Here is a 42,829-nt window from a genome sequence, read left to right as displayed (position 1 = left end):
AGTACCTGCTGTGTTAGTATCTACTACATCGCCACCAATTACAATTGCTGCGGTTATATCGCCATCTAAATCGTCTGTAGCTGTTGCGCCTGCTTCTGTGTAAACATCACCGAGACTTAAATCTATGATTACTGCACCGTTTATTGTGATGACTGGTGCTGTGGTGTCTGGTATTATATTTATTGTTCTTACTTCTTGCGTTGCAGGGTTTCCTGCGGCATCAGTTACATCATAAGTTACTAAATAAGTACCTGCTGTGTTAGTATCTACTACATCGCCACCAATTACAATTGCTGCGGTTATATCGCCATCTAAATCGTCTGTAGCTGTTGCGCCTGCTTCTGTGTAAACATCACCGAGACTTAAATCAATAGTTGCTGCACCGTTTAATGTGATGACTGGTGCTGTGGTGTCTGTTTCAATTGTAGACAAATTAATATCATCTATTGCAATATCAGCTTGCCATGTACTACCTACAAATCTGTTAAGCCTCAATTGAACACTGTTACCTGCGTAAGAGGTTAAATCCAGATTAACTGGCAACCATGTATTTCCTTGATTTCCTGACTGGCTCCATAAACTCGTCCAAGTAGCACCATCATCGTTGCTAATCTCCACATCAATTGTACCCACATCAGATGCTCCAAACATGTGGTATTGAAAACTAAAACTTGCCTGAGACGCATTTGACAAATCAAAACAAGGCGATACTAAGAGAGCTCTTTTGTTGGGGTAACCAGTACCATTAACAGAAGCTTCTACATAAATATAGCTTGAGCCTTGTATTGCAGATGAAGGACCTGTATTATTCGAAGGTGTCCCTCCTGAATCTACCAACCAATTTAAATCGTCTCCTGATACTTGAGACCATGCTCCAATAGAGCCTTCGAATCCTTCGGTATAAGGAAATGTTGTTATTCCTGAAGAACAACCTACTACAGTAACCGTTGAAAAATTAATAAGTGCTGTATAATTGGAATTAGTAGTTGCGCACTTAGCTCTTACTTGAGCTTCATAAGCAACAGGATTTGTTAAACCCGTTATAGTTGTGGTAGCAGTAGTTAAATTATTAATATCTATCCAATTTTGAGTTCCTACTTCTCTATATCTTAAATCGTAAGATGCAGATGAGATATTATCCCAACTTAAAGTAGCGGCAGTAGAGGTTATGTTGCTACTTGCTAAACCTGTAGGCACTGATAAAACGCAGGGTGTTTCAATACTTATTACCCTAAAATCATCAAAAGTAAATCCATCAAAGGTTGTTGTTAAATCGTCTTCTCTATTTACGCTATCACTTTTTAACCTAAAACGAACCTGGACATTGTTTGCACCGAGCAAAAAACTATTTTCGGTGGCATTAATATAAATTTCTTCCATAACCCACTTATCCATCGTATCACCATCGTAAACTATATCTCCGTTGTTAGATTGGTGGTTTCTAAAAGCATTGGTATTTTTATTCAAATGAAAATTAGTATTAAAAGCTGCTGCAGGTTTATTGTAGTTTCCGCATAGTGCATTCCAACTATTTCCACCATTGGTACTTGCCTCTATTTGAACCAAATCGTAATTTCTTTCTAAATCCCATTTGGCATAAAATTGAATTAGAGATTGAGACGTTCCTGATAAATCTATTACAGAATTTAAAGTAATGGCCTTATTGGTATTATTACTGTAAGACCCAGAAGGAGAATCTGTTATAGCAGCAGATCCAGAATAAGCGTCTGTAGTTGTACCCCAACTACCGCCTGTGGTTGTCCAATTACCTATTCCTGTTACATCTGGATCATCTTGAAAAATCACGTTAGATTGATAATACTTTACATAATTGGCTTGATAGAGTACAAAATCATCATTACTTAGTGTAACTTGAAATTCAATTTCGTCATTAGGTTGAATTCCAGCATCAAGTGCATAAGGCACTACTAAATTTCTTTGTTCTAACTTAGTCCAACCTGTTTGAACAGAAGGTGATGTTATAGATGTGATGTTTGACGACACTGGCGTTACCGTTAGCGTTATATCATCGTATGTTTTGCCAAGGTATTCTATTCCAAAAGTTAAGTCGCCAGCGGTTGAGTTAATATCACTAGTATTCAAATCATGTAGTTTAGCAAACTTTCCAGAATACAATACTGAAAGAAAATTGATACGCATTGCCCTTTGTGCAATAGGTGTAATCTCTGATGGGGCAGGCCAAAAATCATCACCATTTTCTGGAGCAAAAGCCAAAACATCTTTACCAGAACCAGAGCTAGTTTGTCCGCCAGATGTAACAGATACTCCTCCAAGCATCCAATCGTTTACATCGCCATTTGCAGAAGTTAAGGTATTAGGAGCAGAACCATAAATATAACGGTTGTAGTGCGTTAAATCGTGACATATTTTTGCATACTCATCTTCTCTTCCAGAATCTGCAGCATTTAAATTACCATTGTATGATGAGGTAACTATAGAGTTTAATCCCGAATGGTGATTTACACCAACCTTAACATCATGATTTAAAACAAAATCTTGTACAATTTGTGTTTCTGGCTCAGAACCTGCCGAGGCACCCCTGTAAACATTACTCGAAGCAGTAGGTGAAGATCCAGTATTATCAAAACCCCAGTAATAATTAAAATTTCTATTTAAATCTATACCTCTTACATTGTTTGAAGTGTTAGTCGTTCCATTATCGGCAATTCCAGGTCTTAAATTTTTACGCTGTAAACCACCACCATTTGGCGCAATTACCTCATTCCATCTTAAACCATCTGGATTCATAATTGGTATAAAGTATAACTCTTGATTATCTATTACATTTTTTACAAACGGGTCGCTATCATAATTTTCTAACATGTACCACATAAAGTACATTATATTCATTAAACTATTTACCTCTCTAGCGTGAGTCATTCCTGTAATTAGAGTTTCTGGCTCAGAAGCTTCATCTATATCTGGATTATCAGATATTCTCACATAATAAATAGTTTGTCCTGGCCATGTAGTGCCGCCTGTAGAATTACCATGTGTAGTTTGCCCTGTTGAAGATGCATCTGTTTTAACCGAAATTAGATTTGGGTACAAACTGCGCATTAAATCTAACTGCGCTAATGTTTCACTAACCGTTAAACAACCGCCCATACTTCCTAGTTGATAATTTGTAGGTACTGGCCAATTTATTTCCTCACACTCATCATGTTGGGTAGGATTACCTACTAGAATATTTTGTAAACTCAAACTTTTTTGAGTAGAAGAACTGTTTATTTGTTGCTTCGGTTTCTTTTTTAAAGTCCTAAGTTTATTCTTAGCTATTGGTAATTCAAAAGCATTTCTTTGACTGTAATAGCTAGTTAAATCATCAATTAATATATTATAACTAATACCGCTTTTTTGTAGCACTAATATTTCATTATAACTCAACTCTAATTCTAAGTTGTTATTAATAAATCGCGGCCCGCAAGATAAATCTATACCTGCTTTTTGAATTTTGTGAATTGTATTGTGAGAGGGATTTACAATTGAAATACGTTTTGGACTATTGTTTTCTTGAGAAAAAACAAATAAAACACTTAATAATAGCACAAAGGTTATTGTATACTTTTTCATATTGGTTGGTTAATTAATTTTTAAATTGCATTTAAAGTAATATATAATTTTAAGAAAATACTGACTATAAATGTTAATTTTTTAGTCAAAAACTAAATTTATGGGTTATCCTTATTATTTTTGAAGTAAAAGCCTACATTTTTATTATAGTTAACAATTGTATTTTAATGTTTCTATTTAAGTATATTTGAAAGAACCAGTTTATTTTATTTTCTAAATGTCTTCTATTTTATCTATTTCTAATTTATCAATCGCATTTAACAAGAATGAAGTTATACACAACATTTCATACCATCTAGATGAAAACGAAATCTTAGGTATTGTTGGAGAATCTGGTTCAGGAAAATCGGTATCATCATTAGCAATACTAGGGCTATTGCCAAAACGAATTTCTAGAATTACATCAGGAACAATATTATATAATGACATTGACTTAACACAAACCTCAAGTAGAGCTTTTCAAAATATAAGAGGTAAAAAAATAGCTATGATTTTTCAAGAACCTATGAGTTCTTTAAATCCATCAATGACTTGTGGTAAACAAGTGCAAGAAATACTTTTACAACACACCGATTTATCAAAAACAGATGCAAAAACAGAAACACTTTCTTTATTTGATAAAGTAAAACTTCCTAATATTAAACGTGTTTTTAAATCGTATCCCCATGAAATTTCTGGAGGGCAAAAACAACGCGTAATGATAGCTATGGCTATTGCTTGTAAACCTGATATTTTAATTGCAGATGAACCTACAACCGCTTTAGATGTTACTGTTCAAAAAGAAATAATACACCTGCTAAAAGAGCTTCAAGCAGACACTAAAATGAGTATCATTTTTATTACTCACGATTTGGCACTTATTTCGGAAATAGCAGATAGAGTTTTAGTAATGTATAAGGGTGAAATTGTTGAACAAGGCGCTATTTCAACCATTTTTAAAACCCCAAAAAACAATTATACAAAAGCATTAATTAATTCTCGTCCTTCTCTAGATAAACGTTTAAAAGTATTACCAACCATTAAAGATTTTTTAGAAAATACACCTAAATCTGAAATAATTACACCAGAACAAAGACAACAATCTCATAAATTACTCTATAACAAAACACCTTTACTAGAGGTAATAAATATCGAAAAAACATATATTTCTAAATCTGGATGGTTTTCTAAACCACAACTATTTAAGGCTGTTAACGGTGTAAGTTTTAAACTGTATGAAGGCGAAACTTTAGGTTTAGTTGGTGAGTCTGGTTGTGGAAAATCTACTTTAGGTAATGCTATTCTGCAATTAGATAAAGCAACAGCTGGATCTATCTTATATGATGGAAGAGATATTACAAGGTTATCAAAATTGGAAATTAGAAAACTAAGAAAAGACATTCAAATAATTTTTCAAGACCCTTTTGCATCTTTAAATCCTAGAATTCCAGTTGGAAAAGCAATACTAGAACCCATGAAAGTGCATCGTCTTTTTAATTCAGACGAAGCACGTAAAACTAAAGTGTTAGAGATTTTAAAACGTGTAGGCTTATCTGAAGATTATTTTAATAGATACCCTCATGAATTCTCTGGTGGACAACGCCAGCGTATTGGTATTGCAAGAACCATAGCGTTGCAACCTAAACTTATTGTTTGTGATGAGTCTGTTTCTGCATTAGATATTTCGGTACAAGCACAAGTGCTTAATCTGCTAAACGAATTAAAAGAAGATTTTGGATTTACATATATTTTTATCTCTCACGATTTGGCTGTTGTAAAATATATGGCGGACCAGTTGCTGGTTATGAATAAGGGTAAAATTGAAGAACTAGGTGATGCCGATGTTATTTATGCAACACCTAAAAAAGCGTATACTAAAAAGCTTATTAATGCAATTCCAAAAGGGATTTAAAACAAAAACCTTGCTTAAAATCTGAATTATCAGACTTAAAGCAAAGTTTTAAACATTTAGCTTATCTTCTAGAGATTAAAACATAAATATTTTTTTTGTAAGATAGAGAAAACTCTTTACAAAACGCATTTGTTCATGAAGCGTTTCCTTAAATTTACTATCTCTTTTAGTAGGTTGTTCAGGTAGATTTATTGCCATATCTGTTAGGTTTTAAGTTCATGGTAGATTTGGGGAAATCTATATTAATTTGGTTTCTTTGGGGACTGCTAATATCTACTTTTATTTCAATTTAAACGATTAAAAACATATAAAATCGATGAAATGCATTTTATTTTAACATTATTGAACTTTATTCTAAACTTTGCCTTTCTAAAAAATTAAAAAGTTTTGTTTTATAGCTTTTTCCTCCAGATCCGAATAAATCAAAATGCCCACCACCCTCTACAATTACTAATTCTTTATCTTTTGATTTTAGATTCTCAAAAATAGCTTTACCATAAGAAACGTTTATATTTTTATCTACATCGCCATGACAGATCATTACAGGTTGATTAATATTACTAGCAGACTCCACTGGAGACACATTATCTGGATTAAATTTAGCTATAATACCAGCTTCTTTTAATGAAATATTGCACGCAAATTTTAAGGAAACGCCATAGCAAATTCGTTGTTGATAATCATATACTATTTGTCTTAAATTTGCAAACGAACTTTCTATGATTCCAAAACTTAACCTAGAATCATATTCAAGAGCTTGAAGCGCTATTGCAGCACCTAAGGAGTTACCCCAAATTCCTACTTCAGTATCTGGCGTGTTTTTCTTAATTGTAGTCACAATAGCTTTTATGTCTCTTCTTTCAAAAGCACCATAAGTTGTGTATAATCCTTCACTCTCACCATGTGCTCTGTTATCAAATAACCAACAATCGTAACCCGCTTTTGATAAACTTATAGCTAGTTTAGAGAAATGTTCTTTGCACCCTCCTATACCATGAACCAAAATTAGTGAAGCTTTTGTTGTAGGTAATTTAGATTTTACATAATAGCCTTTGAGTATAATAGAGTCAAAAGAAACAACATCTATCTTTTCATATTCAAATTGTTGTGTTTCTAAGTAGTTAATACCATTTATTCTAGGTGGTTGAATTATAGCATAAGGCAATACATGAATTGGTACTAGATAACAACTAAGAGGTAAAATAATAGTTAAAGCAATTAAAAGCTTGTACCTTTTTTTCAAAACAAAATAATTAAGAGTTTCAGATGAATATACATTCTATTTACGAATTAGAATTTAAAAATATATAAATACGGTTTTGAATATCTTGTTAAGTTAATAAGTATTTTAGTGTTCACTTAATTATACTTTTCTAAATATTTATATTTGATAAAAGTATTTAATTTATGAAAAAACTTTGGGAAGGTTCTGATGTATTTAAATCAAAAAGTAATTTACAAGCTTATTCTATTTGGCTTGAGAAACATTACAACCTAAAGTTTAATACTTACGAGGATTTGTGGCAATGGTCTACAAACCATATTGAGGATTTTTGGGAAAGTATTTGGCATTATTTTAAAATAACATCCTACGCACCATACTCTAAAGTAGTATCGTCTCATAATATGCCAAATTGCAGATGGTTTGAAGGCGCTACTTTAAACTATGCAGAACATATTTTTAAAGCATCTAAACCTAAAGAAACAGCTATTTATTTTAGTAATGAGCGTGGGTTAAAGCAAAACATCTCATGGCAAGAATTGGAAGATAAAGTTGCAGCAATGGCCACCTATTTAAAATCTCTTGGAGTTATAAAAGGAGATAGGGTAGTTGCATGTCTTCCTAATGTTCCAGAAGCTACCGTTGGGTTTCTTGCTGTAAATGCTTTAGGTGCTATATGGTCTAGTACTTCTCCAGATTTTGGAACTGAAAGTATAGTAAACCGTTTTGCACAAATAAAACCCAAGGTGCTTATTACTGTAGATGGTTACAGTTATAATGGTAAACCTTATGATAAAACTGATGTTGTTAAAGCAGTCGTTGCAAAACTTCCAACCTTAAAAAAGATCATCCTTTTACCGTATCTTAATAAAGACGCCTCAAGTAATTTTTCAGATGAATACGTCAATATACATTCAATATTCAAAAAGGATACTGCTGTATTAAAATTTGAACCTGTAGATTTTAATCATCCTATGTGGGTATTATATTCTTCTGGCACAACAGGATTACCTAAAGCCATTGTACATTCTCATGGTGGTATTTTATTAGAACATTATAAATACATGGCATTTCATAATGATGTTCATGACGGCGAACGTTACTTTTGGTTTACTACGACAGGTTGGATGATGTGGAACTTTCTACAATCTGCGCTCCTTATGGGTGCTTCTATACTATTATATGACGGCTCGCCAACATATCCGAAATTTGATACACTTTGGAAATATTCGAGTGATTTAAAAGTAAATCACTTTGGTACTAGCGCTCCTTATCTAGTAGCTAATATGAAAAAACAAACCCATCCAAAATCTAAATATGATTTATCATCGATACGTTCTATAAGTTCTACCGGAGCACCTTTACCTTCTGAAGCGTTTGATTATGTATATGAATCTGTAAAAACTAATGTTTGGTTAGCCTCTATGGCGGGAGGTACGGATGTTTGTACTGCTTTTGTTGGCGGCTCTCCTTTACATGCTGTACATTCTGGTGAAATTCAATGTAGAGCTTTGGGTGTTTCGTTATTTGCTTTAGATAGCAAAGGTTTACCTGTAGAAAATGAACTTGGTGAAATGGTAATTGATAAACCCATGCCCTCAATGCCTATTTACTTTTGGAATGATGAAAACAACGCGAAATACAAAGCATCTTATTTTGAGGATTATCCTGGAAAATGGCGTCATGGTGATTTTATAAAAATAAACTCTAAAACTAAAGGGTTAGTAATTTATGGTCGCTCTGATGCTACTTTAAATCGGCATGGTATTAGAATTGGCACCAGTGAAATTTACAGCGCAGTACATAAAGTTGAAGGTATTGAAGATGCCCTAATTATTAATTTAGAATTGGATGAAGGCAAACACTATATGCCTTTATTTGTAAAGCTTAAACCTAATTTTAAACTGACTGAAGATTTAAAATTAAATATTAACCAACAACTAAAATCGGATTATTCGCCGCGACACGTCCCTGATGAAATTATAGAAGTTGCTGATATTCCATACACCATTAGCGGTAAAAAAATGGAAGCACCAATTAAAAAAATAATGTTAAAAATGCCTATTGAAACTTCTATAAATATGGATGCGATGCGTAATCCTGAGTCCGTTCAATTTTTCATTGAGTTTGCAAAACGAATTTGATTAAAACTCTAAATCTTCTGGAATTTCATCGTCTTTTAAGTCATCCGCATCAATAACTGTTTTACCAGTAGCTTCGGAACAGTCTACAGTTATTGAAAGGTTTTTAGGCGCTTCAAAATCTTCTTTAGAAATTTTTAAAGTTTCGTCAGCATAACAACTCTTCATATATAAAGCCCAGATAGGTAGTGCCATTACCGCTCCTTGTCCGTAAGTAATTGTTTTAAAATGAACCGATCGCTCTTCACCACCAACCCAAACACCCGTAACTAAATTAGGTACCATGCCCATAAACCAACCATCACTTTGATTTTGAGTAGTTCCTGTTTTTCCAGCTATAGGATTCATTAATTCATAAGGATATCCTGTAACAACTTCTTTATATTCTGCTCTATTTCTTTTATAAGTATGACGTAAGCTAGCACCAGAACCAGATTGTGTAACGCCTTCCATAAGTTTTGTAGCTACATACGCAGTTTCTTCACTTAAAATATCTCGAGTTTCTGGTGTAAATTGATATAAAATTGTACCATTTTTATCTTCTATACTTGTTACCATTACAGGTTTTGTATAAACGCCTTTATTGGCAAATGTAGAATAAGCGCCAACCATTTCGTAAACACTAATATCTGGCGTTCCTAAAGCAATTGAAGGTACTGGAGGCACATCAGATTCTATACCTAGTTTTACTGCTAAATCTGCAACTGTTTGCGGCCCTACCTTATCAATTAATCTTGCAGTAATGGTATTCACAGAATTTGCAAGTGCATTTTTTAAAGTTCGGTTTCCACCATAATCGTTATTAGAATTTTTGGGACACCATTCTTCAGGATTACCAAACTTATTCGCTTCTATACAAAAAGGCGTATCTGGAAATTCATCACATGGCGAAAAATGCAATTGATCTATAGCAGCAGTATACACAAATGGTTTAAATGTAGACCCTATTTGTCGCTTCCCTTGCTTCACCATATCATATTGAAAATGCTTGTAATCCATACCTCCAACCCAAGCTTTTACATGGCCTGTACGCGGGTCCATAGACATCATTCCCGTTCTTAAAAAAGATTTGTAATAACGCATAGAATCCACAGGTTTCATAATGGTATCTATTTCGCTTGGTTGTCCTTCTTTCCATGCAAAAACCGACATTGAAACTGGTTTATAAAATGATGCAACAATCTCTTTATCCGATTTTTTTAAATCGTATTTCATATGTCTCCAACGTTCAGATTGTTTCATAGAACGATTCAACAAGCTTTTTATCTCGTCATTATCTAATTCCAAAAACGGTGTTGTTGGATTTCGCTTTGGCGTATTTTGTACAAAAAACTCAGCTTGTAACCTTGGCATGTGCTGTTGTACAGCATCTTCGGCATACTTTTGCATGCGAGAATCTATAGTGGTGTAAATAGTTAACCCATCATTGTATAAACTCCATTTTGTACCATCTGGTTTTGGGTTTTTCTTTATCCAATCCTTCATAAAAGTGGCCAAATAGCCTCTAAAATAAGTAGCCATCCCATCACGATGTGATTGTGGTGTATATTTTAAATCAAGTTCAGTGTTTTGTAAAGAATCTTTAACTGCTTCATCTATATAATCATACTTATGCATTTGTGCTAAAACCACATCGCGCCTATTTTTAACGCCAACAGGGTTTCTTCGAGGATTATAAAGTGATGAATTTTTAAACATCCCCACTAACATTGCAGACTCTTTTAAGGTTAACTCTTTAGGTTCTTTATCAAAATAAATACTTGCAGCACTTCTAATACCATCGGCATTATTACCAAAATCATAAATATTAAAATACTGCGCAATAATTTCTTCTTTAGTATATTGCGTTTCTAAGCGAGTAGCAATAACCCATTCTTTAACCTTTTGTGTTATAGCTTCAAATTTATTTCGAGACCTTACTCCAACAAATAGTTGTCTTGATAGTTGTTGAGAAATTGTACTCGCTCCACCTCTTCCTCCAAGAAAAAAAAGTGCTCTTAACGTTCCACGTGCATCAATACCAGCATGATCTCGAAATCTCGCGTCTTCTGTAGCGACTAATGCATCTACTAAATTTTTTGGTAATTCTTCAAAACCAACAGGCGTTCTATTATCATTAAAGTAAAACTTACCTATAGTTTTTCCATCAGATGAAATAATTTCAGTAGCTAAATTTGTTTTAGGGTTTTCTAACTGGGTGTGATCTGGCATTTCGCCTAATGCACCCCAAGACGCTAATAAAAACACTAAAACTATTGCTAAAATGCCACCTAAAAACACCATCCAAAACCATCTGATGTATTTTGAAAAGCTTGTAACTGGAGCTGGAGTTTTTTTTGCTTTTGCCATGTACTATTCTATTTTAATCATCTAAATACTATTTCGTTTAAGCGAAATCACTCGATGTAACTATTTAATTGTTATTTGGTTTTTCTATTCTAAAACCTACATCTGTAATACCCTCTAAATTTTCAACGCCATTTACTTTTCCGCTTTCGCGCATAGCGTGCTGAATACTAACTTGGTACTCACCATATTCATTAAATACTACACGGTCTTTATACCACAATTTATTTTCTTTAATATCAGTAATACCAGTACCTAAAAGTTTCCCCGAGGCTTCTGCCATACGATATTCTAACGTGTCTTTGATAATTTTCCCATTAGGAAAATTCATCTCTATAATTAAAAATAAATTGTTGTATTTATAAGCGTTGGTATTTCTTAGGTTTACAAATAGGTTATAAGGGTTAACGGTATCTGGTGGGTTTATTTTAAAACGTACTATTGAGTCTTTATGCCATGTATTTGGCACAGCTTTATATTTATCAAACATATGCTGCTCATCACAGGACAAAACACAAAAAACCAATGCTACTATTAAAGCACTATTTTTGATTATTCTTAGCATTTTGTGGTTTCCTTTTGGTGTTGCGCCTTCTTTTATTCTGACCAGAATTTTTGGTATTAGCTGTTTGTTTTCTATCGCCTTGATTGTTTGTATTCCCTTTTGTACTATTTTGGCTCTTGTTATTATTCCTTTGGTTACCCTTATTATTTGCTTGGTTACCCTTGCGTCTATTATTTCTACGTTTTTTATTACGTTTTGGACTATCAAAACGTGTTAAACTATCTTGCCCTACAACGTTTTCAAAAACTGCTTTAGTATCTTCTACAAGGTCTAAGGCGTATTCTTCAAGGCTAGTAACTGTTTTATTTTGTTTGTTTAATACTATGATTTCATTAGCTTGCTCTGTGGTTATTTTATGCCAGTTCATCCACTCGCCTTCATAAGCATACCACATATGGCCTTTAAAAATATCCGTTTTTTGGCAAACTGCGATACCTTTATCCGTTTTAAGTTTTATATCAGTTTTTGGGAATGCTTTAAGTGCATCCAAATAGGTGTCTAATTCATAATTTAAACAGCATTTTAGCTTACCGCATTGTCCTGCTAATTTTTGAGGATTTAAAGACAATTGCTGATAACGCGCCGCAGAAGTACTTACGGACCTAAAATCTGTTAACCATGTAGAACAACACAATTCGCGACCACAACTACCAATACCACCTAATCTTGCCGCTTCTTGACGAAAACCTACTTGACGCATTTCTATACGCGTTCTAAACTCTCTGGCAAATAATTTAATTAGTTCTCTAAAATCTACACGCTCTTCAGCAGTGTAATAAAATGTAGCCTTACTAGCATCGCCTTGAAACTCAATATCAGAGATTTTCATTTGCAACTTTAAGTCTATTGCAAATTGGCGTGCTTTAACCTTCATGGCTTCTTCTCTATCTCTGGCTTTATGCCAGATATCAATATCTTTTTGTGATGCCTTGCGGTATATTTTTAAAATATCTTCACCTTCTGGCGCAGTATTTTTACGTTTCATTTGTACACGCACCAATTCTCCAGTAAGCGTAACCATACCAATATCATGACCCGCCTGAGCTTGTGTAGCCACAATATCTCCAATACTTAATGTTAAATTTTCTGTGTTTTTGTAGTAGTGTTTTCTACCATTTTTATAACGTACCTCAACCCAATTAAAAGGGGTTTCTCCGTTTGGAAGAGACATGTTTGCTAACCAATCAAAAACGGTTAGTTTATTACAACTGTCTGTTCCACAAGTACCATTATTTTTACAACCCTTAGGAGAGCCGTCTTTAGTTGAGCAACTTGCGCATGCCATATGTTATATATTGAATTCGCTAATAATTAAGTTATTACGAATGAAGATTTATATCAAATTCTAAAATAAAGCCAAAAATGCTTTAAGTTGTAAATATATGATTATCTCAGTAGTTATAAAAGAGGATTAACACTATAGCGCCTTCTTTTGATAAAATCTTATCCATAAGGGCTCAACCAAAGTGAGTATATTCTTATTTTTAACTACTTAAGAATTTGGTTTATCTGTCTTTAGCGTTTCAAAAATATTTCTTAAATCCTTTTTGTAGGGTAAATGATCTGCACGCCCTTTTTTAAATATATCGTTGCTATTACCTTGGCCTTTTCTAAGTGCTTTTTGTGCTTCAAATGGTAATGCGTGTATCTCTTTACATGCTGTAGAACAGCAATTATCCATTTCTTCCTTACAAGCATCACATTGTATAAATAACAAATGGCAGGCATCATTAGCACAATTGGTATGAACATCAAAAGGAGAACCACATTGGTGGCATTGCGCTATTACATCATCACTAATTTTTTCGGCACGACGCTCATCAAACACAAAATTTTTACCAATAAATTTATTTTCAAGATTTTTTTCATTTACCTGTCGGGTATACTCAATAATCCCACCTTCTAACTGAAACACATTTTTAAAACCCTTATGTTTAAAATAAGCACTCGCTTTTTCGCAACGTATACCACCAGTGCAGTACATTACAAGGTTTTTATCAGTTTTATGGTCTTTTAAATCATCCTCAATAATATCTAAAGATTCTCTAAACGTATCCACATCGGGTGTTACAGCATTTTTAAAATGCCCAATTTCGCTTTCGTAATGGTTTCGCATATCCACCAAAACTGTATTTTCATCTTCAATAAGCGTATTAAAAGCATCTGCATCAACATGTATGCCTTTATTGGTCACATCAAACGTAGTATCGTTTAAACCATCGGCTACAATTTTATGGCGCACTTTTACTTTTAATTTTAAAAAAGACATGTTGTCTTGCTCCACAGCAACATTCAACCTAATATTTTTTAAAAAAGCAATGGTATCTAAATGCGTTTTAAATTCTTTAAAACGATCTGCGGGAAGTGATAATTGTCCGTTTATCCCCTCTGTAGCCACATAAATTCTACCCAAAACATCAAGAGCATTCCAAGCTATAAAAAGCTGATCTCTTAATTCTTGAGGATTCTCAATGTTGGCATATTGGTAAAAAGAAAGTGTTAATCGGTCTTTGCCAGCTGCCTCAATTAACGCAGCTCTTTCTTTTGCGCTTAAGGTATTGTACAGTTGCATGCTATACTAATTTTTTAAGTTTAAACCACAAAATTACAATTTATTAGCAATTACGCTAATTTAATACCACAATTTGGGGCGCTTCCTGCCTAAGGTCAGGTCGGGCTTTACTCGTTGATTTTTATTTCAGATTAATGTATTCGTGAATATAAATATCTCACTACTCAATCCCTCCTGCGTTGGAAATTTCAAATATGGAGCCAGTACTGAGTATGGTCGAAGCATTCAATCCCTAGAGCACCTATTCGATTGAGTCATTTTTATAACATTAACTGCTTACATACTTGGAAATTCAATTCAAAAAAAAAAGCACTTCTATTAGTAGCGAAGTGCTTTTTTTGAGTAACTCATCATTAAAAAATTTCTCTTTCACATTAAATTTAAGAAGAGTTAACTGCAATGGGCTTCACAATATTTTAAAAATAAATATAAAACTATTGAAACGCCTAGTGCTTTTATAAACAACATGGGATTTGGAATTAATTTTTCTTTTTCACGGCAAAATTTAACCCATTTTAATATTTAGATGCATAAAAAAGAAAAAGGTTGCGTGCTTTATCAAAAAAATATTTTTTCATATTAAAAAAAACCATTAAAAACACTTTTATTCCTGTTGAAAACTATTATTGTAACATCTATAAAGATGTAGTATTTTAGCATGAATATTTTACAAGAAAGACAATGAGCAACGAAAAAGACGCAAAGCTAAAAGCACTAAAACTTACATTAGATAAACTAGATAAAGCCTACGGCAAAGGTACTGTAATGAAAATGAGTGATGCTGCGGTGGTAGATGTAGATGCTATCCCATCAGGATCGCTAGGACTAGATATTGCATTAGGCGTTGGTGGTTATCCTCGTGGGCGTGTGGTAGAAATTTACGGCCCAGAATCTTCTGGTAAAACTACCCTAACACTGCATGCTATAGCCGAAGCACAAAAGGCAGGAGGTATTGCAGCATTTATTGATGCAGAACATGCTTTTGATAGGTTTTATGCCGAAAAATTAGGTGTAGATATTGATAACCTCATTATATCTCAACCAGATAATGGAGAACAAGCTCTAGAAATTGCCGATAACCTAATTCGCTCTGGTGCTATAGATATTGTTGTAATAGATTCTGTTGCTGCATTAACACCTAAAAGTGAGATTGAAGGCGAAATGGGAGATTCTAAAATGGGCTTACATGCACGTTTAATGTCTCAAGCATTAAGAAAGTTAACAGCCTCTATAAGTAAAACCAATTGTACCGTGATTTTTATTAACCAGTTACGTGAAAAAATTGGCGTTATGTTTGGTAACCCCGAAACGACAACGGGTGGTAATGCATTAAAATTCTACGCTTCTGTTAGAATAGATATTCGTAGGTCTACACAAATTAAAAACAGTAACGGTGAGGTTTTAGGAAATAAAACGAGAGTTAAGGTTGTAAAAAATAAAGTAGCACCACCATTTAGAATGTGTGAATTTGATATTATGTATGGCGAAGGCGTATCAAAAGTTGGAGAAATACTAGATGTTGCCGTAGAACAAGATATTGTTAAAAAAAGCGGCTCATGGTTTAGCTACAGCGACACTAAATTAGGCCAAGGTAGAGATGCTGTAAAGGCTATTATTAAGGATAATCCTGAACTTTTTGAAGAACTAGAAGAAAAAATAAAAGTTGCCATTAAGGGTGATTAAGTTCTAACGTAAAAAAACTAAAAAATCCCGTTAATGCGGGATTTTTTAGTTTTATACAAGTAGGTTTAGGTGTTATTTTATAATTTGTACTGTATACAACGCAACCTTTTGATGTATTTTGCATCTTTATAACGTAATAAGTAAACCCAAATTTAATTGTTATGAAAAAGTTTTTTGTTTTAAGCTTTCTAGTAGCTCTACTTTTTTCGTGTAGCGTAGATGATGATTCTGTAAATTTTAATTTAGAATTGTTACCTATAGAAAGTGTTGATATCCCTGAAGAATTTACTTTAGGAGAAGTTTTCCCAATTACGGTAACTTACCAAAAACCATCTACATGCCATGCATTTAGAGAGTTTTATTATGCCAAACACAATAACGAAAGAACAGTTGCAGTAATTAACACTGTAGTTGAGCAGAATGATTGCGAAGATTTACCTGATGAAATGCTTACAGCCACATTTAATTTTCAAGTAACGAGCAATGGCTCGTATATATTTAAATTTTGGCAAGGTAAAGATGATAATGACGAAGATCTATTTTTAGAAATAGAAGTGCCAGTAACCAATTAAAAAACGAAGTACAAACTAAACTAAATCTTTGTGTCATTTGAGTTTAAACCAACTCATAGAAAATTGTAAAGCCAATGATACCAAAGCACAAGGGGAACTATATAAGCTCTTTTCGGGCAAATTATTTTCTACGTGTTTAAAGTATTCGCGCAACTATGCAGAAGCACAAGATAATTTACAGGATTCGTTTTTAACGATATTTAATAAAATAGAACAATATAAACACAAAGGCTCTTTTGAGGGTTGGTTAAAACGTATTACAGTTAATACCGTATTACAGCGTTACCGAAACGAAAAAGTTTTTGATATTATAAATGAAAATATAACCGAAGATGTAGATATTGAGGTTGATGAAGCACAAATTTCCATCGATTTTCTTTTACACATCATACAAGAATTACCAGATAGATATAGATTGGTATTTAACCTTTATGTACTTGATGGGTATTCGCATAAAGATATAGCAGAAATGCTTAAAATTTCTGTAGGCACTTCAAAATCTAATCTAGCTAGAGCTAGACAAATTTTGAAACTAACTATAGAGAAACATAATGAAAAGCAAAATTTACGATCCTTATAATGGGAGATAAAAAACATATTGATAGAATATTCCAGGAAAACTTTAAAGATTTTGAAGTACAACCTGATGATGCTGTTTGGAATACTATAGAAGCTAAACTTAATGCTAAAAAGAAAAAGCGACGTGTGATACCTATTTGGTGGCGTTATGCTGGTGTTGCTGCACTTTTATTACTAACATTCACCATTGGCTCATATATCTTTAATGGTAACGCTTCTAAAAATACTAATCCGCAAGTTGTAGATACAAAACAAACAGATATAAAAAATACAGCTGATGAAAATATCAAGGACATAAATAATGGTATTACCAATACTGATAATTCTTCTATAAGTTCTAATTCTGAAGAGTTTAATACTACACCAGTAACTTCTTCTGGTAAGCAAAAACATAATCAAATTACAGAAGATAAATTGAATGTAAAGCAAAAAGCTATTGCTAATTCAAAAGAACATAATGAGAACATTAAAAAAACATCAATATCTTCTAATGGCATAAATACCTCTAAAGCGCTATTTCAAAATAAGGCTTCTAAATTAGTTGTTGAGAATACTACCGATACACATAAAGCTAAGGATAATTATGAAGTAAAATCTATTAAAAATAATAGCAATACAGCTCGTAATACAAAAGAAATCGCAACTAAAATAGCTCTAAACAATTCAAACTTAAAAACAAACACTACTATAAATTCTAGTACTGCTGAAACTACCAAAGTAGCAGAAATTACTACAAAAAAAGAACAATCTATAGAAGATGCTATTAAAGAAAATACATTACTTACAGAAGACGAAAATACAGAAGGTGTAGCTTTAAACAAATGGAGTGTTTCACCCAATGCTGCGCCTGTTTACTTTAGTAGTTTAGGTAAAGGCTCATCTATAGACGCACAGTTTAACGAAAACTCTAAACGTGGAGAAGTAAATATGAGTTATGGTCTTAACGCCAGTTACGCTATAAACAAAAGGCTTACTGTACGTTCTGGTATAAATCGCGTTAATATGGGGTATAACACAAACGATGTTTTGGTGTTTACCTCGGTAGATGCTAGTGCTAATGCTAAAACTATTAGTACACTAAGCGGTAATGTTCCTAGTAATACAGGTACAATTTCATCTGTAAGTGCGGGTGATAATATATCTATAATGAGTGCTTCTACATTTAAATCAAATAATATTGATGCTTTTGATGCTAATAACACTAGTATTAATCAATCTTTTGGGTTTATTGAGGTGCCTTTAGAATTACAATATGCCATATCTACAAAACGTTTTGGCGTACATGTTATTGGTGGTTTTAGTTCGTTGTTTTTAAATAATTACGATTCGTTTTCTGTAATAGAAGGGCAACGTACCAGATTACAAGAAGCCGATACTAACATAAACAATACAAGCTATAGTGCCAATTTTGGTTTGGGCTTAAATTATAAAGTATCAAAAAAGATTAATTTGAATTTAGAACCTATGTTTAAATATCAAATTAACACATTTAGAAATACGTCTGGCGATTTTCAACCCTTCTTTATTGGTGTGTATACCGGATTCGGCATTAAATTTTAGGTTTTTGGTTAGATTGATATAGGTTTCCCTTTAAGCTCGGAAATTTATATCTAAAAAGAAACTGCTCGTCCCCTCGAGCAGTTTTTTTTCATTCTATAAACAAAATTTATTATAATAGGGCGTCTATATTAGTGGCAGGGTTTTCACCTAATTCTATTCTTTCTCCTGGAGTTATGGTAGGTAAAGGAACGAATAGAGAGGCTATAGGACTTGATGAATAACAAATCTCTGTACCAGTATGTATACCAAGTGTTTTAATTGGTTTAATACTAATATAAACGGTTTTACTACCATCACCTACAGCTTTCTTTATTACTTCTTCACCGCACTTTGGTGAACGACAAGTTTTACAGGTTTTGGTATCTTTACCCTCTATTTCTTTATTATTTTTCAGCAGTTTATCTTCATAACTATCACTAGATATTCTAACAACTGTAAAATCTTTATTACTTGAAAAATAAAATGCCCCTTTGTAAAGATCATTTCCATATTTTTCAGTAAATGCATCCAACTTAGAAGTACTAAAATATACATCTTGATATTCCGGAAAACTCTTAAGAGATAAATCTAACTCAAGATTACCTAGTTTAAATTCTTCTGGAATACTGTCTGAGGCATCATTATCTGAACATGAGAAAATGGCTAAAAATAATATTGAAAGAAATAAGTTTATTTTTACGATTTTCATTTTGATTTGTTTTTGTAATAATTTAAAATTCTTTTTTAAGAAGTCTTTCACTTCAAGAAGTCGTTTTTACTATTAGTTTTTAGGTAATAAAAACTAGCGCTAGTATTGTTGCAACATTATTGTTTCACACTTATTTTGGGAGACTTCTCAAATAACCCAAAATTCATGTTAACATTACAAAACTAAAAAAAAACAATATAAAAGATTTTTTCTTACTTTTTTTAAAATTTGTAATCTTTTAGGCTTTTACTACAGATAAAATTCATAAAACATGATCTGTTGTTAATTGTTAAAAATTTTTAATTGCTGTAAAATAACAACTTTAGATTTTTCATTCAAAGCTTTAGTATTCTCAGCAGTTAACCTCGCAGATAGAATAAAATTATGCAATTTAGCTTTACAAACAATTATTAAACAAGTTAAGTTAATGCGTGTAATACATTAGTGAACTAACTGGATTCGGAATTAAATTTTAGGTTTTTGGTTAGATTGATATAGGTTTCCCTTTAAGCTCGGAAATTTATATCTAAAAAGAAACTGCTCGTCCCCTCGAGCAGTTTTTTTATGTATTATATATTTTTAATTGATGTAATACTATCTTTCTTGAGCTTTCATTTAAAGCTCTAGTTTCGTCAATAGTTAGTCCCGCAGTTGGAATAAACCTATGTATTTTAGCGCGCATCCTTCCAGGGCTTCCACTAAAAAACGTATAAGAAAATCGTTTTTTATTATCAGCAAAAGTTAATGGTACAATAGGTATTTGATGGTTTATGGCTAACCGAAACGCACCATCTTTAAATTGGTCTAATAAAATAGTTTCATCTGGCACACCACCTTCGGGAAAAATACAAATACTTAAACCTTGTTTTAAACGATTCTGAGCTCTTAAAAACACAGCACGCCTGCTCTCTGGAGAACTTCTATCTACCAAAATACACGTGCGCTTATAAAAAAAACCAAATAGTGGAATTTTAGATAATTCTGCTTTACCCACAAACACAAACGGATTTTTAACCGCTACCAGCATCAACATAATATCTGTCATAGAGGTGTGGTTTGCAATAAACATGTAGCTTTTATTGTGTTCGGGTATTTGCTCACGTTCAATTGTATAGCGAAAGCCCATGCCTATTAAAATAATTTTAGCCCAAAGGCGTGCTATCTTAAAGAATAAAGGATACCAAGATTCCTTCAAAATAGAAATTAATAGTATGGGAAATAATATTACAATGGGCAAGGTTACAAGTATGTAAAACCAAATACGGTAAAATACCCAAAATATATACTTAAAAACTTTCATTACCGCCAAAAATAAGCAATTGTATTGAGGTTTTTATGAAATCGTTTACCTTTGCTTTTAATTAAAAATTGAGTTTCACTTAAACGAGATTCCCGCTTTTAAAGGAATGAAATAATGGCAAGAATACTAACAGGCATACAAAGTACAGGAACACCACATTTAGGAAATATTTTAGGCGCTATAATGCCGGCCATAAAAATGGCTGAAGACCCAAACAATGATTCCTATTTATTTATTGCAAATCTGCACACCTTAACACAAATTAAGGATGCGGCAACACTTAGAGAAAACACCTACTCTACAGCCGCAACTTGGTTAGCGTTTGGTTTAGATATTGATAAAACTGTGTTTTACAGACAAAGTGATATCCCGCAAGTAACAGAACTGTCTTGGTATTTAAGTTGCTTTTTTCCATACCAACGGTTAACCTTAGCCCATAGCTTTAAAGATAAAGCTGATAGGTTAGAGGATGTAAACTCTGGGTTGTTTACTTACCCAATGCTTATGGCTGCAGATATTTTGCTGTATGATGCCAATAGTATTCCTGTGGGGAAAGACCAATTGCAACATATAGAAATGACACGCGATGTAGCCTCTCGTTTTCATGCGCAAATGGGTGATACCTTTGTATTGCCAGAAGGCAAAATACAAGAAAACACCAAACTTATTCCTGGTACTGATGGTGAAAAAATGAGCAAGAGTAGAAATAATACTATAAATATTTTTCTAGCAGACAAAAAACTGCGCAAACAAATTATGTCTATTAAAACAGATAGTACGCCTTTAGAAGATCCAAAAGATTGGAGTACTTGTAATTGCTTCGCTATTTATAGTCTACTTGCTGATGCTACACAAATTGCTGAAATGAAAGCTAATTATGAAAAAGGCGGTTATGGCTACGGACATGCTAAACAAGCGTTGTACGAATTGATTATAGATAAATTTGCTATACCTCGTGAACGTTACAACCACTACATGAATAACCTTGAAGAGATTGATAATGCTTTAGCCATTGGTGCTGAAAAAGCTAAAGTTGTTGCTGATGGGGTTTTGAAAAGAGTTCGTGAAAAAGTTGGGTATTAATTTGAAAAAAAATATTTTATTAATAGCCTTTTTGGTAAGTACGGTCTACGGTTTTTCTCAGAAACAATTTCTCCCTATTACAAAAATATATGTAAAAGGGAATTCTGCTTTAATAGGAAACAACATTTTAAGTAAACATAGCACAAAACCTTATAATGATAATTCTATAAATGATTTTATGGAATTAAAGTTTATAGATATAGATGATAATGATGATACTTTTTCGTCAAGTGCAGCAAATTTAAATATTCCAGAAGGTAATGCTAACATTGAATATGCTGCTTTATACTGGAGTGCTATTTATAATTATGATAGGGGCAAAAAAGAGCTAATTAGCTTTAAAAAGAAAGGGAAACTTTATAAAAGATATGTTTACAAAGGTAACGATACGCGTTCTTTAGATGTTAACACTATTTTGTTTAAAACACCATATAGTGACTATAACCGCATAAATGGTGAAGTGGTTTTTGATGCTTACTTAAATGAGGAGGTGTTGCCTGAAACAAACCCCTATGTTTGTTATGCTAACGTAACACATCTTTTTAAAAAAAATACAGCTGTAAATGGCACGTATACTGTTGCTAATATTAAAGCCACACAAGGTTTTGTTTCTGGAGGTGCTGCTGGTGGATGGTTACTTTATGTGGTTTATAAAACTGAAAAAGCAACCCCAAAATATTTTACAACGTATAATGGCTTTGTAAACGTTTTTAGAAAACCCACTACTATTCGTTTTAATGATTTTAAAGCACCCGAAGAAGGTAAAATAGAAACTTCAATATTAATTGGTGCCTTAGAAGGTGATCAAAAATTTAAATCGGATAAATGTTCGTTTTATAACTACCAAACCAATGTTTACACGCCACTATCAAACAATTTACGATCTAAATTAAATTTCTTTAACAGCTCAATTTCTATCAACAATACTAATTTTACCGATAGAAATCCTAATAGTTTAAATACATTTGGATTTGATGCTTTAAAACTAAAATTACCCAATAAAAACAATAGCTTAATAGCTCCTAATGTATCAGAAGCATCACTGCAATTTAATAGTAAAGCAGACCAGTTTTGCCTTTTTTTTGTAGCGTTTGAAACCGAAATATCTCCAATTTATAGCGCTTTAAAAAACGATAAAAACGCTATTGTAGTTTTAAATAATACTGATAATACTATTATAGATAAAGATCTTGAAAAAATAAAAAACTTAAAAACCATTTCAATCCCAAATGTTGAAAAGGGATATTATTTAGTAACAAATATCTTTTCAAAAGAAAATAATGCCCTTAATTGGACTCACTATTTAAAAGAAAAAGGGTTTACTCCAAAATCTTTTATAAACCCAAAAAATGGTTGGACCTATGTTTATCTCAACACAAATTTAGACCCAAACGCCATTTACCGTAAACAAAAAGAGCTTTTAAAACTTAATGATTTTAAAGATATTTGGGTTTTAAAAATAAACCTTTAAACCACCTCAAACAATTTTCCTGGTAAAGGCCTTACTACACCTTTTAATTCCATATTCAATAAAATGCTTGCTGTTTTAAAAATTGGTAAATAACAGCCTAGAGCAATCATATCTAATTCTGATTTATCATGGTCTTTTAAATAATTATAAATCAGTTTTTCTGTATCATCAAGTTCTACAAATAATTGTTTTTGTACAACGGGTTTTTTGTTGTCTTTTAGCTCCCAGTTTAATAAATAAGGCACATCTAAGGGTGTAGTCATCATGTGTGCTTTTTGGTATTTAATTAAGTTATTACAGCCAATGCTTAATTGGTCTGTAGTGCGTCCTGGTACTGCAAAAACGTCGCGGTTATAGGAATGCGCAATATCTGCGGTTACTAAACTACCTCCTTTTTCTGCAGATTCAATAACTACTGTAGCTTGACTCAATCCTGCAATAATTCTATTTCGTTTTAAAAAATTGGTTTTATCAAATTGACTTGTACTCCAAAAATCTGAGAAAAATCCGCCGTTTTTCTCAACATCTACCATATATTTTTTATGCACTTTTGGGTAAATTTGATTTAACCCGTGCGCTAAACAGCCAATAGTTTGTAAACCATGTTTAATGGCTAATTTATGAGCCGTAATATCTGTGCCGTATGCAAATCCTGAAACAATTATAGGATTATAAGGTTTTAATGCTTCAATAAGTTTTTCGCAAAATGCGATACCACTAGTTGTAATTTTTCTAGTACCAACAATACTTATCATATGTTGCTGCTCTAAATTAATATGGCCTGTTTGAAATAATAAAATAGGACCATCAATACAATGCTTTAAGCGGTTGGGGTAATCTGCATCTTCAAAATAAGATACTTTAATACCATTTGAATTTATAAATGTAATTTCCTTTTCGGCCTCTACGAGGTGTTTTTTATCAAATAAGCCTCTTAATACATGTTCGCCAATGCCATCAATTTTTAAAAGACGTGCTTTTTTTTCTTTAATTACTGCTTCTGCTGAACCGCAATGAGAAATTAAGCGCTTCGCAATTATATCTCCAACATGAGGTACATGCTGTAATGCTAGGGTGTAAAGTAGGTCGTTTTCTGTCATTTAAGCATCTTAATTTCTAGTGCAAGAAAAGGATTTTTCTATTGTTAATAAATAGTTAAGTCAAAAATTTAATAGAAACCATATTTTTTTAAATTTGCTTTATGCAATTAGAAACTTTTATTAGCGACTTATTATTTAGATACGAATGTGTGATTGTACCAGACTTTGGTGCGTTTTTAACTGAGCGTCAATCCGCTACAGTAAATGAAGTTAATCATTCGTTTTATCCACCAAGAAAAGTTATTGCATTTAACGAACAAATTCAAAATAATGATGGCTTACTGGCGCGTTATATTGCCGATGTAGAAAAAATTCCTTTTGAAGTTGCCGTTACAAAAATTAAAAAACGTGTAAAAATATTAAAGTCGTATTTAACGCAAGGCGAAACTATTACGTTTAATAATATAGGTGAAATTATTTTTAATTCTGAAGGTAAAATAGTGTTTGAACCTTCGTATAACCTCAACTACCTTACTGATGCTTTTGGCTTATCTCAATTTGATACTACGGTTGTTAACAGAGAAGTCTACAAAGAAACTGTTGCTGCAATAGAAGAGGCTACACCTATAGCTATTACTCCAGAAAAACGTAAAAATAGAGGGTATTTAAAATATGCTGCTGTAGCATTAATTGCTTTAACATTAGGTGGCGTGCTAGCCTCTAAATATTATGTTGGTGAAATTGAAGCCCATAACCAACTTGCACAAAGAAAGGCCACACAACAACTTGAAACTAAAATACAAGAAGCTACTTTTAATTTAAATGCGCTTCCAGCCATTACACTAAATGTAACTAAACAAACCGGTAATTATCATATTGTTGCTGGCGCATTTAGAGTTGAAGCAAACTGCGATAAAAAAGTAGCACAACTAAAAGCAGATGGCTTTAGCGCCAGAAAAATTGGGGCTAATCGTTATGGCCTACACCAAGTGGCGTATGCTAGTTACGAGGGGAGACTTGATGCACTTAAAGCCTTACGAAACATTAAAAAAACGCATAATAAAGATGCGTGGTTGTTGGTGCAAAAACTAGACTAGTTTAACAAAAAATTACAACCGCTCTTATTGCTTTAATTATGTAACTTTACAGCATCAAAATTTAAAGATGCAAGCGAAAACTCCCGAACAATCGAAAACTACAATGACCGATATGGTTTTACCTAGTGAAACCAATCCATTAAATAATTTATTTGGTGGTGAACTTTTAGCGCGTATGGATCGTGCAGCAAGTATCTCTGCAAGACGCCACAGTAGGCGTATTGTGGTTACGGCATCTGTAAATCATGTGGCTTTTAATAGAGCTGTACCTTTAGGAAGTGTTGTAACTGTTGAAGCTAAAGTATCGCGTGCATTTAATACATCTATGGAAATTTATATTGATGTTTGGATGGAAGACAGAGAGTCTGGTGCGAGAACTAAAGCCAACGAAGCTATTTATACGTTTGTTGCTGTAGATGCTACTGGACGACCAGTTGCTGTTCCTGAAGTTACCCCAGAGACTAAAATTGAAAAAGAGCGTTTTGATGCGGCTTTACGACGTAAACAACTAAGTTTACTACTTGCTGGAAAGATAAAGCCAAATGATGCCACAGAATTAAGAGCACTGTTTGACTAGTTTTGTTATGCCATCTTGGAAGCGTCTATAACCAATTTAAAACATTTTCAAAAAACGCTATAACATTTTAACTGAAAGAGATACCCGTATGTTGTTCACAATTTGACAAAACACACGTATGAAAATAAACATATTATTTAATATTGCTATTTTTTTATTAGTAATATCTTGTCTAAACAACAAATCTTCAAATGAATATAATGAAATTGATTTTACTCAAAAGGAAATCAAAAATCAGGAATTTAAAAATCCTAAAGTAAAAGAAACAAATGATACCGCTGTAGAATTTGCAAAAAAAGGAGAAAACTCTAAGGCTGAAACAATTTTTCTTGAAGCTTTAGAAATTGAACCTGATAACTACACAATAATGAGCAACATTGGATTGAATTCATTGATTCAAAAAAAATATAATTTAAGAAAATAGAACCCAAGGACAATATTGAAATTAAAAATATTGAAGAAGAATTAAAAAACTGTCTACAACAAAGTTTATAAAAATTGCTGTTTTGTGCTTAACCAATAGTAGTTGCTTTATTTGTTTGCATCTGATTTTCCTACTGAAAAATACTCGCACACCAATACGCAACTTTGCATATAAGGAAACGTTTTCTGGTATAGAAACTAGTATCAAAATACAAAATGATTATATGTGATTACAGGAGTTTAAATAAATAAGCCTTTCAAAAGAATACATAATTCTGGTTATTGTAAATGCAGCTAAACATATGTTGCGTTAAAGATAAAGTATTTGTTGAAACTTTTAATGTGTTACATCTTATAAATCCAACTTGCGGGATTCTGCGTTTGTGCATCTTTAAAAATTGAAAAACTAAGAATGGTATCACCTTCTACATTTGTCGACACCTCACCTATAATATCTTTTGTTTTAAGGGTATCACCTTCATTAACGTAAACTTTTGATAAATTTTTATAGACGGTAATGTAGTTACCATGTTTTATCATCACCATAGGATTGGAGTTTCTAATAGCAGTAACTTTTATAACGGTACCGTTAAATATTACTCTGGCTTTCGCACTTTTCTCGGTAGTAATTAAAACACCATTACGTTGTACCGTTAAAGACCTATCTATCAACGAAGGTTGTTTGCCATAACGTGATTTTACGAAGCCTTTTGCTACTGGCCAAGGTAATTTCCCCTTATTGGCTACAAAATTAGTGGCTAACAGCTTTTCCTCTGCTGTTAAGGCAAAACTAGAACTGCCAGAGCTGTTTATTTTTTTATTAGATTTTGCTATTTCTGCTCTAACAATACGGGCTATTTCGCGATCTATTTTAGCAGCTTCCCGTTGTTTGGACTTTATTTGTGCAGTGTATGTATTTAAATCTTTTTTAATAGTTGCCATGATAGAACGGTGTTGCGCACGTTCTTTCTCCAGCGTTTTTTGTGTGGCTTTATTTTCAGCCACTAGCTTTTGCTTATCGCCTTTTTGAACCAACAAATCTTTATTTATTTGCTGTAATTTGGCGGTTTTAGCCTTTATGGTTTCTCCTTGTTCTTTTTGATGGCTTGTGTACTGTTTCATGTACTGCAAACGCTTATAAGCTTGCTTAAAATTGTTTGAAGATAATAAAAACATAATACGACTTTGCTGATTTTTACTCTTGTATGATTTTACAATCATAGCTGCGTAATCATCTTTTAACAGCTTTAATTCATCACGAAGACTACCTATTTGTTTTTGATTATTGTTTATTGCTCTAGTTAATAAGTTGGCTTGTTGGTTGGTAACCTTTATTAGGTTATTTAAAACACTGATTTTATAATTAAAATCTTCTATTAATGATAATTGAGATTTCTCTTTAGTTTTATTTTCGGTACGTAAAGCATTTATTTTTTGAATTTCCCTGCGTAATTCTTGTCGGCGTGTTTCAAGTTGTTTTTGCTTATTGCTTTGCGCACCCAAAGTACCACCTACCAGAATTAATAGGATTATAATACCTTTAGAAATTTGTTTTACAAACTGCATTACAATTCTATCTTCTTAAACCCTGAGGGTATTTTAAATGGAAATCGCAACGCTTCATTAAGCACTATCGATTTAAACTCTAATTCTGCAATCATTTCTTCAGCACCTTCTACAGCAATTACTTTTACATGCTCTGGTAATGCTTGATTGTTTACCTTTTGATAGGCTAAATAATCTATAAGCAATTGGCGTTGTTCTTTAATTTGACTTAGCTCTTGCCTGGTTACTTTAAAAAGAGCAGGATCTATATGAAAAAATATTTCAAATAATTCACGTTGGCTTTTGGGTTGTAGCAAATAGTTACCTTCAAACAGTGAAAGCTTATAGTTTTCGTCTTGTAAGTTAAACAAAGCTTCACCTAAAATAATATTTTGTACTTTTTTAAAATCTAAATCTGTACCTAATAATTTGCTAAAATATTCAAAATCACCTTCAAAATACGTGTTATCTAACTTGTTATAAAACGCAACGCTTTCGGGTGTTATTTTAGCTCTTATTATACCAAAAGCAGCACTTAACCAAAGTACTTTATCTTTTTCCATACGATAACTTACCGTATGAGATTGTTTTTTATCACCTTCAGTATATGTAATCTTTAGTTTAGATTGCAAGGTTTTAAAATCTGGTGCGTTTTTCTGGTTTTCTTTTATTAATTGTTTTGCCGATAGCTTTAAATTACTATCTCCACCAGCTATAGTTTTAGTAGATTTACAACCCACAAACCCAAAAAAACATACAAGTAGTAATACTGGTAAAAAACGATTATTTCGTAAAATTTGAGGTCTCATATTTGTTCTTATTAAGGTTTAAGTGCATTTGCTTTATCCATAAACGCTTTGGCTTTTACTGTATTGCTTAACGCGCTATAAGCTTTAGATAATTCCTTATAAAAATCGGCTTCCATGTTTGTGTCATCAACAATCCAATCTAATCCTGACTCTAAAACCGTAATCGCTTCTTTTAATTCTTGTAATTCATTTAAAGCTACCCCATGTATTAAATACACTAAAGGTTGTGCTGGGTATTTTTGAATTGCGAGATCACTTTTAGTTTTAGCTTCCTTAAATTGTTTTAAATCAACATGAAGTAATAATACTGTTTTTAAGATAGAAAAGTTATCAATATCACGTTTTAAGGCTTCATTAAAATGCTTTAAGGCATTTTGCTTATCACCTTTTTGAAGATAGTATTGCCCTAAATCTGTTACTGTTTTAGCATCGGTAGTATTATCCAGTAAGGCTGTAGCTTCAACCAAATCTTGCTCGAATTGAGGATGTAACTTTACAAAATTCACAAAATCTGATAATACCTTTAACTTAGCATCAGGTTTTATAGCATTACTCTGCACCACGGTTTTCATAGATTTTATAGCCGCATTCGTATCATTTTTATCTAAATAAAATTTATACAATGCCAAATGCACTACTTGCGAATTCGGCTTTATTTTAAGCAATTCTTGTGCTGTTTCAAAAGCTTTTTCTGTTTCACCCTGTTCACTATAACGATAAATTAAGGCTAAATAATTAGCCTCATTTTTAGGATTTTTATCTACTCTAGATTCCAAGTTTTCTATCTGCTCTTTTTCTCTTCCCGTAGCCTTATAAACTCTATTTCGCAATACATCTCTCGCTGCCGAAATACCAAACGAAGCATCCAACTCATCCAAAAGCTCTAAAGCATCATCATACTTTTCCATCTTTACATACAATGTTGCCAAATCCTCCTTATAATCTGGGTGATATTGCACTAATTGCCTCACTGTTTTTAAAGCCTTATCAAGTTCATTTTGAGATATATAATACCCGTAAAGCTCATCCAAATACCACTCATTATCTGGCGCTTTATTTACCGCAGTTTTTAAGGCATCTTCAGCAGCACCAAAGTTTTTAAGCTTCATATAATTTTTCCCTAACTCAAAATACAATACAGCAGGGTTTTTATCAATAGCTATACATTTTTCTAACGCCACAACAGCCTTATCATAGTTCTCCATGCCTTTATGCATTAAGGCATCAAAAAACTGTTCTTGGAATGCATCTTCATTAATCCCTAAGTCATCATCAGGCGTTTTATTAAAATCTACTTGCGCATAATTCACCTGCGAAATGGTAAATATTCCTAAGAAAAAAAGTATGTAACTTAATCCTTTCATTTTAAATTATTTGGGCGTTACCCGCAAGGGGTCGGGCTTTCCGCTATATCTTTTTTGCTTTTAATGGCAAAAAAGGATGCCGCTGCAATCCCTAACGCAACTATCCGCCAACATTTAGCTATTAAAAAATTATATTCTTATAAGCAAAAAGATTCCTTTTTTTTAAAGGAATTGGACTATTCTAACACAGAATAATCACCAATACTAATGCTAGTAAACTTGCCATCATATTTCACGTGGTTTCCAATCATTGCATTATTTAAATTTGCATTTTTAATTTCAGAATATGTTTGTATCAAACTGTTTTCAATAGTTGAATTTTCAATAACCGTACCATTTCCAACGGAAACAAATGGGCCAATAGTTGTATTTTTCAATACCACATGTTCTCCAACAAAACAAGGCTCTATAATCTTAGAATTTTCTAATTGCACAGTATTAGAAACCAATTGCTCTTCGCCATCAGCTTTTAAAAACCCTAACATGCGTTGATTAGTATCAATCGTTATGGCTTTATTACCACAATCCATCCACTCATCTACCGTTCCTGTTTTAAACACCTTGCCATCTGCCATCATACGTTTAATACCATCATTAATTTGGTATTCGCCACCATTCATAACGTTCTCGTCTAAAATTTCTTGTAGTTTCCCTTTTAAAACAGCAACATCTTTAAAATAGTAAATACCAATTACCGCTTGGTCAGACACAAAAGTTTCTGGCTTTTCTACCAACTCAACAATCTCATCATTAGCACTAAGCTTTACAACGCCATAAGCTTCTGGGTTTTCAACTTGCTTAGTCCAAATCACACTATCTGCCGTAGGATCTAAATCAAACTCTGCTCTAATTAATGTATCAGCATACGCAATTACTGCAGGCCCAGATAAAGATGGTTTTGCACACATAATAGCATGACCTGTACCTAATGGTTTATCTTGACGGTAAATAGAAGCTTTTGCGCCTAAATCTGTAGCTAGTTGTTCTAAACTAGAAACAACATCATCTCCAAACCAAGCAGGATCTCCTAAAACAAAAGCAATCTCTTCAATAGGTTGTTTTAAAACTTTAGCGATATCTTTTACAAGTCTATGCACTATAGGCTGACCTGCAACAGGAATTAATGGTTTTGGTACTGTTAAACTGTGTGGGCGTAGTCGAGAACCTCGACCTGCCATTGGTACTATTATTTTCATATCAACTACCTGCGAATGCAGGTATCTATTTTAGTTAAACTTTATTCCTGCGAAAGCAGGAATCTCTTTATTGTTTTCTCAATGTATTAAAATTTAAATTCCAGTTATCACTCAAATCAGACCAACTTGGATTCATATCGTCAATCAATTCTATTTTCCAAGTTCTTTTCCATTTTTTGAACTGTCTTTCTCGTTTTACAGCTTTATCTCCTTTTTCGAATTCCTCAAAATAAATCAATTTATCACAATTATATCTTGCAGTAAACGATTTTGGACGCACTTTTAGCTTGTGCTCTTTTACTCTTTCTTCAATATTATCTGTTACTCCTATGTATAAAACGCCATTGGGTTTGTTTGTCATTACATAGACATACCAATAATTCATTACTTTTAGCTATGAGATTCCTGCTTTCGCAGGAATTTATATGGGCGTAGTCGAGAACCTCGACCTGCCATTGGTACTATTATTTTCATATCAACTACCTGCGAATGCAGGTATCTATTTTAGTTAAACTTTATTCCTGCGAAAGCAGGAATCTCTTTATTGTTTTCTCAATGTATTAAAATTTAAATTCCAGTTATCACTCAAATCAGACCAACTTGGATTCATATCGTCAATCAATTCTATTTTCCAAGTTCTTTTCCATTTTTTGAACTGTCTTTCTCGTTTTACAGCTTTATCTCCTTTTTCGAATTCCTCAAAATAAATCAATTTATCACAATTATATCTTGCAGTAAACGATTTTGGACGCACTTTTAGCTTGTGCTCTTTTACTCTTTCTTCAATATTATCTGTTACTCCTATGTATAAAACGCCATTGGGTTTGTTTGTCATTACATAGACATACCAATAATTCATTACTTTTAGCTATGAGATTCCTGCTTTCGCAGGAATTTATATGGGCGTAGTCGAGAACCTCGACCTGCCATTGGTACTATTATTTTCATTCCTCACCCTAACCCTCTCCAAAAGAGAGGGGATTTTTTGTTATTAATTAATAATTTATTTATGTTTCCCTTTTTCCTCCCCTTCGGGGAGATGCCGTAAGGCAGAGGGGATTTTTACTTTGTTCCTGTACTACCAAATCCGCCTTCTCCTCTTTCAGTAGAAGATAATTCTTGAACCTCTTGCCATTCTGCACGTTCGTGTTTAGCAATAACTAATTGTGCAATCCGTTCTCCACTATTTATAGTAAAATCTTCATTTGAAAGGTTTACTAGAATCACACCTATTTCACCTCTATAATCTGCATCAATGGTTCCAGGTGCATTAAGCACTGTAATACCTTTTTTAGCTGCTAAACCACTCCTAGGGCGCACTTGAGCTTCTAAACCAACAGGAAGCTCTATAAACAAGCCCGTACTTACAATACTGCGCTCTAAAGGCTTTAATACTTTAGATTCTGAAATATTGGCGCGTAAATCCATTCCTGCCGAAGCTAAGGTTTCGTAATGCGGTAAATCATGATTGGATTTATTTATGATTTTAATTTTCATGTTCTATCTCTAATTTGAAAATTCTACTTTCTTTTTAACATTAATTTTAATTCCTTTCGTTCTAAAAAAGTAATCATTGCTATAAAGAGTAACAAAAATACTGTTCCTATTAACATATTTCTATCTAAATGATAATAAGTTATGAAACTAAACGCAGTACTTATTAAAAGGTAAATCCCAATGCGACTAACATCATAAGGTACTGGATAATATTTTTTTCCTAAACTATAAGATGTAAGCATCATTAAGCCATACGCTACAAGTGTAGCGTAGGCACATGCCATAAAACCGATTTTAGGAATGAATATGATATTAAAACCAATGGTAACCGCTGCTCCTACGAGTGAAATATACATTCCAAAACGTGTGCGATCTGTGAGTTTATACCAAATAGAAAGGTTATGATAAATACCTAAACATAAGTTTGCTAATAAAACAATTGGCACAATATCTAAAGCTAGTAAATAACTTTCGTTTTTGATAAAAATTGGTCTTAATAAATCGATATAAATAACCACAAGCATTAAACCTAAAGCTCCAACTATAGTAAAGTACTTTAAAATAGTAGCGTAGGTTTGGGTTGCGTTTTCTTTATCAGAATGATTGAAGAAAAACGGTTCTGCACCCATTCTAAAAGCTTGTATAAACAAGGTCATAAAAACCGCTAATTTATAACATGCACTGTATGCGCCGTTAACAAACTCTCCTTCTATTTGGGGTAACAACCATTTATCCAGATTTTCATTAATTACGAATGCTAATCCAGCTATCATTATTGGCCAACCATAGTTTAAAAGTTGCTTTAAAATTTTAAATTCAAAGTTGAATTTCGCCTTAAAGAAATATGGTAATACTAAAATTAAAACAACTGCACTAGCTATAAGATTTGCAATAAATATGTATTCTACATTATTTTCAACACTGAAGAATCCCCTTAATTCATTTGAACCATAGGTTGTAGATAGCAGAAGTACATTTAAAATTACTATAATAAACACATTAATCAATTTAATTGATGCAAATTTTATCGGTTTTCCCGTCACTCTTAAATAAGCAAACGGAATAACGATTAAAGTATCAATAAGTGTAATGCCTACCAGAAGTGAATAAAAATTTGTATTAATTCTTAAGGCTTCTGAAATTGGAACTTTAAATAAAAATAATAGCATTCCGAAAAAGAAAGTACTTGCAACAATAGTTATCATTGCTGTAGACAAAACCCTGTTTTTATCTTTATTCTTACTGAAAAACCTAAAGAATGATGTTTCCATTCCGTAGGTTAAAATAACATTAAAAAAAGCTGCAACAACGTAAAACTCAGTGTTTTCAGAATAACTTTCATTAGGAAGTACATCAGTATGTAATCGTACTAAAAGAAAATTAATTAGTCTAGGCAATACAATAGCTAAACCATAAATAACCGTGTCTTTAAAGAAAGTTTTTAGTACGCCCAAAAAGTTGTTTGTTAATCTGGTTAAAAATAAGGTTTTTATAACAAAAAAAACCTAACTCGTTAAAGTTAGGTTTTACTGTTTTATAATAAGATTCCTGCTTTCGCAGGAATATGTTAATTATTTAAAGCTTCTGCACCACCAACAATCTCTAAAATTTCGTTAGTAATAGCTGCCTGACGTGCTTTGTTATACGTTAATTTCAATTGATCTCTTAATTCTGTAGCGTTATCTGTGGCCTTGTGCATCGCCGTCATACGTGCACCGTGCTCAGAAGCAAAAGAATCTCTAATACCCTTGTATAATTGTGTTTTTAACGACTTAGGGATTAACTCTTCAACTATTTCTTCTTTTGATGGCTCAAAAATATAATCCGCATTATTAGCTACTTCACCTTCAACAGGAACGATAGGTAAAAACTGCTCTGTCATTATAATTTGAGTAGCTGCGTTCTTGAATTTATTATAAACTATTTCAATTTTATCAAACTCACCGGCTACAAATTTATCCATCAACTCTTGTGCAATAGCTGCAACATTCTCAAAGGTTAAATCATCAAAAACTTCGCTTTTATTTGCAATAACCTTGTCAGTTTTTTTGAAAGCATCATTAGCTTTTTTACCAATTGCCACGTAAGACACATCTTTATTGGCATAGGTTTCAGAAGTTAATCTATTTACTTCTTTAATGATGTTTGAGTTAAAAGCACCTGCCAATCCTCTATTAGAAGTAATTGCAACAATAAGTACTTTATTAACCTCTCTTTGGGTTGAAAATTTACTTCCAGAATCAGCATCTAAAGTTGCACTTAAACTTTGTAAAAGCTCTGTTAACTTATCTGCATACGGGCGCATTGCTGTAATAGCATCTTGCGCCTTCTTTAACTTTGCAGCCGATACCATTTTCATAGCACTGGTAATTTGCATCGTTGAAGATACTGATGATATTCTGTTACGTATTTCTTTTAAGTTTGCCATATTTTCCTCTCCTAACCTCTCCAAAGGAGAGGGATTGATTAGTTAAAGTTGAATCCGTTCTTAGTTTCTCCCCTTTGGGGAGATTAAGAGGGGCTTAATACTTCCCTGATAAATCTTTAGCTACAGCTGTTAATGTATCTGTAACTTCGTCAGTTAATTTTCCAGACTTTAAAGTATCTAAAATGTCTCTATGTTTTGCATTTAAAAACTCTATGAAATCTCTTTCGAATTCTTTTACTTTATTTACAGGAACATCTTTTAATAAGTTCTTAGAACCTGCGTAAATAATTGCAACTTGATCTTCAACCGTAAACGGATCATTTTGCGCTTGTTTTAAAATTTCAACATTACGCTTACCTTTTTCAATTACATTTAATGTAACAGCATCTAAATCTGATCCAAACTTAGCAAATGCTTCTAATTCACGAAACTGTGCTTGGTCTAATTTTAATGTACCTGATACTTTTTTCATCGATTTAATCTGAGCGTTACCACCAACACGAGATACCGAAATACCTACATTAATTGCTGGACGTACACCAGAGTTAAATAAATCTCCATCAAGGAATATCTGTCCATCAGTAATCGAAATTACGTTTGTTGGAATATATGCAGAAACGTCACCCGCTTGTGTTTCAATAATAGGTAATGCAGTTAAAGAGCCTCCACCTTTTACCATTGGCTTTAAGCTATCTGGCAAATCATTCATCTCTTTAGCAATATTATCGTCATTAATCACCTTTGCTGAACGCTCTAATAAACGAGAGTGAAGGTAAAAAACGTCACCTGGATAAGCCTCACGTCCTGGTGGTCTTCTTAATAATAAAGACACCTCACGGTATGCAACCGCTTGCTTAGATAAATCATCATAAATAATTAAAGCTGGACGACCAGTATCTCTAAAATACTCACCAATTGCAGCACCCGCCATTGGCGCGTATACTTGCATTGGCGCAGGATCTGATGCATTTGCAGCTACAATTGTTGTATATGCTAGTGCCCCTTTTTCTTCTAATACTTTAGCTATGTTTGCTACTGTAGATGCTTTTTGCCCTACAGCTACATATATACAATATACAGGCTCGCCTGCATCGTAAAATTCTTTTTGATTTAAGATAGTGTCAATACAAACCGTTGTTTTACCAGTTTGACGATCGCCAATTACCAACTCACGTTGACCTCTACCAACAGGAATCATAGCATCAATGGATTTGATACCTGTTTGTAATGGCTCAGTTACTGGCTCTCTGTAAATTACACCAGGCGCTTTACGCTCTAATGGCATTTCATAAGTATCTCCAGCAATTGGTCCTTTACCATCAATAGGATTTCCTAAAGTATCTACTACACGACCAACAATACCTTCACCTACATTAATAGAAGCAATACGTCCTGTTCGTTTTACTGTAGAGCCTTCGCTAACTCCTGCTGAAGCTCCTAATAATACAATACCAACGTTATCTTCTTCAAGGTTAAGTACAATACCTTCCAAACCGCCATCGAATTCAACTAATTCACCATATTGCGCATTAGATAATCCGTAAGCACGTACAATACCATCACCAACAGTAAGTACAGTTCCTACTTCGTTTAAAGAAGCTGAGGCTTCAAAACCTTCAAGTTGTTGTTTTAAGATTGCTGATACTTCAGCTGGTTTTACTTCTGCCATCTTATTTTAATTTAATGTAAATTCTCTTTTTAACTTATTTAATTTGCTGGATATACTAGCATCAAACTGCTTGTCTCCAACACGTAAAATGAAGCCTCCTAAAATGCTTTCATCTACAATACTTTCTAACTCTACTGTTTTATTTGTTAGCGCTTTAACTTTTGCTAAAACTTTTTCTTCTAAAGCACTGGTTAAAGGCACAGCGGTTGTAACAGTAGCTGTTTCTTTACCGTTATGCGCATCGAATAAAACACTATATTTTTTTGCAACCTGGTTTAAAAGATCTATTCTTTTATTTGTGACTAGAATATCAAGTAACCCGTTGCTAATTGTATTTAATTTAGGAAAAATAGCTGATATTGCTGCTTTTTTTACATCTGATTTTACAACAGAATTACCAAGCATATTTGCTAATTCTTCGCTATTTGCAATGGTATTAGCTATTAGCTTCATATCATCATTTACCTTATCTGCTTTTTTCTCAGAAAGGGCTAAACTTAAAACTGCTTTTGCGTAACGTATTGCTGCTCTTGTTCCTGCCATAATACGTTTAGTTTAAAGTGGCATCGCTTAGCAAAGACTCCACTAATTGTTCTTGCTTACCTTTATTAGATAACTCATCTTTAACTACTTTTTCAGCAATATCAATAGATAAACTAGCTACTTGTGATTTTAAATCGGCTATAGCAGCTTTCTTTTCAGTTTCAATACTTGCTTGTGCTTGAGCAATTAACTTTCCAGCTTCGGTTTGTGCTTCAGTTTTAGCGTCTTCAATCAGTTTAGTTTTCATCTCACGCGCTTCTTTTAACATAGCTTCACGCTCTGCTCTAGCTTCTTTTAAAAGCTTTTGGTTATCTGCTTGAAGATTCTCCATTTCAGCTTTTGCATTTTCAGCAGCATCAAGTGCGTTTTGGATACCTTCTTCTCTATCGTTTAAAGAGTTCATGATAGGTTTCCATGCGAACTTTACCATGATAAAGATTAACACCAAGAAAATAACTGTTTGCATAATAAACAGTCCAGGAGAAAAATCGTTTAATAATGTTTCCATTTTATATTATTTAATATCGTGTTTATTTTTTTTTAAAACACGTCCTGCAACCAACCGTTGCAGGGACGTATTTTTTAAGCTTTGATTTGGTTTCTTATTTTCCTAAGAATAAAGCACCAAATGCTAAACCTTCTAAAAGTGCAGCGATAATAATCATTGCAGTTTGGATTTTACCAGTAGCTTCAGGTTGACGCGCAATACCTTCCATTGCACTTCCACCGATTTTACCTAAACCAATACCAGCTCCGATTACAATTAAACCAGCACCTACTAAATTTGGAATTGTCATAACAATCAATTTAAATTAAACAAACTCTTTATATTAATGATGTTCGTGTTCTTCTACAGCCATACCAATAAATAATGCTGAAAGCATTGTAAATATATACGCTTGTAGAAAAGCTACTAACACCTCAATTAATGTAATAAACATTGCAAGCACAAAAGATAACGCAGTTGCACCACCTGCTGTTAATTCGTTTTTCATTACTACCATAATGGCAATTAAACTCATTACTACAATATGTCCTGCACTTATGTTTGCAAACAAACGTACTAATAACGAAAACGGTTTAATTAAGAAATGTCCAGCCAATTCTATAATCGCTAAAACTGGACGAATTAAAATAGGCACACCTGGCATCCATAAAACATGCCCCCAATAGTGCTTGTTAGCACTAAAAGTATATACTATTAAAGTTAAAATTGCCAATGCAGCAGTAACTGCTATTTGCCCTGTAACATTAAAACCAATTGGTGTTAATCCTAATAAATTTAATATCCATATAAAGAAAAATACAGTTAATAAATACCCTGTAAATCTTCTGTAATGTTTGTCTCCAATGTTTGGTCTAGCTATTTCGTCTCTTACGTAAAGCACTAGAGGCTCTAAAACACGACCAAAACCTGTTGGAATTGCTTTCTTTTTATATTGACGTGCTAAACTTGAGAATGCCAATATCATTAAAATACCAACTAATAAAATTCCGAAAACACTTTTAGTTATTGAAAAATCTAAAACTTTATGAGCGTTTGTAGCATGATGATCTTCATCAAATGCAACGTTAGAGGCACCTGATTCTAACTCATATATTTTACTGTGAATTTTTGCGAATTTTAATCCTTTTTTCTCTACAATAGTATGGCCATCATCATTATGATGAAACTCTGAAGACATAAAGGTTACTAAACCTTCACTTGTCCATAAAATAACTGGTAATGGAAAACCTACGTGCTTACGTTCTCCTGCTTCATTTGTATGAGACCACAGCGTGAAATCGTGCGAATCTTTAATGTGATGAAGAATATAATCACTCACCTCTTTATCAGTGTTAATTTCACCGCCGTCTTTACCATGATTCTCCTCATGGTGTTGAGCAAATGTAGATGTCCCTATAAATAGTGCTAAAAGAAGGGCTAAAAATTTAAAACTTTGTTTGGCTGCTTTCATTGTAAAAATCAAAAAAATGCATTTTTAAATTCCGTGCAAAAGTAATCAAATAAACTAAATAACAATTAATTTTTTTAGATAATTGATGTTGTCTTTTTATCCATTAAAAGTCTTGAAATAAAAAATATCTCTAAAAACAAAAAAACAAATAAAGGAATTAGCATGTTAAGACGTTCTATTTTAGTGAGGTTTGATAATGCTAAGATCGAATTTTTAAATAGTAGTGCAAAAATACCAACCTTTATGACTAAGGTAAACAGATACAAAAACCCCAATTGCTGCGATGTATTTTTAATTTTAGACAAAATATTAAATACGATACAAAGCAAGAAAGAGCATGCTGCGAAATATAGATATACATCAAATAGGTTAAATCTGTTATTGGATGTTAATAGCGTTGTATGTAAGCCATAACTTAATAAAAATAATAACACAAAAGACACCATGTAGATAACCAAAGACTTAATCATTATCATTATTATCTTTTGAGAGTTTTAAAACTTGGGATATTACTAAATAAATTGCGATAAAAATAGATACTAATGTTATTATGGATTCCCAAAATGAAGTTGTGAATTTCACATCTACCCATTTACCAAGTGCATTTCCTAAGTAGATGGTTGCGCCCATTTGAAATGCGGTAGAGGTAAACCTTAAATATGGATTAAGCTGTTTTTTCTGTTTCGGTTTTTTTTCGTGTTGACTCACCGTTATGCATAGGTTTTACAGTGCCCTTCATTGCACAAGTTACATTAAATGTAGCACCTGGTTCTACCGCTAATTTGCCTACAGTAACTTCACCTTCAATAAATGCTGAAGATTTTAAAGTTAAAGTACCAGCTAAAGATAATTTTCCGGAAAATTTACCTTCAAAATAAGCATCTGTACCTTGAATAGTACCTTTAATTTCACCATTTTTACCAACTACAAGTTTTCCTGAGGTTTTAATATTCCCTTCTATAGTACCATCTATTCTAAAATCACCTTCACTATTAAAGTCACCAATAATTTTGGTACCCTTTGCTATAATGTTTTGACTTGACGTGCTATCCATTGTTGATTTATCTTTTTTATTATCTGAGAACATAATATTTGGGTTTACTGATTATTCAAGTTTAAGTAGGTATCTAGGTTTTTATGTATTTGAAATATTTGATAATTTGTTGAAGATGCTACAAAAAATGGTTCATGTATTTTATTTACATCTTCTTCTATAAGTATTTGGTTAAACGTTTGTGCTACTTGCTCATTTTTTAAACCATGCACTACTACAAAGGTAGTATTTGTATCGTAAACATCAACCGAACTTTTTAAGTCGTAATACTTAACATTTTTTAAAACTTCATCCAAAGTAGTTTTAAACGTATTTATGGTTTCGGTGCTTTTTCTATCAAACTTAAATATAACCTTAAATTTGTTTGAAATACTATCATTAACAAACGCATTAGATTCTAATTTTGGTAGCATGTCATTAGCCATTCGTTGCGCTTGTTGCCCTTCGGGCGTATTAGCATAAGTTACAGCAATATAATTAATTGCTTTTTTATAAGCATCAAAACCAAATAATCGTCCTGTAGCTGTAGCTTTAAGTAGCTCAAATTTTGGTACAATAGGCTCACCATCAAACGTTTTTATATATGTCTCACCATTTTTTATAACCTCCTCATAGTTTTGAGCTAGATGAACTTCGTATAGGTTTTCATATAGCACCAACGGACTATTTTCGTCTTTATCAGACACCGCATCTGGATTCGTTAATATGGACGCATATCTACTCTCTGGATAACTGGAAACAATATCGTTTTTTGCAATAGTAGCTTCATCGTTTTCTCCCAGTGCTTCATAAATTTTATATAAGTTATATTTTGAAGGTAACACTAAACGTTCTTCAGGATTACTATTTAATACGTCTTTAAATTTATCTTTAGCTAAATTATATTCTTTAAACTTCTCTTTATAAATAAGCCCTAATTGATAATACGCATAGTTACGTTCTTTTGATATACTATCAACAACTTTTGTTTCTGAGGGTATTTTTGAAATATAAAACTGTGGATCAAACCGTTCTTCTTCTGAAGCATTAGTTGCAATATCAGCAACAGAAGCTGTATTTCCTCCTACAGAAAATGCTTTATTAGCCCATCTCCAATTATCTTCCAAAGCTCTATCTCCCCAAACTTTTATAAATTCATTTTTTCCAAAAGCAACTGTGGTAGGATTGTAAAAATAAAATCCAGCTGCTTTTCCAGGCACTCCCACACTTGTGTTTCTAGTGCCAATTTTTGTGTTTACAGTAGCTAAACCTGTGTTACGCTTTAAAGCCTCTTCCTTTTTGGCAGCTTCTTCAGCTTTAACTTTTAAAGCTTCGGTAAAGGTTTCAAAATAAATAAGCTTTTCAGCATCCGATAAATTTACCAAGTGTAAAATACTATCATCAACTTTTGCAACACCTTCGTAATAAATAACATCTTCTAAATTATCGCGCTTACGCTTTATGGTTCTGTAGGGTTTAGAATTTAGCTTTAGGTTTGCTAAGGTACTATCATAATATGCTCCTGCATCTGCGTATATTCTTTTGTCAAAAGTAACATCACCTAAAATTTCATAATTCCTTGCTTTTAATTGTTCATTTCTTGTGTTTGTTCGTAAAGATTTATTAAAATATCGTGATGCCAGTTCTACCGAACCATTTTTTAAATGATGTACGCCTATACTATGATAAATTTTATCTAAAAACGGACGATTCTCTCTATTTGTTTCTAAATCCTCTAAAAGTTCTGATAATACTAACTTGTCACCATTCTCATAATCAAAGTTTTTAATTTTCTCAAGGTGTGCACTAATCATATAAATGCGTGGTGTTTTTCTGTTAAGCTCAATAACCTTATCAAACACCATATTTGCGCTATCTTTATATCCTAAATTGTTATAGAGTTGCCCTTGTATAAAACGGTAGCGCCCACGTTCATCATTACTTTTTGTAGCATTAGCTGCAATTTCTAATTGTGTTATTGCAGTATCAATAATTTTTGTATTAATATAAGCTTGTGCCAACATAGACGTAGCATCGGCCAAATCCTGCCCCTCTAAATCTTCTTGTTTTAAAAGGCGTTTTAAATTTTTAATTGCCAAATCATCGTTATCTAAACGAATATTAGTTTTCTCGCGCCATACCTTAGCTTGATTTATTTTATCACTTGCTGGATATTTGTATAAAATATAATTGAACGCTTGTAAAGCAGGTACAAAACGCTGATCGAAATACCGCGCTTTCCCCAAAAGTAAGTAGGCTTCATCCATTTGTGGATTATACTCCTTACTTTCTATATTCATACTATGTTTTTGTATAGCTTTAGCAGCCTTTTCTTCTGCTCTTGTAAAGTTTTCGTTTTTAGATTGCCCAGGCAAAATAATAT

38 protein-coding genes (1 of these 38 cut by a window edge) are annotated in these 42,829 nt (G+C 32.9%); 11 read left to right on the top strand and 27 right to left on the bottom strand.

Going from position 1 to position 42,829, the window contains the following annotated elements:
• A partial coding sequence (locus ACKGJY_RS11250; RefSeq protein ID WP_413973987.1) for a M14 family zinc carboxypeptidase occupies positions 1-3,594 on the bottom strand: 3,594 nt, incomplete at its 3' end.
• Positions 3,595-3,811: 217 nt separating this feature from the next.
• Between ACKGJY_RS11250 and ACKGJY_RS11245 the strand changes: the two genes are divergently transcribed.
• Entirely contained in the window at positions 3,812-5,485 is a 1,674-nt protein-coding gene (locus ACKGJY_RS11245) for an ABC transporter ATP-binding protein (RefSeq protein ID WP_413973986.1), read from the top strand.
• A 349-nt stretch (positions 5,486-5,834) separates the two neighbouring features.
• On the opposite strand, the gene ACKGJY_RS11240 is transcribed toward ACKGJY_RS11245, so the two are convergent.
• Positions 5,835-6,728 (bottom strand): alpha/beta hydrolase, encoded by an 894-nt coding sequence (locus tag ACKGJY_RS11240; protein ID WP_413973985.1) that lies wholly within the window; start codon positions 6,726-6,728, stop codon positions 5,835-5,837.
• A gap of 164 nt (positions 6,729-6,892) precedes the next feature.
• On the opposite strand from ACKGJY_RS11240, the gene ACKGJY_RS11235 reads away from it, so the two are divergent.
• Entirely contained in the window at positions 6,893-8,851 is a 1,959-nt protein-coding gene (locus tag ACKGJY_RS11235; RefSeq protein WP_413973984.1) for an acetoacetate--CoA ligase, read from the top strand.
• Here the strand turns inward: ACKGJY_RS11235 and ACKGJY_RS11230 are convergent, their stop codons facing one another.
• The 4 genes from ACKGJY_RS11230 to ACKGJY_RS11215 form a co-directional block, all read right to left on the bottom strand.
• Positions 8,852-11,197 (bottom strand): penicillin-binding protein 1A, encoded by a 2,346-nt coding sequence (locus ACKGJY_RS11230; protein ID WP_413973983.1) that lies wholly within the window; start codon positions 11,195-11,197, stop codon positions 8,852-8,854.
• A gap of 64 nt (positions 11,198-11,261) precedes the next feature.
• Complete coding sequence (locus ACKGJY_RS11225; protein ID WP_413973982.1) at positions 11,262-11,759, bottom strand: gliding motility lipoprotein GldH; 498 nt, start codon at positions 11,757-11,759, stop codon at positions 11,262-11,264.
• Positions 11,737-13,044 carry a stage 0 sporulation family protein gene (locus tag ACKGJY_RS11220; RefSeq protein WP_413973981.1) on the bottom strand — a complete coding sequence of 436 codons (1,308 nt, stop codon included), beginning with the start codon at positions 13,042-13,044 and terminating at the stop codon, positions 11,737-11,739. The genes ACKGJY_RS11225 and ACKGJY_RS11220 overlap by 23 nt, the downstream gene beginning before the upstream one ends.
• A gap of 207 nt (positions 13,045-13,251) precedes the next feature.
• Positions 13,252-14,331 carry a rhodanese-related sulfurtransferase gene (locus tag ACKGJY_RS11215; RefSeq protein WP_413973980.1) on the bottom strand — a complete coding sequence of 360 codons (1,080 nt, stop codon included), beginning with the start codon at positions 14,329-14,331 and terminating at the stop codon, positions 13,252-13,254.
• A 681-nt stretch (positions 14,332-15,012) separates the two neighbouring features.
• Between ACKGJY_RS11215 and recA the strand changes: the two genes are divergently transcribed.
• The 4 genes from recA to ACKGJY_RS11195 all read left to right on the top strand — a co-directional run bounded on the left by recA (position 15,013) and on the right by ACKGJY_RS11195 (position 18,725).
• On the top strand, positions 15,013-16,014 hold the full coding sequence (gene recA, locus ACKGJY_RS11210; RefSeq protein WP_413973979.1) for a recombinase RecA: 1,002 nt from the start codon (positions 15,013-15,015) through the stop codon (positions 16,012-16,014).
• A 161-nt stretch (positions 16,015-16,175) separates the two neighbouring features.
• Positions 16,176-16,586: a hypothetical protein gene (locus ACKGJY_RS11205; protein WP_413973978.1), complete on the top strand. Its 411-nt coding sequence runs from the start codon at positions 16,176-16,178 to the stop codon at positions 16,584-16,586.
• A 37-nt stretch (positions 16,587-16,623) separates the two neighbouring features.
• Positions 16,624-17,166 (top strand): RNA polymerase sigma factor, encoded by a 543-nt coding sequence (locus ACKGJY_RS11200; RefSeq protein WP_413973977.1) that lies wholly within the window; start codon positions 16,624-16,626, stop codon positions 17,164-17,166.
• Complete coding sequence (locus tag ACKGJY_RS11195; protein ID WP_413973976.1) at positions 17,166-18,725, top strand: hypothetical protein; 1,560 nt, start codon at positions 17,166-17,168, stop codon at positions 18,723-18,725. The genes ACKGJY_RS11200 and ACKGJY_RS11195 overlap by 1 nt, the downstream gene beginning before the upstream one ends.
• Positions 18,726-18,834: 109 nt before the next feature.
• Here ACKGJY_RS11195 and ACKGJY_RS11190 read toward each other — a convergent pair whose 3' ends face one another.
• Together ACKGJY_RS11190 and ACKGJY_RS11185 are read right to left on the bottom strand one after the other, a co-directional pair.
• Complete coding sequence (locus tag ACKGJY_RS11190; protein ID WP_413973975.1) at positions 18,835-19,413, bottom strand: hypothetical protein; 579 nt, start codon at positions 19,411-19,413, stop codon at positions 18,835-18,837.
• A 562-nt stretch (positions 19,414-19,975) separates the two neighbouring features.
• A complete protein-coding gene (locus ACKGJY_RS11185) occupies positions 19,976-20,713 on the bottom strand; it encodes a lysophospholipid acyltransferase family protein (RefSeq protein WP_413973974.1) in 738 nt (245 codons plus the stop codon).
• Positions 20,714-20,827: 114 nt separating this feature from the next.
• Here ACKGJY_RS11185 and trpS point away from each other — a divergent pair, with 114 nt between their 5' ends.
• Both trpS and ACKGJY_RS11175 read left to right on the top strand, forming a co-directional pair.
• Positions 20,828-21,796 carry a tryptophan--tRNA ligase gene (gene trpS, locus ACKGJY_RS11180; protein ID WP_413973973.1) on the top strand — a complete coding sequence of 323 codons (969 nt, stop codon included), beginning with the start codon at positions 20,828-20,830 and terminating at the stop codon, positions 21,794-21,796.
• 1 nt (position 21,797) lies between these two features.
• Complete coding sequence (locus tag ACKGJY_RS11175) at positions 21,798-23,267, top strand: hypothetical protein (RefSeq protein WP_413973972.1); 1,470 nt, start codon at positions 21,798-21,800, stop codon at positions 23,265-23,267.
• On the opposite strand, the gene dprA is transcribed toward ACKGJY_RS11175, so the two are convergent.
• Positions 23,264-24,367 (bottom strand): DNA-processing protein DprA, encoded by a 1,104-nt coding sequence (dprA, locus tag ACKGJY_RS11170; protein WP_413973971.1) that lies wholly within the window; start codon positions 24,365-24,367, stop codon positions 23,264-23,266. The genes ACKGJY_RS11175 and dprA overlap by 4 nt on opposite strands.
• A gap of 101 nt (positions 24,368-24,468) precedes the next feature.
• Between dprA and ACKGJY_RS11165 the strand changes: the two genes are divergently transcribed.
• From ACKGJY_RS11165 to ACKGJY_RS11155, 3 genes are all read left to right on the top strand, one after another.
• Positions 24,469-25,404, top strand: coding sequence for an SPOR domain-containing protein (locus tag ACKGJY_RS11165; protein WP_413973970.1), 936 nt, complete (start codon positions 24,469-24,471; stop codon positions 25,402-25,404).
• A gap of 67 nt (positions 25,405-25,471) precedes the next feature.
• The gene (locus tag ACKGJY_RS11160; protein ID WP_413973969.1) at positions 25,472-25,981 is read left to right on the top strand and encodes an acyl-CoA thioesterase; all 510 of its coding nucleotides are present in this window, start codon (positions 25,472-25,474) and stop codon (positions 25,979-25,981) included.
• 118 nt (positions 25,982-26,099) lie between these two features.
• Positions 26,100-26,405, top strand: a complete 306-nt coding sequence (locus ACKGJY_RS11155; RefSeq protein ID WP_413973968.1) for a hypothetical protein — start codon at positions 26,100-26,102, stop codon at positions 26,403-26,405.
• A gap of 344 nt (positions 26,406-26,749) precedes the next feature.
• Here ACKGJY_RS11155 and ACKGJY_RS11150 read toward each other — a convergent pair whose 3' ends face one another.
• From ACKGJY_RS11150 to ACKGJY_RS11065, 18 genes are all read right to left on the bottom strand, one after another.
• Entirely contained in the window at positions 26,750-27,970 is a 1,221-nt protein-coding gene (locus ACKGJY_RS11150) for a murein hydrolase activator EnvC family protein (protein ID WP_413973967.1), read from the bottom strand.
• A complete protein-coding gene (locus ACKGJY_RS11145) occupies positions 27,970-28,758 on the bottom strand; it encodes a DUF4292 domain-containing protein (RefSeq protein ID WP_413973966.1) in 789 nt (262 codons plus the stop codon). Before ACKGJY_RS11145 ends, ACKGJY_RS11150 begins: the two co-directional genes overlap by 1 nt.
• An 11-nt stretch (positions 28,759-28,769) precedes the next feature.
• A complete protein-coding gene (locus ACKGJY_RS11140; RefSeq protein ID WP_413973965.1) occupies positions 28,770-30,122 on the bottom strand; it encodes a tetratricopeptide repeat protein in 1,353 nt (450 codons plus the stop codon).
• 176 nt (positions 30,123-30,298) lie between these two features.
• Positions 30,299-31,318 (bottom strand): sugar phosphate nucleotidyltransferase, encoded by a 1,020-nt coding sequence (locus ACKGJY_RS11135; RefSeq protein ID WP_413973964.1) that lies wholly within the window; start codon positions 31,316-31,318, stop codon positions 30,299-30,301.
• A 67-nt stretch (positions 31,319-31,385) separates the two neighbouring features.
• Positions 31,386-31,703 carry a GIY-YIG nuclease family protein gene (locus tag ACKGJY_RS11130; protein ID WP_413973963.1) on the bottom strand — a complete coding sequence of 106 codons (318 nt, stop codon included), beginning with the start codon at positions 31,701-31,703 and terminating at the stop codon, positions 31,386-31,388.
• A 156-nt stretch (positions 31,704-31,859) separates the two neighbouring features.
• Positions 31,860-32,177 carry a GIY-YIG nuclease family protein gene (locus ACKGJY_RS11125; RefSeq protein ID WP_413973963.1) on the bottom strand — a complete coding sequence of 106 codons (318 nt, stop codon included), beginning with the start codon at positions 32,175-32,177 and terminating at the stop codon, positions 31,860-31,862.
• Positions 32,178-32,380: 203 nt separating this feature from the next.
• The gene (dut, locus tag ACKGJY_RS11120; RefSeq protein WP_413973962.1) at positions 32,381-32,815 is read right to left on the bottom strand and encodes a dUTP diphosphatase; all 435 of its coding nucleotides are present in this window, start codon (positions 32,813-32,815) and stop codon (positions 32,381-32,383) included.
• Between the two features lie 23 nt (positions 32,816-32,838).
• Complete coding sequence (locus tag ACKGJY_RS11115; protein WP_413973961.1) at positions 32,839-34,269, bottom strand: oligosaccharide flippase family protein; 1,431 nt, start codon at positions 34,267-34,269, stop codon at positions 32,839-32,841.
• Positions 34,270-34,382: 113 nt separating this feature from the next.
• Positions 34,383-35,243: an ATP synthase F1 subunit gamma gene (gene atpG, locus ACKGJY_RS11110; RefSeq protein WP_413973960.1), complete on the bottom strand. Its 861-nt coding sequence runs from the start codon at positions 35,241-35,243 to the stop codon at positions 34,383-34,385.
• Between the two features lie 94 nt (positions 35,244-35,337).
• Complete coding sequence (gene atpA, locus ACKGJY_RS11105; protein ID WP_413973959.1) at positions 35,338-36,912, bottom strand: F0F1 ATP synthase subunit alpha; 1,575 nt, start codon at positions 36,910-36,912, stop codon at positions 35,338-35,340.
• 6 nt (positions 36,913-36,918) lie between these two features.
• Positions 36,919-37,455 (bottom strand): ATP synthase F1 subunit delta, encoded by a 537-nt coding sequence (gene atpH, locus ACKGJY_RS11100; protein WP_413973958.1) that lies wholly within the window; start codon positions 37,453-37,455, stop codon positions 36,919-36,921.
• Positions 37,456-37,462: 7 nt separating this feature from the next.
• Entirely contained in the window at positions 37,463-37,963 is a 501-nt protein-coding gene (locus ACKGJY_RS11095) for a F0F1 ATP synthase subunit B (RefSeq protein WP_413973957.1), read from the bottom strand.
• A gap of 94 nt (positions 37,964-38,057) precedes the next feature.
• Positions 38,058-38,252 (bottom strand): ATP synthase F0 subunit C, encoded by a 195-nt coding sequence (gene atpE / locus ACKGJY_RS11090; RefSeq protein WP_042240059.1) that lies wholly within the window; start codon positions 38,250-38,252, stop codon positions 38,058-38,060.
• A gap of 33 nt (positions 38,253-38,285) precedes the next feature.
• The gene (gene atpB / locus ACKGJY_RS11085; protein WP_413973956.1) at positions 38,286-39,413 is read right to left on the bottom strand and encodes a F0F1 ATP synthase subunit A; all 1,128 of its coding nucleotides are present in this window, start codon (positions 39,411-39,413) and stop codon (positions 38,286-38,288) included.
• 74 nt (positions 39,414-39,487) lie between these two features.
• Positions 39,488-39,859, bottom strand: a complete 372-nt coding sequence (locus ACKGJY_RS11080; RefSeq protein ID WP_413974060.1) for a DUF6168 family protein — start codon at positions 39,857-39,859, stop codon at positions 39,488-39,490.
• Between the two features lie 16 nt (positions 39,860-39,875).
• Positions 39,876-40,121, bottom strand: coding sequence for an AtpZ/AtpI family protein (locus tag ACKGJY_RS11075; RefSeq protein ID WP_413973955.1), 246 nt, complete (start codon positions 40,119-40,121; stop codon positions 39,876-39,878).
• Positions 40,078-40,500 (bottom strand): bactofilin family protein, encoded by a 423-nt coding sequence (locus ACKGJY_RS11070; RefSeq protein ID WP_413973954.1) that lies wholly within the window; start codon positions 40,498-40,500, stop codon positions 40,078-40,080. Before ACKGJY_RS11070 ends, ACKGJY_RS11075 begins: the two co-directional genes overlap by 44 nt.
• 11 nt (positions 40,501-40,511) lie before the next feature.
• Positions 40,512-42,829, bottom strand: the 3' portion of a protein-coding gene (locus ACKGJY_RS11065; RefSeq protein ID WP_413973953.1) for a tetratricopeptide repeat protein. The gene runs 235 nt beyond the window's last position; only the last 2,318 of its 2,553 coding nucleotides appear in the window; its start codon lies off the right edge, out of view; its stop codon occupies positions 40,512-40,514.

The organism is Hyunsoonleella sp. 2307UL5-6, assembly GCF_047345485.1.
Taxonomy (GTDB): Bacteria; Bacteroidota; Bacteroidia; order Flavobacteriales; family Flavobacteriaceae; genus Jejuia.
This window is presented reverse-complemented; position numbering and strand designations above follow the sequence as displayed.

Bases quoted from the DNA above. Each gene is read 5' to 3' on its own strand.
- ACKGJY_RS11145 (WP_413973966.1), bottom strand. From the start codon at position 28,758: ATGAGACCTCAAATTTTACGAAATAATCGTTTTTTACCAGTATTACTA.
- ACKGJY_RS11205 (WP_413973978.1), top strand. From the start codon at position 16,176: ATGAAAAAGTTTTTTGTTTTAAGCTTTCTAGTAGCTCTACTTTTTTCG.
- dut (WP_413973962.1), bottom strand. From the start codon at position 32,815: ATGAAAATTAAAATCATAAATAAATCCAATCATGATTTACCGCATTAC.
- ACKGJY_RS11080 (WP_413974060.1), bottom strand. From the start codon at position 39,859: ATGGTGTCTTTTGTGTTATTATTTTTATTAAGTTATGGCTTACATACA.
- recA (WP_413973979.1), top strand. From the start codon at position 15,013: ATGAGCAACGAAAAAGACGCAAAGCTAAAAGCACTAAAACTTACATTA.
- ACKGJY_RS11215 (WP_413973980.1), bottom strand. From the start codon at position 14,331: ATGCAACTGTACAATACCTTAAGCGCAAAAGAAAGAGCTGCGTTAATT.
- atpE (WP_042240059.1), bottom strand. From the start codon at position 38,252: ATGACAATTCCAAATTTAGTAGGTGCTGGTTTAATTGTAATCGGAGCT.
- ACKGJY_RS11235 (WP_413973984.1), top strand. From the start codon at position 6,893: ATGAAAAAACTTTGGGAAGGTTCTGATGTATTTAAATCAAAAAGTAAT.
- ACKGJY_RS11135 (WP_413973964.1), bottom strand. From the start codon at position 31,318: ATGAAAATAATAGTACCAATGGCAGGTCGAGGTTCTCGACTACGCCCA.
- atpA (WP_413973959.1), bottom strand. From the start codon at position 36,912: ATGGCAGAAGTAAAACCAGCTGAAGTATCAGCAATCTTAAAACAACAA.
- ACKGJY_RS11195 (WP_413973976.1), top strand. From the start codon at position 17,166: ATGGGAGATAAAAAACATATTGATAGAATATTCCAGGAAAACTTTAAA.
- atpG (WP_413973960.1), bottom strand. From the start codon at position 35,243: ATGGCAAACTTAAAAGAAATACGTAACAGAATATCATCAGTATCTTCA.
- ACKGJY_RS11225 (WP_413973982.1), bottom strand. From the start codon at position 11,759: ATGCTAAGAATAATCAAAAATAGTGCTTTAATAGTAGCATTGGTTTTT.
- ACKGJY_RS11165 (WP_413973970.1), top strand. From the start codon at position 24,469: ATGCAATTAGAAACTTTTATTAGCGACTTATTATTTAGATACGAATGT.
- ACKGJY_RS11230 (WP_413973983.1), bottom strand. From the start codon at position 11,197: ATGGCAAAAGCAAAAAAAACTCCAGCTCCAGTTACAAGCTTTTCAAAA.
- atpH (WP_413973958.1), bottom strand. From the start codon at position 37,455: ATGGCAGGAACAAGAGCAGCAATACGTTACGCAAAAGCAGTTTTAAGT.
- ACKGJY_RS11190 (WP_413973975.1), bottom strand. From the start codon at position 19,413: ATGAAAATCGTAAAAATAAACTTATTTCTTTCAATATTATTTTTAGCC.
- dprA (WP_413973971.1), bottom strand. From the start codon at position 24,367: ATGACAGAAAACGACCTACTTTACACCCTAGCATTACAGCATGTACCT.
- ACKGJY_RS11155 (WP_413973968.1), top strand. From the start codon at position 26,100: ATGAAAATAAACATATTATTTAATATTGCTATTTTTTTATTAGTAATA.
- ACKGJY_RS11185 (WP_413973974.1), bottom strand. From the start codon at position 20,713: ATGAAAGTTTTTAAGTATATATTTTGGGTATTTTACCGTATTTGGTTT.
- ACKGJY_RS11130 (WP_413973963.1), bottom strand. From the start codon at position 31,703: ATGAATTATTGGTATGTCTATGTAATGACAAACAAACCCAATGGCGTT.
- ACKGJY_RS11160 (WP_413973969.1), top strand. From the start codon at position 25,472: ATGCAAGCGAAAACTCCCGAACAATCGAAAACTACAATGACCGATATG.
- atpB (WP_413973956.1), bottom strand. From the start codon at position 39,413: ATGAAAGCAGCCAAACAAAGTTTTAAATTTTTAGCCCTTCTTTTAGCA.
- trpS (WP_413973973.1), top strand. From the start codon at position 20,828: ATGGCAAGAATACTAACAGGCATACAAAGTACAGGAACACCACATTTA.
- ACKGJY_RS11070 (WP_413973954.1), bottom strand. From the start codon at position 40,500: ATGTTCTCAGATAATAAAAAAGATAAATCAACAATGGATAGCACGTCA.
- ACKGJY_RS11095 (WP_413973957.1), bottom strand. From the start codon at position 37,963: ATGGAAACATTATTAAACGATTTTTCTCCTGGACTGTTTATTATGCAA.
- ACKGJY_RS11140 (WP_413973965.1), bottom strand. From the start codon at position 30,122: ATGAAAGGATTAAGTTACATACTTTTTTTCTTAGGAATATTTACCATT.
- ACKGJY_RS11220 (WP_413973981.1), bottom strand. From the start codon at position 13,044: ATGGCATGCGCAAGTTGCTCAACTAAAGACGGCTCTCCTAAGGGTTGT.
- ACKGJY_RS11150 (WP_413973967.1), bottom strand. From the start codon at position 27,970: ATGCAGTTTGTAAAACAAATTTCTAAAGGTATTATAATCCTATTAATT.
- ACKGJY_RS11245 (WP_413973986.1), top strand. From the start codon at position 3,812: ATGTCTTCTATTTTATCTATTTCTAATTTATCAATCGCATTTAACAAG.
- ACKGJY_RS11125 (WP_413973963.1), bottom strand. From the start codon at position 32,177: ATGAATTATTGGTATGTCTATGTAATGACAAACAAACCCAATGGCGTT.